General features: G+C 56.9%; 66 protein-coding genes and 1 tRNA gene. 54 read left to right on the top strand and 13 right to left on the bottom strand.

Translation table 11 applies throughout. From position 1 onward, the window contains the following. From ACR0JE_RS18560 to ACR0JE_RS18335, 46 genes are all read left to right on the top strand, one after another. On the top strand, positions 1–218 hold a 218-nt coding region (locus tag ACR0JE_RS18560), incomplete at its 5' end, for an EF-Tu C-terminal domain-related protein (protein WP_480865137.1). Positions 219–414: 196 nt separating this feature from the next. Then, positions 415–1,104, top strand: a complete 690-nt coding sequence (locus ACR0JE_RS18555) for a hypothetical protein (RefSeq protein WP_480545414.1) — start codon at positions 415–417, stop codon at positions 1,102–1,104. A 228-nt stretch (positions 1,105–1,332) separates the two neighbouring features. Then, positions 1,333–1,647 carry a 30S ribosomal protein S10 gene (gene rpsJ / locus ACR0JE_RS18550; RefSeq protein WP_008756422.1) on the top strand — a complete coding sequence of 105 codons (315 nt, stop codon included), beginning with the start codon at positions 1,333–1,335 and terminating at the stop codon, positions 1,645–1,647. 18 nt (positions 1,648–1,665) lie between these two features. Beyond that, entirely contained in the window at positions 1,666–2,391 is a 726-nt protein-coding gene (gene rplC, locus ACR0JE_RS18545; protein WP_008758167.1) for a 50S ribosomal protein L3, read from the top strand. After that, positions 2,388–3,005 carry a 50S ribosomal protein L4 gene (gene rplD, locus ACR0JE_RS18540; protein WP_008756644.1) on the top strand — a complete coding sequence of 206 codons (618 nt, stop codon included), beginning with the start codon at positions 2,388–2,390 and terminating at the stop codon, positions 3,003–3,005. The genes rplC and rplD overlap by 4 nt, the downstream gene beginning before the upstream one ends. Continuing rightward, positions 3,002–3,298 carry a 50S ribosomal protein L23 gene (locus ACR0JE_RS18535; RefSeq protein ID WP_010437040.1) on the top strand — a complete coding sequence of 99 codons (297 nt, stop codon included), beginning with the start codon at positions 3,002–3,004 and terminating at the stop codon, positions 3,296–3,298. Before rplD ends, ACR0JE_RS18535 begins: the two co-directional genes overlap by 4 nt. Then, positions 3,295–3,927 carry a hypothetical protein gene (locus ACR0JE_RS18530; RefSeq protein ID WP_480865212.1) on the top strand — a complete coding sequence of 211 codons (633 nt, stop codon included), beginning with the start codon at positions 3,295–3,297 and terminating at the stop codon, positions 3,925–3,927. Before ACR0JE_RS18535 ends, ACR0JE_RS18530 begins: the two co-directional genes overlap by 4 nt. Before the next feature lie 351 nt (positions 3,928–4,278). Continuing rightward, positions 4,279–5,343: a hypothetical protein gene (locus tag ACR0JE_RS18525; RefSeq protein ID WP_480865211.1), complete on the top strand. Its 1,065-nt coding sequence runs from the start codon at positions 4,279–4,281 to the stop codon at positions 5,341–5,343. Positions 5,344–5,595: 252 nt separating this feature from the next. After that, the gene (rplB, locus tag ACR0JE_RS18520; RefSeq protein ID WP_120633917.1) at positions 5,596–6,438 is read left to right on the top strand and encodes a 50S ribosomal protein L2; all 843 of its coding nucleotides are present in this window, start codon (positions 5,596–5,598) and stop codon (positions 6,436–6,438) included. Between the two features lie 3 nt (positions 6,439–6,441). Then, positions 6,442–6,720 (top strand): 30S ribosomal protein S19, encoded by a 279-nt coding sequence (gene rpsS, locus ACR0JE_RS18515; protein ID WP_005980699.1) that lies wholly within the window; start codon positions 6,442–6,444, stop codon positions 6,718–6,720. A gap of 3 nt (positions 6,721–6,723) precedes the next feature. Then, the gene (gene rplV, locus ACR0JE_RS18510; protein ID WP_039538267.1) at positions 6,724–7,104 is read left to right on the top strand and encodes a 50S ribosomal protein L22; all 381 of its coding nucleotides are present in this window, start codon (positions 6,724–6,726) and stop codon (positions 7,102–7,104) included. After that, a complete protein-coding gene (rpsC, locus tag ACR0JE_RS18505) occupies positions 7,104–7,814 on the top strand; it encodes a 30S ribosomal protein S3 (RefSeq protein WP_039523351.1) in 711 nt (236 codons plus the stop codon). The genes rplV and rpsC overlap by 1 nt, the downstream gene beginning before the upstream one ends. A 12-nt stretch (positions 7,815–7,826) precedes the next feature. Next, entirely contained in the window at positions 7,827–8,240 is a 414-nt protein-coding gene (gene rplP / locus ACR0JE_RS18500; protein ID WP_010437070.1) for a 50S ribosomal protein L16, read from the top strand. Between the two features lie 143 nt (positions 8,241–8,383). Then, on the top strand, positions 8,384–8,719 hold the full coding sequence (locus tag ACR0JE_RS18495) for a hypothetical protein (protein ID WP_480865210.1): 336 nt from the start codon (positions 8,384–8,386) through the stop codon (positions 8,717–8,719). 92 nt (positions 8,720–8,811) lie between these two features. Beyond that, positions 8,812–9,432, top strand: coding sequence for a 2OG-Fe(II) oxygenase family protein (locus tag ACR0JE_RS18490; protein WP_480865209.1), 621 nt, complete (start codon positions 8,812–8,814; stop codon positions 9,430–9,432). 75 nt (positions 9,433–9,507) lie between these two features. Then, on the top strand, positions 9,508–10,290 hold the full coding sequence (locus ACR0JE_RS18485) for an SDR family NAD(P)-dependent oxidoreductase (RefSeq protein WP_480865208.1): 783 nt from the start codon (positions 9,508–9,510) through the stop codon (positions 10,288–10,290). Positions 10,291–10,560: 270 nt separating this feature from the next. Beyond that, positions 10,561–10,767, top strand: a complete 207-nt coding sequence (gene rpmC, locus ACR0JE_RS18480; RefSeq protein ID WP_037311745.1) for a 50S ribosomal protein L29 — start codon at positions 10,561–10,563, stop codon at positions 10,765–10,767. Positions 10,768–10,771: 4 nt separating this feature from the next. Further along, a complete protein-coding gene (gene rpsQ, locus ACR0JE_RS18475) occupies positions 10,772–11,002 on the top strand; it encodes a 30S ribosomal protein S17 (RefSeq protein WP_008757253.1) in 231 nt (76 codons plus the stop codon). Between the two features lie 75 nt (positions 11,003–11,077). Next, positions 11,078–11,446 (top strand): 50S ribosomal protein L14, encoded by a 369-nt coding sequence (gene rplN, locus ACR0JE_RS18470; protein ID WP_039523372.1) that lies wholly within the window; start codon positions 11,078–11,080, stop codon positions 11,444–11,446. Between the two features lie 2 nt (positions 11,447–11,448). After that, on the top strand, positions 11,449–11,760 hold the full coding sequence (gene rplX / locus ACR0JE_RS18465) for a 50S ribosomal protein L24 (RefSeq protein ID WP_170531626.1): 312 nt from the start codon (positions 11,449–11,451) through the stop codon (positions 11,758–11,760). Continuing rightward, complete coding sequence (rplE, locus tag ACR0JE_RS18460) at positions 11,753–12,313, top strand: 50S ribosomal protein L5 (protein ID WP_480501807.1); 561 nt, start codon at positions 11,753–11,755, stop codon at positions 12,311–12,313. The genes rplX and rplE overlap by 8 nt, the downstream gene beginning before the upstream one ends. Positions 12,314–12,332: 19 nt before the next feature. Beyond that, complete coding sequence (rpsN, locus tag ACR0JE_RS18455) at positions 12,333–12,638, top strand: 30S ribosomal protein S14 (protein ID WP_010437098.1); 306 nt, start codon at positions 12,333–12,335, stop codon at positions 12,636–12,638. Between the two features lie 13 nt (positions 12,639–12,651). Next, complete coding sequence (gene rpsH / locus ACR0JE_RS18450; protein ID WP_039523381.1) at positions 12,652–13,044, top strand: 30S ribosomal protein S8; 393 nt, start codon at positions 12,652–12,654, stop codon at positions 13,042–13,044. A gap of 11 nt (positions 13,045–13,055) precedes the next feature. Further along, a complete protein-coding gene (gene rplF, locus ACR0JE_RS18445; RefSeq protein WP_170356679.1) occupies positions 13,056–13,589 on the top strand; it encodes a 50S ribosomal protein L6 in 534 nt (177 codons plus the stop codon). A gap of 11 nt (positions 13,590–13,600) precedes the next feature. After that, a complete protein-coding gene (rplR, locus tag ACR0JE_RS18440) occupies positions 13,601–13,960 on the top strand; it encodes a 50S ribosomal protein L18 (protein WP_039523386.1) in 360 nt (119 codons plus the stop codon). 118 nt (positions 13,961–14,078) lie between these two features. Further along, positions 14,079–14,657, top strand: coding sequence for a 30S ribosomal protein S5 (gene rpsE, locus ACR0JE_RS18435; RefSeq protein ID WP_480545400.1), 579 nt, complete (start codon positions 14,079–14,081; stop codon positions 14,655–14,657). Positions 14,658–14,670: 13 nt separating this feature from the next. Next, on the top strand, positions 14,671–14,859 hold the full coding sequence (gene rpmD / locus ACR0JE_RS18430; protein WP_008757946.1) for a 50S ribosomal protein L30: 189 nt from the start codon (positions 14,671–14,673) through the stop codon (positions 14,857–14,859). A 180-nt stretch (positions 14,860–15,039) separates the two neighbouring features. After that, positions 15,040–15,810, top strand: a complete 771-nt coding sequence (locus ACR0JE_RS18425) for a VOC family protein (RefSeq protein WP_480865207.1) — start codon at positions 15,040–15,042, stop codon at positions 15,808–15,810. Positions 15,811–16,054: 244 nt separating this feature from the next. Then, the gene (locus tag ACR0JE_RS18420) at positions 16,055–16,270 is read left to right on the top strand and encodes a DUF1127 domain-containing protein (RefSeq protein ID WP_170531617.1); all 216 of its coding nucleotides are present in this window, start codon (positions 16,055–16,057) and stop codon (positions 16,268–16,270) included. A gap of 202 nt (positions 16,271–16,472) precedes the next feature. Then, the gene (gene rplO, locus ACR0JE_RS18415) at positions 16,473–16,946 is read left to right on the top strand and encodes a 50S ribosomal protein L15 (protein WP_480865206.1); all 474 of its coding nucleotides are present in this window, start codon (positions 16,473–16,475) and stop codon (positions 16,944–16,946) included. 109 nt (positions 16,947–17,055) lie between these two features. Continuing rightward, positions 17,056–18,420 (top strand): preprotein translocase subunit SecY, encoded by a 1,365-nt coding sequence (secY, locus tag ACR0JE_RS18410; protein ID WP_170531614.1) that lies wholly within the window; start codon positions 17,056–17,058, stop codon positions 18,418–18,420. Then, positions 18,417–18,992, top strand: a complete 576-nt coding sequence (locus ACR0JE_RS18405; RefSeq protein WP_480865205.1) for an adenylate kinase — start codon at positions 18,417–18,419, stop codon at positions 18,990–18,992. The genes secY and ACR0JE_RS18405 overlap by 4 nt, the downstream gene beginning before the upstream one ends. Positions 18,993–19,194: 202 nt before the next feature. After that, positions 19,195–19,563 carry a 30S ribosomal protein S13 gene (gene rpsM / locus ACR0JE_RS18400; RefSeq protein WP_008757392.1) on the top strand — a complete coding sequence of 123 codons (369 nt, stop codon included), beginning with the start codon at positions 19,195–19,197 and terminating at the stop codon, positions 19,561–19,563. Positions 19,564–19,578: 15 nt separating this feature from the next. Then, positions 19,579–19,968, top strand: a complete 390-nt coding sequence (gene rpsK, locus ACR0JE_RS18395; RefSeq protein ID WP_008757289.1) for a 30S ribosomal protein S11 — start codon at positions 19,579–19,581, stop codon at positions 19,966–19,968. A 114-nt stretch (positions 19,969–20,082) separates the two neighbouring features. Then, on the top strand, positions 20,083–21,099 hold the full coding sequence (locus ACR0JE_RS18390) for a DNA-directed RNA polymerase subunit alpha (RefSeq protein WP_480865204.1): 1,017 nt from the start codon (positions 20,083–20,085) through the stop codon (positions 21,097–21,099). A 118-nt stretch (positions 21,100–21,217) separates the two neighbouring features. Further along, positions 21,218–21,637: a 50S ribosomal protein L17 gene (rplQ, locus tag ACR0JE_RS18385; RefSeq protein WP_170805984.1), complete on the top strand. Its 420-nt coding sequence runs from the start codon at positions 21,218–21,220 to the stop codon at positions 21,635–21,637. Positions 21,638–21,780: 143 nt separating this feature from the next. Continuing rightward, positions 21,781–23,166, top strand: a complete 1,386-nt coding sequence (locus tag ACR0JE_RS18380; RefSeq protein WP_480865203.1) for a trypsin-like peptidase domain-containing protein — start codon at positions 21,781–21,783, stop codon at positions 23,164–23,166. 4 nt (positions 23,167–23,170) lie between these two features. Then, complete coding sequence (locus tag ACR0JE_RS18375) at positions 23,171–24,484, top strand: replication-associated recombination protein A (protein WP_480865202.1); 1,314 nt, start codon at positions 23,171–23,173, stop codon at positions 24,482–24,484. A gap of 94 nt (positions 24,485–24,578) precedes the next feature. Continuing rightward, positions 24,579–25,385, top strand: a complete 807-nt coding sequence (locus ACR0JE_RS18370) for a crotonase/enoyl-CoA hydratase family protein (protein ID WP_480865201.1) — start codon at positions 24,579–24,581, stop codon at positions 25,383–25,385. 67 nt (positions 25,386–25,452) lie between these two features. Further along, on the top strand, positions 25,453–26,496 hold the full coding sequence (locus tag ACR0JE_RS18365; RefSeq protein WP_480865200.1) for an RluA family pseudouridine synthase: 1,044 nt from the start codon (positions 25,453–25,455) through the stop codon (positions 26,494–26,496). Further along, positions 26,493–27,164 carry an HAD-IA family hydrolase gene (locus tag ACR0JE_RS18360; RefSeq protein ID WP_480865199.1) on the top strand — a complete coding sequence of 224 codons (672 nt, stop codon included), beginning with the start codon at positions 26,493–26,495 and terminating at the stop codon, positions 27,162–27,164. Before ACR0JE_RS18365 ends, ACR0JE_RS18360 begins: the two co-directional genes overlap by 4 nt. A gap of 3 nt (positions 27,165–27,167) precedes the next feature. Beyond that, positions 27,168–27,875, top strand: a complete 708-nt coding sequence (locus ACR0JE_RS18355; protein WP_480865198.1) for an ATP12 family chaperone protein — start codon at positions 27,168–27,170, stop codon at positions 27,873–27,875. 207 nt (positions 27,876–28,082) lie between these two features. Further along, a complete protein-coding gene (locus ACR0JE_RS18350) occupies positions 28,083–29,099 on the top strand; it encodes an amino acid ABC transporter substrate-binding protein (protein WP_480545378.1) in 1,017 nt (338 codons plus the stop codon). A 122-nt stretch (positions 29,100–29,221) separates the two neighbouring features. Beyond that, the gene (locus ACR0JE_RS18345) at positions 29,222–30,454 is read left to right on the top strand and encodes an amino acid ABC transporter permease (protein ID WP_480865197.1); all 1,233 of its coding nucleotides are present in this window, start codon (positions 29,222–29,224) and stop codon (positions 30,452–30,454) included. Positions 30,455–30,457: 3 nt separating this feature from the next. Beyond that, positions 30,458–31,756, top strand: coding sequence for an amino acid ABC transporter permease (locus ACR0JE_RS18340; protein ID WP_480545376.1), 1,299 nt, complete (start codon positions 30,458–30,460; stop codon positions 31,754–31,756). A gap of 12 nt (positions 31,757–31,768) precedes the next feature. Then, entirely contained in the window at positions 31,769–32,560 is a 792-nt protein-coding gene (locus tag ACR0JE_RS18335; protein WP_280922860.1) for an amino acid ABC transporter ATP-binding protein, read from the top strand. A gap of 46 nt (positions 32,561–32,606) precedes the next feature. On the opposite strand, the gene ACR0JE_RS18330 is transcribed toward ACR0JE_RS18335, so the two are convergent. The 13 genes from ACR0JE_RS18330 to rpmH form a co-directional block, all read right to left on the bottom strand. Further along, complete coding sequence (locus tag ACR0JE_RS18330) at positions 32,607–33,104, bottom strand: SixA phosphatase family protein (protein WP_480545374.1); 498 nt, start codon at positions 33,102–33,104, stop codon at positions 32,607–32,609. Then, a complete protein-coding gene (locus ACR0JE_RS18325; protein ID WP_480865196.1) occupies positions 33,101–33,775 on the bottom strand; it encodes a ferredoxin in 675 nt (224 codons plus the stop codon). The genes ACR0JE_RS18330 and ACR0JE_RS18325 overlap by 4 nt, the downstream gene beginning before the upstream one ends. A gap of 18 nt (positions 33,776–33,793) precedes the next feature. Continuing rightward, positions 33,794–34,657: an acetylglutamate kinase gene (gene argB, locus ACR0JE_RS18320; RefSeq protein ID WP_480865195.1), complete on the bottom strand. Its 864-nt coding sequence runs from the start codon at positions 34,655–34,657 to the stop codon at positions 33,794–33,796. A gap of 115 nt (positions 34,658–34,772) precedes the next feature. Then, positions 34,773–36,176 (bottom strand): PepSY-associated TM helix domain-containing protein, encoded by a 1,404-nt coding sequence (locus ACR0JE_RS18315; protein ID WP_480865194.1) that lies wholly within the window; start codon positions 36,174–36,176, stop codon positions 34,773–34,775. A gap of 67 nt (positions 36,177–36,243) precedes the next feature. After that, positions 36,244–36,612 (bottom strand): DUF2946 domain-containing protein, encoded by a 369-nt coding sequence (locus ACR0JE_RS18310; RefSeq protein WP_480826445.1) that lies wholly within the window; start codon positions 36,610–36,612, stop codon positions 36,244–36,246. Beyond that, positions 36,609–37,262 (bottom strand): ribosome biogenesis GTP-binding protein YihA/YsxC, encoded by a 654-nt coding sequence (gene yihA, locus ACR0JE_RS18305; protein WP_480865193.1) that lies wholly within the window; start codon positions 37,260–37,262, stop codon positions 36,609–36,611. Before yihA ends, ACR0JE_RS18310 begins: the two co-directional genes overlap by 4 nt. Then, the gene (locus tag ACR0JE_RS18300) at positions 37,259–37,996 is read right to left on the bottom strand and encodes an MOSC domain-containing protein (RefSeq protein WP_480865192.1); all 738 of its coding nucleotides are present in this window, start codon (positions 37,994–37,996) and stop codon (positions 37,259–37,261) included. The genes yihA and ACR0JE_RS18300 overlap by 4 nt, the downstream gene beginning before the upstream one ends. Beyond that, entirely contained in the window at positions 37,993–39,822 is a 1,830-nt protein-coding gene (gene yidC, locus ACR0JE_RS18295) for a membrane protein insertase YidC (RefSeq protein ID WP_480865191.1), read from the bottom strand. Before yidC ends, ACR0JE_RS18300 begins: the two co-directional genes overlap by 4 nt. A 111-nt stretch (positions 39,823–39,933) precedes the next feature. Continuing rightward, positions 39,934–41,487, bottom strand: coding sequence for a putative bifunctional diguanylate cyclase/phosphodiesterase (locus tag ACR0JE_RS18290; RefSeq protein WP_480865190.1), 1,554 nt, complete (start codon positions 41,485–41,487; stop codon positions 39,934–39,936). Between the two features lie 64 nt (positions 41,488–41,551). Continuing rightward, complete coding sequence (gene ttcA, locus ACR0JE_RS18285; protein ID WP_480865189.1) at positions 41,552–42,445, bottom strand: tRNA 2-thiocytidine(32) synthetase TtcA; 894 nt, start codon at positions 42,443–42,445, stop codon at positions 41,552–41,554. A 57-nt stretch (positions 42,446–42,502) separates the two neighbouring features. Continuing rightward, a complete protein-coding gene (gene yidD, locus ACR0JE_RS18280) occupies positions 42,503–42,748 on the bottom strand; it encodes a membrane protein insertion efficiency factor YidD (protein ID WP_480545355.1) in 246 nt (81 codons plus the stop codon). Next, on the bottom strand, positions 42,745–43,170 hold the full coding sequence (rnpA, locus tag ACR0JE_RS18275) for a ribonuclease P protein component (protein ID WP_480545353.1): 426 nt from the start codon (positions 43,168–43,170) through the stop codon (positions 42,745–42,747). The genes yidD and rnpA overlap by 4 nt, the downstream gene beginning before the upstream one ends. Before the next feature lie 26 nt (positions 43,171–43,196). Continuing rightward, positions 43,197–43,331 carry a 50S ribosomal protein L34 gene (gene rpmH, locus ACR0JE_RS18270; protein ID WP_005980833.1) on the bottom strand — a complete coding sequence of 45 codons (135 nt, stop codon included), beginning with the start codon at positions 43,329–43,331 and terminating at the stop codon, positions 43,197–43,199. Between the two features lie 295 nt (positions 43,332–43,626). On the opposite strand from rpmH, the gene ACR0JE_RS18265 reads away from it, so the two are divergent. The 8 genes from ACR0JE_RS18265 (at position 43,627) to ACR0JE_RS18230 (ending at position 49,959) form a co-directional block, all read left to right on the top strand. Continuing rightward, positions 43,627–44,358, top strand: coding sequence for a TVP38/TMEM64 family protein (locus ACR0JE_RS18265; RefSeq protein WP_480545416.1), 732 nt, complete (start codon positions 43,627–43,629; stop codon positions 44,356–44,358). Positions 44,359–44,362: 4 nt separating this feature from the next. Continuing rightward, positions 44,363–45,781 (top strand): dihydrolipoyl dehydrogenase family protein, encoded by a 1,419-nt coding sequence (locus tag ACR0JE_RS18260; RefSeq protein ID WP_480865188.1) that lies wholly within the window; start codon positions 44,363–44,365, stop codon positions 45,779–45,781. 19 nt (positions 45,782–45,800) lie between these two features. Then, complete coding sequence (locus tag ACR0JE_RS18255; RefSeq protein ID WP_480865187.1) at positions 45,801–47,183, top strand: ATP-binding protein; 1,383 nt, start codon at positions 45,801–45,803, stop codon at positions 47,181–47,183. A gap of 64 nt (positions 47,184–47,247) precedes the next feature. Next, positions 47,248–47,324 (top strand) — tRNA-Arg (locus ACR0JE_RS18250). Positions 47,325–47,472: 148 nt separating this feature from the next. Then, complete coding sequence (locus ACR0JE_RS18245; RefSeq protein WP_480865186.1) at positions 47,473–48,642, top strand: tyrosine-type recombinase/integrase; 1,170 nt, start codon at positions 47,473–47,475, stop codon at positions 48,640–48,642. A 22-nt stretch (positions 48,643–48,664) separates the two neighbouring features. Then, positions 48,665–49,438: a hypothetical protein gene (locus tag ACR0JE_RS18240; RefSeq protein WP_480865185.1), complete on the top strand. Its 774-nt coding sequence runs from the start codon at positions 48,665–48,667 to the stop codon at positions 49,436–49,438. Further along, positions 49,438–49,638 (top strand): hypothetical protein, encoded by a 201-nt coding sequence (locus ACR0JE_RS18235; RefSeq protein ID WP_480865184.1) that lies wholly within the window; start codon positions 49,438–49,440, stop codon positions 49,636–49,638. The genes ACR0JE_RS18240 and ACR0JE_RS18235 overlap by 1 nt, the downstream gene beginning before the upstream one ends. Before the next feature lie 111 nt (positions 49,639–49,749). Then, the gene (locus tag ACR0JE_RS18230; RefSeq protein ID WP_480865183.1) at positions 49,750–49,959 is read left to right on the top strand and encodes a MerR family transcriptional regulator; all 210 of its coding nucleotides are present in this window, start codon (positions 49,750–49,752) and stop codon (positions 49,957–49,959) included. Positions 49,960–50,047 lie beyond the last annotated feature (88 nt).

Here is a 50,047-nt window from a genome sequence, read left to right as displayed (position 1 = left end):
TCTTCGCGAACTACCGTCCGCAGTTCTACTTCCGTACAACTGACGTGACCGGCACCGTGACCCTGGCGGAAGGCACCGAGATGGTCATGCCCGGCGACAACGTGTCGTTCGGCGTTGAGCTGATCGCACCGATCGCGATGGAGCAGGGCCTGCGCTTCGCCATCCGCGAAGGCGGCCGCACCGTCGGCGCCGGCGTCGTGTCGAAGATTACTGAGTAAGGTCGAGTTTTCGTCAGAAAACTCTGGCCGGTGGGCGGCAGTTGCTCTGAAAGAGCAATGAGAGCCCACACCATCGAACTAAAGAAGGCCGTCCCACATCGGGGGCGGCCTTTTTATATGTTACATGCGCTGTAATCGTGCTTGCGCTTCGGCTTTAGATTGATAGTTATAGTTTGAAACAATTTGAAGAAGAGTGTTGTTTGTGTTTTTGAGAATTCTCTTTGCCCTCAGCTTGGTGCTACCACGTGCCTCTGCGTTGCATGCAGAAGAAGATATTCTGGTGCAGTTGAACACACGCACATTCTACGCTGGTCAAGATTATTGGGGGTGGGAAATCGACACAAATTTTCTTCCGATCAACAGGCTTGATTGGTTGAATGAAATACTGACGGAAATACCAATTTTGGATTACACAGTGATCCATATTAAGCGGCTCAATCGGGACTCAGATTTTCTTTGGTCACCCCTAGGTCCGGGCAAGTTTTACAAATACCCTGATCCTGTGCCTGAACACCTGCGACTGCCCGGTTACACCGTGAATTCAACTCGCCAAGACAGTTTCCTGCTGTTGTATCTCACCCCGAACTCTGCCGAAAAACAGTTTGCAGTGAGTTGTGGTTCCAACCAAGACTCGACGACCTATGAGTATTGCGGTCTCACTGCGCGCTACCCGCTTGATCCTCGTATTGTAGTTCTGACTCGCATCTATGAACCCCCGCCGATGGATCAATTGGACGCATATTTCAACGAAATTGCAGAAATAACTGTCGGTATAGCCTTGTGCTTGGATGTGACGGAACAGATTGAAAAAGACGCAAAACAGTCAGTGCGTGGATACCTGACGGAAGGTCGCACAACTCAATGCGTTGAAGGGTTATCCTCTTAACGCGATGCCGTATGGGGACTCTGATGTAGTTTGCTAGCATCGGAAAAGCGATCACTCTGGCGCGGCACTCCATTTCCCCCTTGCCAAACCCCACTAACCCCACTAATACGCGCGAGTTCTCGATAAGAACGTCAAGGCGGGGTGATTCCCGCCTTTTGGGTTCGAAGAGGGTTGGCGATGCGCGTCTGTCCTCCTCTCAACCTCAACGCCTGATAAAAGGCTGTTAATATGCAAAGCCAAAATATCCGTATTCGGCTGAAGGCATTTGACTATCGCGTTCTGGATGCCAGCACACAAGAGATCGTCAACACTGCCAAGCGGACCGGCGCGAACGTGCGCGGCCCGATCCCGCTGCCGAACAAGATCGAGAAGTTCACGGTTCTCCGTGGCCCTCACGTTGATAAGAAATCCCGCGACCAGTTCGAGATCCGCACGCACAAGCGTCTGCTCGACATCGTTGATCCGACCCCCCAGACCGTTGACGCGCTGATGAAGCTCGACCTCGCTGCTGGCGTGGACGTCGAGATCAAGCTGCAGTCATAAGATCGGAGGGTATAGATTATGCGCTCTGGTATTATCGCAAAAAAAGTTGGCATGACCCGCCTGTTCATGGAAGACGGCAAGCAGATCCCTGTGACCGTTCTCCACCTGGACAACCTGCAGGTTGTTGCACAGCGCACCGCTGACAAAGACGGCTACACAGCCGTTCAGCTGGGCGCCGGTGCTGCCAAGGCAAAACGCACCTCGAAAGCCATGCGCGGTCACTATGCCGCTGCCAAGGTTGAGCCCAAGCGTAAGCTGGCCGAGTTCCGCGTGTCGGAAGATGGCCTGATCGATGTGGGCGCCGAGATTTCGGCAGAACACTTCCTGGAAGGTCAGAAGGTTGACGTTTCTGGTACCTCGATCGGTAAAGGCTTTGCCGGTGCGATGAAGCGCTGGAACTTTGGTGGTCTGCGCGCCTCGCACGGTGTGTCGATCAGCCACCGTTCGCACGGCTCAACGGGTCAGTGTCAGGACCCGGGCAAGGTTTTCAAAGGCAAGAAGATGGCCGGTCACATGGGTGCTGCCCGTGTTACCACCCAGAACCTGGAAGTCGTCAAAACCGACGCCGACCGGAACCTGGTCTTCATCAAAGGCGCCGTTCCTGGACCGAAATCGGGCTGGGTCACCGTCAAGGACGCCGTGAAGAAGAAAGCACCGGAAGGCCTGCCTTTCCCGGCTGCTGTGAAATCGGCTGCAACCGAAGCACCTGCGGAAGAAGCTCCCGCGGAAGGTGGTGAAGCATGAAACTTGATGTAATCAAACTGGACGGCGGCAAAGCCGGCGACATCGAGCTGAACGCCGATCTGTTCGGCCTCGAGCCGCGCGCGGACATCCTGCACCGTGTGGTCCGTTGGCAGCGCAACAACGCGCAGGCCGGCACCCACAAGGTCAAGACCCGCTCGGAAACCAGCTACTCGACCAAGAAGATCTATCGCCAGAAGGGCACCGGCGGCGCACGCCATGGTGACCGTAACGCGCCGATCTTCCGTGGTGGTGGTATCTACAAAGGCCCCGTCGTGCGCTCGCACGGCCACGATCTGCCCAAGAAGTTCCGCAAGCTTGGCCTGCGCCACGCTTTGTCGGCCAAAGCCAAGGCTGGTGAACTGGTTGTGATCGAGAACGCCGAAGCCGAAGGCAAGACTGCCGCTCTGGCCAAACAGGTTGCAAACCTGGGTTGGAAACGTGCTCTGGTCATCGACGGCGCGACCGTGAACGAAGGGTTCCTGAAAGCGTCCAAGAATATCGAAGGTCTGGATATCCTGCCGTCGATGGGCGCAAACGTCTATGACATCCTCAAGCGTGACACCCTGGTGCTCACCAAAGCGGCTGTCGAAGCACTGGAGGCTCGTCTGAAATGAGCGCGAAGGCAGAACACTACGACGTGATCCGCAAGCCGGTCATCACCGAAAAGTCGACGATGGCGTCCGAAAACGGCGCGGTTGTCTTTGAAGTGGCGATCGACAGCAACAAGCCGCAGATCAAAGAGGCCGTTGAGGCGCTGTTTGGTGTGAAGGTCAAAGCGGTGAACACCACCGTGACCAAAGGCAAGGTCAAGCGGTTCCGCGGCCAGCTGGGTCGTCGGAAAGACGTCAAAAAAGCATATGTGACCCTGGAAGAGGGCAACACAATCGACGTGAGCACCGGTCTTTGATCCGACGCTTACTGCGACTATTCACGGCCCCGGCGGATCAACCCGCCGGGGCCGATTTCGTTTCGGACCCTGAAACTGTGCGTGCGCAGGTACTGGAGAAGATGCGGGCGTTCAGCGTCGAGCCCTACTTTCAGATCGTCGATGAAAAGCTGGGGCTGCTGTCGGTTTTTGATGATCTGAAATACGACCGGGCGGATGTGGACATGATCTCTCCGGCGATGCGTCGCCATGTGGTCGGCAAGCTTGGCCCGCTGGGATTTCGCCAGACATCGGGCACGGTGCTGGAGCAGGCCGAGGCCGATATGCGCGTGCACATCCCCAAGTTCCACGCCCTCGGCGCGTCGCCTTTCGACATCGCGCGCTACACCGAGAAACGCCCGCAGGACTACTGCCTGCTGACGCCCACGCAGGTGGCCTGCCAGTACGTGGATCACTATGAGTTGGACGACGCGGTGCAGCGGATTGAGGCGTTGATTGGGAAACACCCGATCAACCTGCTCAAACTGGCGGACTATCTGGAAGGCAAACCCAAACACCGCGCCTTTCGCGAGGTACTGGGCCATATCAAGCTCAAGCAGCGGATTGCGGTGGAGTCCGAGCCGCTGTGCCGCAGGCGATCCCTTGGATAAGAGCACAAGCCGCGCCAGAGACTGCCCGTGGGATGGCGCTGTAACGGCTGAACAGCGTGCTTTATGGTGCCAGATACATCCGAATTCATCGCGAGGCGCAAACCTCCCCAAAGCGCCAGCCCGCCGGGACGGGCAGTCGCTGGCGCGGCGGCCTTCGGCCTTGTCCCGCGCTTTGGTGTGCAAATTACATGATACCCCGTAAGGAGTTTCATCGACTTGAACACAGATTTGAAACCCTAAGCGCGTGAGCAAATCGAAAAGGCCCTTTCGTTCGGTACTGTCATTTTGTTTGTGGGCTTGTTGAAGTCAAAGTCCTCTTCTACTGCTAGTTGAACAGCGACGGAGGTTGGTATGGTACGTGTTCCTCTTGGACAGGCTTTGTTCTCTTCAAATCCTAATGGTCCAGACCCGGCGGACGTGGTTGATTGGTATCACCGAAGGTTGAAAGAATATGATCAGGCTCGACGCGAGAACGGAGGGCTGCCGCGCCACGAGGTCTGGCGTGCACAGTATCTCCAGAACCCTTATCTTCTTTTGTGCTCGGATGAGGAGCTTCGAGAACGCTGGATTGATGTATTTGCGAACACAACAATTCTAACCGAAGATGGTATGATTGGAATGGACCCCGATGAGATTAAGAAACCTGGGTCCATGACAGAGGCATTTACGCATATGTTGGAAGCATGCAATGCGCGTGGCGGCGCTGAAGGCGACTTTATCGCTATGGGAAATGCTGAGATACAGAAGTACTTTGAGCACGGCGAACCGCCTGGCGTTTCCTTGTTCAAAGGCATGCCAATGCGGCTAAAAAACTGTATCGTCAAATTTTCACGCCGCGAGTTTTTGGAGCCAATGCTCCGAGAGGGTCGGGTGAGACTTGCCCCGGCTAGCTACTACGCGCGTGGTGGGCATCTAAAATCCATACGAGACCTCGAAACACAGAAGACGTTAAGGATTCCGGCGATCGATGAAGCTCTCGCTGGAAAGACACATATAAACTACCAAGGAGCGAACCTTCCTATCGAAGGCGGCGCCATTACCATGCCCATAGTGGTTCCAGACTATTTTCTTTTCTCAACTTGCCTCAATCTGGATCGTCGGATGCCCACTGATTTCGAGGCCAATGCAGCACTCATCATTCGTGATGCACATAGCTTCTCGCGTCAGCTAAAGAAGGCATTTAAGAAAGAGTACGGTCAATCCGATGTTTACTGTGGGCCAGTAACATATTTTGATCCCTTCAGATGGCGTCCCAATGGGAAAATCCTTCCAGAGATGATGAAGCATTTTGCCTTTTCATATCAGAAAGAGTATCGAATAGCTGCTAGACCTATCGGCAACACATTCGACGCTGAGCCTATCTTCTTGCAAATTGGATCTATGCAGGACTATGCAGAAATTGTTCCGAGGCTATGAATTTCCGTTGAGTCTGTTCCAAGCGCAAGGTCGGAAAATCAATAGCGGATGGGAACCTAGGAAAATTCTCTGCTCCTATAGACACCCACCCCCAACCCTGTTAAACGCTCCCAATCTTGCGGCCTCGGATTCGTTCCGGGGCCTCTGATATTTGTAACCGGGGACCTTCGGGGCCCTATACCCTTGGCACCTACGGGGGCCTATCACATAGCGGGGAAACCCCCTGCACTTGCTAAACGGAAGACAGAAAGCATGGCACTCAAGTCGTACAAGCCGACGACGCCGGGCCAGCGCGGGCTGGTGCTGATCGACCGTTCGGAGCTTTGGAAAGGACGTCCGGTCAAGTCTCTCACTGAGGGTTTGACCAAATCGGGCGGCCGGAACAACACCGGACGGATCACTTCACGCCGCCGCGGCGGTGGCGCAAAGCGTCTCTACCGGATCGTTGACTTCAAACGGAACAAATTTGATGTCGCGGCAACCGTCGAGCGGATCGAATATGACCCGAACCGGACCGCATTCATCGCACTGGTAAAATACGAAGACGGCGAGCAGGCGTATATCCTGGCTCCGCAGCGTCTGGCTGTTGGTGACAAAGTCGTGGCATCCGCCAAGGCCGACATCAAGCCGGGCAACGCAATGCCGTTCTCGGGCATGCCCATTGGTACCATCGTCCACAACATCGAGATGAAGCCTGGCAAAGGCGGTCAGATCGCACGTGCGGCCGGTACTTACGCTCAGTTCGTTGGCCGCGATGGCGGCTACGCTCAGATCCGTCTGAGCTCGGGCGAGCTGCGCATGGTCCGTCAGGAATGCATGGCCACCATTGGTGCCGTGTCCAACCCCGACAACTCGAACCAAAACCTCGGTAAAGCCGGTCGTATGCGCCACAAAGGCGTTCGTCCGTCGGTTCGTGGTGTTGCAATGAACCCGATCGATCACCCGCACGGTGGTGGTGAAGGTCGTACCTCGGGTGGCCGTACACCGGTTACACCGTGGGGTAAGGACACCAAGGGTAAGCGTACCCGCAACAAGAACAAAGCGTCCCAGAAGCTGATCATCCGCTCGCGGCACGCCAAGAAGAAGGGACGTTAATCCATGTCTCGCTCTGTTTGGAAGGGTCCTTTCGTCGATGCTTACGTGCTGAAAAAAGCCGAAGCAGCGCGCGAGTCGGGCCGCAACGAAGTCATCAAAATCTGGTCGCGTCGTTCCACCATTCTGCCCCAGTTCGTGGGTCTGACCTTTGGTGTGTACAACGGCCAGAAGCATATCCCCGTCAACGTCTCGGAAGACATGATCGGTCAGAAGTTCGGTGAATACTCGCCGACCCGCACCTATTATGGCCACGCCGCAGACAAAAAAGCGAAGCGGAAGTAAGTCATGGGCAAGGAAAAGAACCCCCGCCGCGTGGCTGAAAACGAAGCAATGGCGAAAACCCGCATGCTTCGCACCAGCCCGCAGAAACTGAACCTGGTTGCGCAAATGATCCGCGGCAAGAAAGTTGAGAAGGCTCTGACCGACCTGACTTTCAGCAACAAGCGTGTCGCGCAGGACGTGAAAAAGTGCCTGCAATCCGCAATCGCGAATGCCGAAAACAACCACAACCTGGACGTTGACGAACTGATCGTCGCCGAAGCCTGGGTTGGCAAGAACCTGGTCATGAAGCGCGGTCGCCCGCGGGCCCGTGGCCGTTTCGGCAAGATCATGAAGCCGTTCTCGGAGATCACCATCAAGGTGCGTCAAGTTGAGGAGCAAGCCTAATGGGTCATAAAGTAAATCCGATCGGCATGCGCCTTCAGGTCAACCGCACCTGGGACAGCCGCTGGTACGCAGATACCAAAGACTATGGCGATCTTCTGCTGGAAGACCTCAAGATCCGTGAGTTCATCCAGAAAGAGTGCAAGCAGGCCGGTGTTGCCCGTGTGATCATCGAACGTCCGCACAAGAAGTGCCGCGTTACGATCCACACAGCTCGTCCCGGTGTCATCATCGGCAAGAAAGGTGCAGACATCGAAGTTCTGCGCAAAAAGCTTGCTCGTATGACCGACAGCGAACTGCACCTAAACATCGTCGAAGTGCGCAAGCCCGAGCTTGACGCGCAGCTGGTTGCCGAGTCCATCGCTCAGCAGCTGGAGCGCCGTGTCTCGTTCCGCCGCGCGATGAAGCGGTCGGTTCAGAACGCCATGCGCATGGGCGCCCTGGGTATCCGGGTGAACGTCGCTGGTCGTCTGGGCGGCGCCGAAATCGCACGGACCGAATGGTACCGCGAAGGCCGCGTGCCTCTGCACACCCTGCGTGCCGACATCGATTACGCACATGCCGAAGCGATGACTCCCTACGGGATCATCGGGATCAAGGTCTGGATCTTCAAAGGTGAGATCATGGAGCACGATCCGCAGGCACGTGACCGTAAAGCACAGGAACTCCAGGACGGCCCTGCACCTCGTGGTGCTGGTGGCGGTCGTCGCTAAGGAGGGAAAGATATGCTTCAACCAAAGCGTACAAAATTCCGCAAGATGCACAAAGGCCGGATCAAGGGTCTCGCCAAAGGCGGCTCTGATCTGAACTTCGGCACCTACGGCCTCAAAGCTCTCGAGCCTGAGCGTGTAACTGCACGCCAGATCGAAGCTGCACGTCGTGCCATGACGCGTCACATGAAACGTCAGGGTCGTGTCTGGATCCGCATCTTCCCCGACACTCCGGTCACGGCAAAGCCGATCGAAGTTCGTATGGGTAAAGGTAAAGGTTCGGTCGACCGCTGGGCATGCAAAGTCAAGCCTGGCCGCGTGATGTTCGAGATCGACGGCGTCAATGACGACATCGCCCGCGAGGCCCTGCGCCTGGCCGCGATGAAGCTGCCGATCAAGACTCGCGTCGTGATCCGCGAAGACTGGTAAGCGACTAGGGGTTCGTCCCCATTCGCTAAAGAAATTGACCCCCGTCGGGAAACCGGCGGGGGTTTTCCGTTTGAAGACCAATCAGTTGATAACTACCTAAGACATAGTCAAAAAATAGTTTCTCGGCTGAGGCTTAACAGCATATGTCACTAGGCACAGTTCTGGCGGAAACGGTAATTTTGGGCGTGGTACCCCTAGCTTCAATCGCCTTGAGCTTCTTTGTTCATAGCAAAGTCGTGAAACTGTTTTTGCGCTATGGCGGTATCTATTTTGGCTTAGCGTTGAACCTGAGCTGGCTGTTTGCGGCCGACTGTAAAACAGACAAGTTTCTATACTACCGTTGTAGTGTTCTTCCGCAAACCATTGCAGAGATATTCAGCCACATGAACGTTATTAACATGGTGGCTTATCTTTTCTGGGCGCCGCCCATCCTTGTTCTGCTCCTCCTGTGGGAGCTAAAGGTCAGATTGACCAAGTGACTGAATATGGGTGGCGATGGGGTCTCGCAGCCAAAGAAACGTCTGGATTTTGTCTCTCGCAGTTAGTGATCGATTTGGATAAGAACGCGCTCATGCCACAGATTGAATCACTCTTCGTCACCCGCCTGTATCGTGCCTCTTTGTCCGAATTCGACCCCAAGATCGACGCGGGTGAGTTGGAAAGTTCTTGTCTTGTCATCGCCGAGGATGATGAGGCCGGGCAGGAATGGTGTGAGGAGAACGGCTATCCCGGTTATACCAGCTATGCCTCGCTGACCGATCTGCCCTGGCGGTTCCCGATCTTCACCGATCTGGTCAAAGCGCTGGATCAGCACGTGGCCACCTTTGCAAAGGATCTGGAGTTCGATCTGGGCGAGGGGCAGTTGAAGCTTGAGGACCTCTGGATCAACATCCTGCCCGAGGGCGGCATGCATTCCAGCCACCTACACCCGCACAGCGTGATCTCGGGCACGACCTATGTGGCCATGCCCGAAGGCGCGAGTGCATTGAAACTGGAAGACCCACGCTCAGGCCGCATGATGGCTGCACCAACGCGTCTGAAGGGCGGACGGCGAGATTTGCAGCCGTTCATTTATATGAAGCCGCAGGTGGGCGATGTCCTGCTGTGGGAAAGCTGGCTGCGTCACGAGGTTCCGATGAATATGGCGGAAGAAGAGCGTATTTCGGTGAGTTTTAACTACAAGTGGGAGTGAGCTTTTAAATCTCCTGAAGAAAACCGCGCTGTTCTGGAGTATTATCATCTCAATCTGAATTGATCGGAGAACACCATGCCGAAAACCGCACTCGTCACCGGCGCATCTTCGGGAATTGGTCGTGAAATAGCCCGATATCACGCGTCGCAAGGCGGAAATGTCATTATCACTGCGCGGCGTGCCGACGTGTTAGACGCTTTGAAGGTAGAGCTTGAAGCTGCCTACAGTATTACTGTCACTGCAATTGCGCTCGATCTGGGCGCACAAAGTGGGGCAGAAAAACTATATCAGGCCGTCAACGCTGAGGGCCTGAAGGTTGATTATCTTATCAACAATGCCGGGTTTGGCGGGCACGGTGCCTTTCTTGATCGTGATCTTTCAGAGGACTTGAGCATGATCCGCCTGAACGTTGAAGCGCTTGTCTCTTTGTGTCACATGTTTGGCAGGGATATGGTTAGCAGTGGCGGTGGCAAGATACTAAATGTCAGTTCGACCGCGGCGTATGTGCCGGGTCCGCTGCAAGCCACTTATTTTGCCACGAAGGCCTATGTTTCTAGTTTCAGTCAGGCTTTGGCCGAAGAACTGAAAGACAAAGGTGTCTCCGTTACAGCCCTGGAACCCGGCTATGTGGCGACTGAGTTCGCCGCTTCAGCTGATCTTGAGGGTACTAAACTCGTATCCCAGAAAGGGGCAACTGCTGAAGCTGTCGCCAAATTTGGCTATGACGCCATGATTGATGGAAAGCTGGCCGTGATAAATGACAGGACTCTCGCATTTATGACGGGCTGGATCATTCCATTCCTGCCACGCAGGACTCGTCTGAAGATGGTTCGGAAGATGCAGGAGAAAGGGACCTGAACAGAAGGTCGTTCTGGTTTGCATCAAACTGGATTGACCGAGCATAGCTAATTCGCAGTGCTGCTTTCGGCTATCGCCAAAATTTGTCGGAAGCCGCTTGCAAAGACAGTGCCAAACTTTCCCTTGCCACCCACCCCCTAAACCCTTATACGGCGGCATCTTGCGATCTCCCGGCGTTGTCGGGCGATTCGTATGTCTACCAATCATCCACCAGGTCAAAGGTGACCCGTGTACGGGGCCTTCTGGTGTTTTGAGCAAAGGAAAAAGGCGATGAACGCCCAAGAACTGCGTGACAAGACCCCGGACCAGCTCCGCGAGGAACTGGCCAACCTGAAGAAAGAAAGCTTTAACCTGCGCTTTCAACAGGCCACCGGTCAGCTGGAAAGCACAGCCGGCATCAAAGCGGCCCGCCGCAACGCTGCCCGTGTCAAAACCATTCTGAACGAAAAGGCCGCTGCTGCGGCATCCGAGGAGTAATCAGATGCCCAAGCGTATCCTGTCCGGCACCGTAACCAGCGACGCCAACGAACAGACCGTAACCGTATCCGTCGAGCGCCGCTTTACGCATCCGGTTCTGAAGAAAACCATCCGTAAGTCCAAGAAATACCGGGCTCACGATGAAAAGAACGCCTTCAAGGTCGGCGACACAGTCCGCATCATCGAATGCGCGCCGAAATCGAAGACGAAACGTTGGGAGGTTCTGGAGGCGTAAGCCCCCAGGATTTTCCATTTGTCGAAACCCTGGGGGATTTAACTAGACCAGCCCCCACAGGTCGGGAGAAACCACATGATCCAGATGCAGACCAATCTGGATGTCGCTGACAACTCCGGCGCACGCCGAGTTCAGTGCATCAAGGTCCTGGGTGGTTCCAAGCGTAAATACGCCTCCGTCGGCGACATCATTGTCGTCTCGGTGAAGGAAGCCATCCCGCGCGGCCGCGTGAAGAAAGGTGACGTCCGTAAGGCCGTCGTCGTACGCACCGCCAAGGAAGTCCGTCGCGAAGACGGCACCGCGATCCGTTTTGATCGGAACGCCGCCGTCATCCTGAACAACAACAACGAGCCGATCGGTACCCGTATCTTTGGCCCCGTTGTTCGCGAACTGCGCGGCAAGAACTTCATGAAAATCATCTCGCTGGCTCCGGAGGTGCTTTAATCATGGCTGCTAAACTCCGCAAAGGCGACAAGGTCGTCGTGCTGGCCGGTAAAGACAAGGGCAAAGAGGGAACCATCTCCTCGGTTGACCCGAAGGCCGGTAAAGCTGTTGTCGAAGGCATCAACATTGCCATCCGTCACACCCGTCAGTCGCAAGCTTCGCAAGGTGGTCGTCTGCCTCAGGCAAACCCGATCCAGCTGTCGAACCTGGCACTGCTGGACAAAAACGGCAAAGCAACCCGCGTTGGCTTCCGCATGGAAGGCGACAAGAAGGTGCGCTTCGCCAAGACCACAGGGGACGTGATCGATGCTTGATAACGCAACCTACACCCCGCGTCTGAAGGCTCAGTACGCTGAAACCATCCGTGCCGCTCTGAAAGAAGAGTTCGGCTACAAGAACGATATGCAGCTGCCCAAGCTGGAAAAAATCGTTCTGAACATCGGATGTGGTGCTGAGGCGGTCAAAGACTCGAAGAAAGCGAAAGCTGCTGTCGAGGATCTGACTGCGATTGCTGGCCAGCAGGCCGTTGCAACCAAGGCGAAGAAGTCGATCGCGGGTTTCCGTGTTCGTGAGGACATGCCGTTGGGTGCGAAAGTAACCCTGCGCGGTGACCGGATGTACGAATTCCTGGATCGTCTGATCACGATCGCGATGCCGCGTATTCGTGACTTCCGCGGTGTGAAACCGTCTTTTGATGGTCAGGGCAACTTTGCCATGGGCATGAAAGAGCACATCGTGTTCCCGGAAATCGACTTCGACAAGGTCGACGAGGTCTGGGGCCTGGATATCGTAATTGCCACCACAGCGAAAACCGACGCTGAAGCTAAGGCATTGTTGAAAGCGTTCAACATGCCGTTCAACGCATAAGCGCCGGGAGGATTGAGACATGGCTAAAAAAGCAATGATCGAACGCGAGAAGAAGCGCGAACGCCTGGTGGCCAAATATGCCGCAAAGCGTGCCGAGCTGAAAGAAATCGCGAATGACGAGAGCAAGCCGATGGAAGAGCGTTTCAAAGCGCGTCTGAAACTGGCGAAACTGCCGCGCAACAGCTCGGCTACCCGTCTTCACAACCGTTGTCAGCTGACCGGTCGTCCCCACGCTTACTACCGTAAGCTGAAGGTCAGCCGTATCGCGCTGCGCGAGCTGGGTTCTGCTGGTCAGATCCCCGGCATGGTGAAATCGAGCTGGTAAGGGAGACATAGATATGAATGATCCTATCGGCGATATGCTCACCCGTATCCGCAACGCGCAAATGCGCGGCAAGTCCACCGTTTCCACCCCGGCGTCCAAGCTGCGCGGTTGGGTTCTGGACGTGCTGGCGGACGAAGGCTACATCCGTGGCTATGAAAAGACGACCGGTGAAAACGGTCATCCGGCCATCGAAATCAGCCTGAAATACTACGAAGGCACCCCTGTTATTCGCGAACTGAAGCGGGTCTCGAAGCCCGGTCGTCGCGTATACATGGGCGTCAATGACATCCCGCAGGTCCGTCAGGGTCTGGGCGTGTCGATTGTCAGCACTCCGAAAGGTGTGATGTCGGACCAGAACGCTCGCTCCAACAATGTTGGCGGCGAAGTGCTCTGCACCGTCTTCTAAGGAGGTCTGCAATGTCTCGTATTGGTAAAAAACCGGTCGAGCTGCCCAGCGGCGTTTCCGCCTCTGTGTCGGGTCAGACCATCGAAGTCAAAGGTCCGAAAGGCACCCGCAGCTTCACCGCAACCGATGACGTAACGCTGTCGGTCGAAGACAACGTCGTGCAAATCAACCCCCGTGGCATGTCCAAGCGTGCCCGCCAGCAGTGGGGCATGAGCCGCACTATGGTTGCCAACCTGGTAACCGGTGTGACCCAAGGCTTCAAAAAAGAGCTGGAGATCCAGGGTGTTGGTTATCGGGCTCAGATGCAGGGCAACACCCTGAAGCTGAACCTGGGTTACAGCCACGATGTTGATTTCACTGCTCCGGAAGGTGTCACCATCACCGCACCGAAGCAGACCGAGATCGTTGTGGAAGGTATCGACCAGCAGCAGGTGGGCGAAGTCGCGGCGAAAATCCGCGAATGGCGCCGTCCTGAGCCGTATAAAGGCAAGGGCATCCGCTACAAGGGCGAGTTCATCTTCCGCAAAGAAGGCAAGAAGAAGTAAGGACGCAAACAATGGCAAACAGCAAAAGAACCCTGTTTCTGAAGCGCCGCCTGCGCGTTCGGAACAAACTTCGCAAAGTCAACGCCGGCCGTGTACGCCTGTCGGTTCACCGTTCGAACAAGAACATCAGCGTTCAGCTGATCGACGACGTTCGTGGCGTGACCCTGGCATCGGCCTCGACCCTGGAAAAAGATCTGGGTGTTGTTGGCAAGAACAACGTCGAAGCGGCCACCAAAGTGGGCGCGGCCATCGCCGAGCGTGCCAAGAAGGCAGGCGTCGAAGAGGCCTATTTCGATCGTGGTGGCTTCCTGTTCCACGGCAAGGTGAAGGCAGTTGCCGACGCCGCGCGTGAAGGTGGTCTGAAGATCTAAGACCTTGCGGGTGGCTTCACGGCCCCCCCGATGATCCGGGGGCCTCGGCAGCAGTCGGGGCTCACTTGGATTGAATAAAACGGCGTCGCAAGCGCCACATTGAGAAAAGGGATGCCAAATGGCAGAACGTGAAAACCGTCGGGGCCGTGGCCGCGACCGTGAAGAAGCACCGGAATTTGCTGATCGTCTGGTCGCAATCAACCGCGTGTCGAAAACCGTAAAAGGTGGTAAGCGCTTTGGCTTCGCCGCTCTGGTGGTTGTCGGCGATCAGAAAGGCCGCGTCGGCTTTGGCAAAGGTAAAGCGAAAGAAGTACCTGAAGCCATCCGTAAGGCGACTGAGCAAGCCAAGCGTCAGATGATCCGCGTGCAACTGCGCGAAGGTCGTACTCTGCACCACGACATCGAGGGCCGTCACGGCGCTGGTAAAGTGGTTATGCGCACCGCACCTGAAGGTACTGGTATCATCGCCGGTGGTCCGATGCGTGCCGTGTTCGAAATGCTGGGCGTAAAGGACGTTGTGTCCAAGTCGATCGGCTCGCAGAACCCGTACAACATGATCCGCGCCACCATCAACGGCCTGCAGAAAGAGCAGAGCCCGCGTTCGGTTGCACAGCGTCGTGGTAAGAAAGTTGCCGACATCCTGCCCAAGCGGGACGAAGCCCCTGCGGCCGAAGCGCCTGCTGAAGCCGAAGCGTAAGGAGTAGCGAGCAATGGCAAAAACCATCGTCGTCAAGCAGATCGGTTCCCCGATCCGCCGCCCCGCCGAACAGCGCGCAACCCTGATCGGTCTGGGCCTGAACAAAATGCACAAAACCCGTGAGCTGGAGGATACCCCTTCGGTCCGTGGCATGGTCAACAAGATCCCGCATCTGGTTGAGATCATCGAAGAGCGCGGCTAAGCGCGAGCTCATTGAAGAATTTGAAACGCCCTCGATATTTTCGGGGGCGTTTTTTGTTGTTCTGTACCTTTTAAACAGCCCTTCTGATAATCCGGACATCCATATCCTGATTGATTTGCATCAACGACCGCTGGGATGTCGATGCTCTACCGATCAATTGGGTTGCAGGAGGTCCTGAGCATGAACGCGGATAAGACAGGGCGGATTGTTTGGCACGACCTTTTTACACCTGATCTGGACGCTTCTGAGGCTTTCTATGGCAGTGTAGCGTCGTGGGATTTCATCAAGGAAAGCACAGATGAATACGTCTGGGGCCAAGGAAAAGGGGAATTCACTCTTGCTCTTCTAAACGGGGAAGCCGGAAGCGGATTGACCGAAACTCCAACGGGCTTTGATGCCGGATGGCTTCCTTATTTCGAAGTCCCAGATGTTGATGAGTATTCAGGGCGTGCTGAGAAGCTGGGCGCACGTATTATTCGGCGACCCTTTGATGTGCCTGGGGTTGGGCGAAACTGCCTATTGGCGGACCCCAGGGGCGCCAGATTTGGCATCTCCGTTTCACAACACGAATACCCAATACCTACGCAGCAGTTTGCAGCAGAGGTTTATTCAGGCGGAGGCTCAGAGTTTCCAGTTGAATTCTACCAGGCGCTTTTTAATAGCACATATTCGAATACGGATGGCAGTGAGAGGGCCGCGCCAAGCCGGTGGCTTTCGCAATTTCTTGTGGTTACTTTGCCAGATATTGAGATGCGCGAAAGATGCGCCTGGCTGCCTGTGATCAAAGTGGTCGCAATCGAGAAGGCGGTTCGTGATGCTTTGACGCTTGGAGCGTCTGAAACGCGTGTTCGATCACGGCAAAGTGCTCAGCAGGTGCCGCGTGTGTTTCATGACCCGACGGGACTTTACTTTGCACTTCAGCAGGTGGGCCCAATTCTAGCAACAGGCTAGCGGTCTTCAAAAAACGCAGATGGCCATCGAGCTGATCAGCAGGTCAGCTGCAAGTTATGTGCCAATACGAATATCAACCAGGCTAAGAACAAGCCAACCGGCGAAAGTTATTCGCAACACGCATAGCGGCTAGACCAAAACGCGCGTTGTTAGCGGTATCGACTATGCCTATCTGAGCTTTGTCCACAAAGGAACAAATGGAAACAACCGGGGAATACGCCTCGGCATAGAAAGGAATAAAGATATGGCACATACAGCTACACTGACACATGGCGGCTTCAACCTGAGCGCCCGTTTCGCGAACCTGGTTGAGCGCGTTAAAGCAGCCCGCGCACGCGCGGCAGAATATCAGCGCACTTACACTGAACTGCAGCGTCTCACCAACCGTGAACTGGACGATATTGGCGTCCGCCGTTGCGACATCGCAGATATCGCGCGTGAGCATGCGTACTGCTCCTAACAATACCCCACCACTCACAAAGAAAGAGGCGCCATTCGGGCGCCTCTTTTTCATCGCGCTCCAATTAACAACAAACCTTGCATCAAAGGCCGCAACGCTGTAGAGCGCTCCGGTGGATTTCCGTCCACGAGAATCAAAACCAAGAAATGCCGTGGTTGGCCCATCACGCTTCGGGGGTCACATCCGGCTAAGGAGAAGCGAAATGAAACTGAATGAATTGCGCGACAACCCCGGCGCAAGCCCGAAACGCACTCGTGTTGGCCGTGGTCCGGGTTCCGGCAAAGGTAAAATGGGTGGCCGTGGTATCAAAGGCCAGAAATCCCGTTCGGGTGTGGCCATCAATGGCTACGAAGGCGGCCAGATGCCTCTGTACCAGCGTCTGCCCAAGCGCGGCTTTAACAAGCCGAACCGCAAGGCATTTGCTGTTATCAACCTGGGTCTGATCCAGAAGTTCATCGACGCCAAGAAGCTGGACGCCAAAGCCGCGATCACCGAAGACGTGCTTGTTGCATCCGGTCTGGTTCGCCGCAAGTTGGATGGCGTGCGCGTTCTGGCCAAAGGTGAAATCAGCGCCAAGGTGAACCTGGAAGTGACCGGTGCTTCGAAAACTGCCATCGAGGCAGTCGAAAAAGCGGGCGGTTCACTGAAAGTCACAAAAGCTGCTGCGGCAGAGTAAGCGCTTGTGAGCGGGCCAAGACCCGCTTACATAGACGTCAGAGTTTTCCAAGACGCCGTCCGAGCCGGAAAACGGTTCAGGGCGGCGTTTGCATAAGAGAGACCGATTTATGGTATCAGCAGCAGAACAAATGGCAGCCAACACAAGCTGGGCTGCTTTGGGCAAAGCCACCGATCTGCGCAACCGCATCCTGTTCACGCTGGGTTTGTTGATCGTCTATCGCCTGGGCACTTTCATTCCGGTGCCGGGGATTGACGGGCAAGCGCTGCGCGAGTTCATGGAACAGGCGGGGCAGGGCATCGGCGGCATGGTTTCGATGTTCACCGGCGGGGCGCTGGGGCGGATGGGTATCTTTGCCCTCGGCATCATGCCTTACATCTCGGCCTCGATCATCGTGCAGCTGCTGACATCGATGGTTCCCGCGCTCGAACAACTCAAGAAAGAGGGTGAGCAGGGGCGCAAAAAGATCAACCAATACACCCGTTTTGGTACCGTGGCACTGGCCACCGTTCAGGCCTATGGTCTGGCCGTTTCGCTGGAATCGGGCGATCTGGCGACCGATCCGGGCCTGTTCTTCCGCATGTCCACCATGATCACGCTGGTTGGGGGCACCATGTTCCTGATGTGGCTGGGCGAACAGATCACCGCACGTGGCATCGGTAACGGTATCTCTCTGATCATCTTCGTCGGCATCATCGCCGAGGTTCCGGCTGCCCTGGCTCAGTTCTTTGCCTCTGGCCGTTCGGGCGCAATCAGCCCTGCTGTTATCGTTGGCGTGATTGTCATGGTGATCGCCGTGATCACCTTTGTCGTGTTCATGGAACGCGCCTTGCGCAAGATCCACATTCAGTACCCGCGCCGTCAGGCCGGTATGAAAGTGTATGAGGGCGGCTCCAGCCACCTTCCTGTCAAGGTTAACCCAGCGGGTGTGATCCCGGCCATCTTCGCAAGCTCGCTGCTGTTGCTGCCGGTCACCATATCGACCTTCTCGGCGGGGGCCACCAACGGCCCGATCATGTCGTGGCTGCTGGCCAATTTCGGCCCGGGTCAGCCGCTCTATCTGCTGTTCTTTGCTGCGATGATCGTTTTCTTCGCCTATTTCTACACGTTCAATGTGTCGTTCAAACCGGATGATGTGGCGGACAACCTGAAGAAGCAAAACGGATTTGTGCCGGGTATACGCCCGGGCAAAAAGACCGCCGAGTATCTGGAATACGTGGTCAATCGCGTGCTGGTTCTGGGCTCGGCCTATCTGGCAGCGGTCTGTCTGCTGCCGGAGATTCTGCGGAACCAGTTTGCCATTCCGTTCTATTTTGGCGGCACCTCGGTTCTGATTATCGTCTCTGTGACCATGGATACTATCCAACAGGTACAGAGCCATCTTCTCGCGCACCAATACGAAGGTCTTATCGAAAAGTCCCAATTGCGCGGTAAAAGCAAGAAACGCGGTAGGAAGGGACCCTCTCGTCGATGAACATTATTCTTCTTGGCCCCCCGGGGGCGGGTAAAGGGACGCAAGCCTCCCATCTGGTCAATACACGCGGCATGGTTCAGCTGAGCACCGGTGATATGCTGCGCGAAGCCAAAAGCAGCGGTACCGAAATGGGCAAGCGCGTCGCCGAAGTGATGGACAAGGGTGAACTGGTCACCGATGAGATCGTGATCGGCCTGATCCGCGAAAAGCTGGAGCAGGGTGCCGATGGTGGTTTTATCTTCGACGGCTTTCCCCGGACCCTGGCGCAAGCAGATGCACTGGGTGCATTGCTGGCCGAGAAGGGTGAGACACTGGATTTCGTGATCGAGCTTCAAGTAGATGACGAAACGCTGGTGCAGCGCATCGTCAACCGCGCCGAAGAAGCCCGCGCCGCTGGTCAGCCTGTACGCGCAGATGACAACGAAGACAGCGTACGCATACGCCTGATGGAATACTACAAAAAGACCGCTCCGTTGATTGGCTACTATCACGCCAAGGGCGATTTGCGCCCGGTGGATGGTCTCGCGGATATCGGCGATGTCACAGCCTCAATCGAGGCCGTGCTGGGTTGATTGAATCAAGGGGCTTGACGGCCCCTTCAAAACCCCATATCGACCCACATCCCTATGGGAATCACAATCGCGTGCGGGATTCGTCCCTGTCGCATCTAATACCTCGTACAAATGCTGGACCCTCTGGCCTCACTGCCACGGTCAAGTGTTGTGAAAAAAGGTTCTGGAGCTACGGAACCGCAACAAAAAAGGAAAGTGAAACGTGGCACGTATTGCCGGCGTAAACATCCCGACTGCAAAGCGGGTACCAATCGCCCTCACATATATCACCGGTATCGGAAACACTTCGGCCAAAGCGATCTGCGAAGCCGTAGGCATTGAAGCGCATCGTCGCGTCAACGAACTGTCCGACGCCGAAGTTCTGGCCATCCGCGAGCACATCGATGCAAACTTCACCGTCGAAGGTGACCTGCGTCGTGAAGTTCAGATGAACGTCAAGCGCCTGATGGACCTGGGCTGCTATCGCGGTCTGCGTCACCGCCGCAACCTGCCGGTTCGCGGTCAGCGTACCCACACCAATGCTCGTACCCGCAAAGGCCCCGCAAAGGCCATTGCTGGTAAGAAGAAATAAGGGAGGGTCTGACCGATGGCACGTGACAAGACTCGCGTTAAGCGCAAAGAGCGTAAGAACATCGCATCGGGCGTCGCCCATGTGAACTCGACCTTCAACAACACCAAGATCCTGATCTCTGACGTACAGGGCAACGCCATTTCGTGGTCGTCTGCCGGTACTATGGGCTTCAAAGGATCGCGGAAATCGACACCCTACGCCGCTCAGATGGCTGCAGAAGACGCAGGCAAGAAGGCGCAGGAACATGGCGTAAAGACGCTGGAAGTCGAAGTTCAGGGCCCCGGTTCGGGTCGTGAATCGGCTCTGCGTGCGCTGGCTGCCGTGGGCTTCAACATCACGTCGATCCGCGACGTGACCCCGATCGCTCACAACGGCTGCCGCCCGCCGAAGCGCCGCCGCGTCTAAGCGATTTTGAATTCAGCTGGGGCTGCGTTTTTGCGCGGCCCCAGCGTGTCATTTTGAACCTCGGGCGTCTGCACCTTGTTGGTCATGGGGCGCGGACAGGAATGGAGGGATTACATGATCCATAAGAATTGGGCAGAATTGATCAAGCCGACCCAGCTTGACGGCAAGCCGGGCAATGATCCCGCACGTCAGGCAACCTTGGTTGCTGAACCGCTGGAGCGTGGCTTTGGTCTGACCCTGGGCAACGCGCTGCGCCGCGTTCTGATGAGCAGCCTGCAAGGTGCGGCCGTCACCAGCGTTCAAATCGACAACGTCCTGCACGAGTTCTCGAGCGTGGCGGGCGTGCGTGAAGATGTCACCGACATCATCCTGAACCTCAAAGGCGTGTCGCTGCGCATGGAAGTCGAAGGCCCCAAACGCCTGTCGATCAATGCCAAAGGCCCCGCAGTTGTCACCGCTGGCGACATCAGCGAAAGCGCCGGTATCGAGGTTCTGAACCGCGATCACGTCATCTGCCACCTGGACGATGGCGCCGATCTGTTCATGGAACTGACCGTCAACACCGGCAAAGGCTATGTCTCGGCTGAGAAGAACAAGCCCGAAGACGCACCCATCGGCCTGATCCCGATCGACGCGATCTATTCGCCGGTCAAAAAGGTTGCCTATGACGTTCAGCCGACCCGCGAAGGTCAGGTTCTGGACTATGACAAGCTGACCCTGAAGATCGACACCGACGGTTCGATTACACCCGAGGATGCGCTGGCCTTTGCCGCTCGTATTCTGCAGGACCAGCTGTCGATCTTCGTCAACTTCGACGAGCCGGAATCGGCTGGTCGCCAGGACGAAGACGATGGTCTGGAGTTCAACCCGCTGCTGCTGAAGAAAGTGGACGAGCTGGAACTGTCGGTCCGTTCGGCAAACTGCCTGAAGAACGACAACATCGTTTACATCGGCGATCTGATCCAGAAAACTGAAGCCGAGATGCTGCGCACCCCAAACTTCGGCCGCAAGTCGCTGAACGAGATCAAAGAAGTGCTGTCCGGTATGGGTCTGCACCTCGGCATGGATGTCGAGGATTGGCCGCCCGATAACATCGAAGATCTGGCGAAGAAATTCGAAGACGCGTTCTAAGCGCGTCTTCCGCTATGCCCGGGCTGCCGGGGAATATAAGGGCAATCATGCCCCAAGGAGAGCCCCTGACACGCATCGGGGGCCAGACAAAGCAAAACGCGAAAGAAGGAACTAGAAAATGCGTCACGCACGTGGTTACCGCCGCCTGAACCGTACTCATGAGCACCGCAAGGCGCTGTTTGCGAACATGGCTGGCTCGCTCATCGAGCATGAGCAAATCAAAACAACTCTGCCCAAGGCAAAAGAACTGCGCCCGATCATCGAAAAGCTGGTCACCCTGGGCAAGCGCGGCGACCTGCACGCCCGCCGTCAGGCAGCATCGCAGCTGAAAGAAGACAAAGACGTCGCAAAGCTGTTCGAAGTTCTGGGCCCCCGCTACGCGGAGCGTCAGGGCGGTTATGTCCGCATCCTGAAAGCTGGCTTCCGCTATGGCGACATGGCCCCGATGGCGATCATCGAATTCGTTGACCGTGACGTCGACGCCAAAGGCGCGGCTGACAAGGCCCGCGTTGCTGCTGAAGAGGCCGCAGAAGAATAAGTCGGTCCGACGATCTGACTGTTAGACCCCTGCGTCACGGACGTGGGGGTTTTTCTTTTTCTTGAAGGCGGCCACGGGTGCCGTGCTTGCAATACCGGCTGTCTAGCCGCATATCCTACGGGTCTCTGAAGATTGAGGTCGGAATGCTTCGCGCGACAGTATTAGCTTTCTCCATTTTGTCGGCGTCACTTGCGACGGCCGAAACACGGGTTCCGCAATCTCAGGCTGAAATCAGCTTGGGCTTTGCGCCGGTTGTCAAACAAGCGGCCCCGGCGGTTGTGAACATCTATGCCAAGATCATTCGGCAGGGGCGCAGCAATTCCTTGTTCTCGGATCCGTTTTTTCAGGATTTCTTCGGCGGTGGATTTGGGGCGCCACAGCCGCGTGTGCAGAACTCTCTGGGTTCTGGCGTTATCCTGTCTGGTGACGGGTATGTTGTGTCGAATTTCCATGTGGTGGGCTCGGCAACAGAAATCCGAGTGGTCACAACTGACCGGAGGGAGTTTTCAGCAACCGTTGTTCTGGGGCATGAGGAAAGCGACATCGCGATCCTACGTCTTGAAGAAGCTGCCGATTTACCCCACCTGAGCTTGCGCGATTCCGATCAGGTTGAGGTGGGTGAACTGGCGTTGGCGATTGGTAACCCTTTCGGGGTTGGGCAGACCGTATCATCGGGCATAATCTCAGGGTTGGCTCGCACAGGCACGGCCACGGGTAACGCACGGGGCTATTTCATTCAGACCGACGCGGCGATCAATCCGGGCAACTCGGGCGGCGCGCTGATCGATGTGAATGGCGACCTGATCGGAATCAATACCTCGATTTTGACCCGGTCGGGTGGCTCGAACGGGATCGGATTTGCGATACCGGCCAATCTGGTGGCTGAATTCCTGCGGCAAGCGCAAGAAGGCAATGACAGTTTCATCAGCCCCTGGGCCGGGATAACCGGCCAGCACATGAGTGCCGATATCGCCGAGTCGTTGGGTCTAGCCATCCCATTGGGTGTCGTGATCTCACACCTGCATGAGCTTAGTCCTTTGGCAGAAGCCGGATTGAGGGTTGGCGATGTCGTGACCCATGTGGACGGGGATGAGGTGAACTCTCCCGCTGAAATGAAGTTCCGCATGGCCGTTGCGGGTGTTGGCGGGACATCGATCCTGACCCGGCTACGCGGCGATGAGAGTGCCGAGGTTGAAGTTGCGCTGATTCGGGCGCCCGAAACACCGGATGCGGAAGAGACCACTTTGAATGATACTACTGTGTTGCCCGAATTGACGATTGCACGGGTCAATCCAGCGGTGGCATCTGATCTGGGCCTGCGCATGTCGCAAACGGGGGTCGTTGTTGTTGACCCCGGCCCGTATGGCGCGCGTGCTGGTCTGCGCGCCGGTGACATCTTGGGGGAAATCAACGGTGACAGGATTGAGCGCCCGCGCGATGCGGTTCGCGCCCTGACCGATCCCGGGCGTCGGGTGCAAATGACGCTAGAGCGTGATGGGCGCTCTTTGTCATTGCGGTTCAGGCTCTAGGGGCATGAGCGATCTGTTCGATACTGCAGGTTCAGACCCCGCGTCGGCCAAGCACCGTCCGCTGGCAGACAGACTGCGACCGCAGACACTGGCCGAGGTCATCGGGCAGGAGCAGGTGCTTGGACCGGAGGCCCCCCTTGGGGTGATGCTGGCCTCTGGCAGCCTGTCCAGCCTGATCTTCTGGGGGCCGCCGGGCGTAGGTAAAACAACGATTGCCCGCTTGCTGGCGCAGGAAACTGACCTGCACTTTGTTCAGATCAGCGCGATTTTCACCGGTGTTCCGGACCTGAAAAAGGTGTTCGAAGCTGCCAAGATCCGGCGTCAGAATGGGCAGGGCACGTTGTTGTTCGTTGATGAGATTCATCGGTTCAACAAAGCCCAACAGGACGGGTTTCTGCCCCATATGGAGGATGGAACCATCCTGTTGGTTGGGGCAACGACCGAGAACCCTTCGTTCGAACTGAATGCCGCTGTGCTCAGCCGGTCTCAGGTGCTGGTGCTTGAGCGGCTGGGTTTGGCTGATTTGGAGCGGTTGACACAGCGCGCGGAAAAGGAACTGGGCAACGCGCTGCCTTTGACGCCCGCTGCGCGGGATGCGTTGCAGGAAATGGCAGACGGGGACGGGCGGGCCCTGCTGAACCTGATCGAACAGGTGACGGCCTGGACGGTGGATGCGCCGCTGGACCCGGATGCATTGTCGACGCGACTGATGCGCCGGGCCGCGAAATACGACAAATCGGGTGATGAGCACTACAATCTGATTTCGGCGTTGCATAAATCCGTGCGGGGCTCGGACCCGGATGCTGCGTTATACTGGTTTGCGCGGATGTTGGCCGGAGGTGAAGACCCGCGCTTCTTGGCGCGGCGTATTACCCGGATGGCGGTCGAAGATATCGGGCTGGCCGATCCACAGGCGCAGGCCGTTTGCCTGCAGTCTTGGGAAACCTACGAACGGCTCGGTTCACCCGAAGGGGAACTGGCCCTGGCACAGGCACTGATCTATCTGGCGCTCGCGCCGAAGTCTAACGGGGCCTATGTGGGCTACAAGGCTGCGATGCGGTTGGCTAAGAAAACCGGCAGCACACCACCGCCCAAACACATCCTGAACGCGCCGACATCGCTGATGAAGGATCAGGGATACGGTGCGGGCTACGCTTATGATCATGACGCCGAGGATGGGTTTTCTGGCCAGAACTACTTTCCCGACGGCGTGGAGCGGGAGCTGCTCTATCAACCGGTTGAACGCGGGTTTGAGCGTGAGTTGAAGAAGCGGTTGGACTATTTCGCCAAGCTGCGCAAACAGCGCAACAGCGGATAACGCAGGGTCAATTTCGCGCTGCTGTAGCGTTATAGGCGACAGGAGGCGCGCGTCCGGTTTTCCTAAGGTCAATGACCATGAGGGAGGACATGTCATGCCCGTTTCCATAGACAAAACCAAAGACGTTTGGACCATCATCCATGACCGGCCCGAGGCGCGGAACGCTGTTGATCCGGATCATGCGAAGGCTCTGGTGGATGCGTTTCTTGAGTTCGAACACGGCTCCGCAAAGGTTGCTGTTTTCTGGGGGAAGGGAGGCAATTTCTGTGCCGGGTGGGACCTGAAGCTGGCTGCCAGTCTGTCAGACCCGGAACTGGGTGAGGCCTATTACGAAAAACACAGCTTTCCTATTGGATCCGCCACCTCGACACTCGGGCCAATGGGGCCATCTCGACTGGAATTGTCAAAGCCAGTCATTGGAGCAATCGAAGGTGCAGCCGTCGCCGGTGGGATGGAGTTGGCCTTGTGGTGCGACATACGGGTGATGGCTGAGACGGCCTACCTTGGGGTTTTTTGTCGCCGTTGGGGAATTACTCTGATGGACGGCGGCACAGTTCGCTTGCCGCGCTTGGTTGGGCAGGGCAAAGCACTTGAGATCGCTCTAACCGGGCGCAAGGTTGAGGCTGAGGAGTGCTATCGGATCGGGTTGGCAGAGAAAGTAGTGCCGCATGGAGAAGCGCGGGCCGCTGCCGAGGCCATGGCCTGCGACATCGCCCGTTTCCCGCAAGAGGCTGTGCGGGCCGACAGGCGCTCGATCATCGAAACGCGTGGGATGTCAGTGCGTGATGGGCTTAAGGTTGAATGGGCCAACGGTCTGGAAGCGATCCGGCGGGAGGGTACCGCAGGCGCAGAGCGGTTCCGAGACGGGGCCGGGCGACATGGGGATTTCTTGAACATCTGAAACGCCTACGATTGCTTGACTCTCGGCCCGTTGCAGGCGACAGACGCCCTGTGCGAAGGGCAATGGCATGAGCGGTGTTAAGATGATTACGGTCGCTGAGGGCGACGGAGATCAGCGGGTCGACCGTTGGTTGCGCCGTCTTTTTCCGCATGTCAGCCAGGGGCGCATCGAAAAAATGTGCCGCAAGGGTGAACTGCGCGTTGATGGCAGCCGCGCCAAGGCCTCGACCCGGCTGGAGGTGGGGCAAGTTGTGCGCGTGCCGCCTTTGCCTGATGCGGATCACAAACCGGTCGAGGTGAAACGACGCGTTTCCGATGCGGATGCAAAAATGATCCAGTCGTGCGTGATCTATCGCGACGATCACGTCTTGGCGCTGAACAAGCCGCACGGCCTGCCGGTCCAGGGTGGCAGTGGCCAGACGCGCCACGTGGACAGCCTGTCCGAGGCTCTGCGTTTTGGCTATGAGGAGAATCCTCGACTTGTCCATCGGTTGGACAAGGACACCTCGGGTGTTTTGCTGCTGGCCCGCACGCGCGAGGCCGCCAAAGGGCTGACTGCTGCGTTCCGCCACCGCGACACACGCAAAATCTATTGGGCATTGGTTGCTGGGGTGCCGACGCCTTATCTGGGCGAGATTAAGACGGGTTTGGTTAAGGCATCGGGGCATGGCAAACGGGGCGAGGGTGAAAAGATGATCCCCGTCCATATGGGCGACATCGACAGCACACCTGGTGCGAAACGTGCCCACACGCTTTACGCTACGCTCTACCGTGTTGCAGGTCGTGCCGCCTGGGTCGCAATGGAGCCAATTACAGGCAGAACCCATCAACTGCGCGCACATATGGCTGCGATCGGGCATCCGATCATCGGAGATGGCAAATATGGCGGATCTGGTCAGGAGAACCTTGGTGATGGCTGGGGCGCGCAACTGGGCGGGATTATCAGCAAGAAACTGCATCTGCACGCACGCAGCGCGTCGTTCCAGCATCCAGTGACGCGCAAGCCGATCACAATCGAAGCACCATTGCCCGAGCATATGAAACACAGCTGGGACACGTTTGGCTGGACCGAGGATCTGGCCTCGGATGACCCGTTTGAGGAACTGCAATGAGTACACCCTTGCGGTTGGTGCTGTTCGATGTCGATGGCACACTGGTCGACAGTCAGGGCAGCATCGTTCATTGCATGACCACGAGTTTTCAGGACGTTTCAGTCCCGGCTCCGTCGCGTGAGGCGATCCTGTCGATTGTGGGCCTATCGCTGCCGCAGGCGATTGCGCGGCTTGCGCCGGAGCAGTCCGACACGGTGCGGACGCAGTTGGTCGAGGGCTACAAGCAGGCCTTCCACGCGTATCGATTGAACCTTGGGGCGGCCAGTTCGCCGCTTTATCCCGGTGCGCGTGCGGCGATTGAGGCCCTGCATGCGGTGCCGGACATCCTGCTGGGTGTGGCGACGGGCAAGTCAAAGCGGGGATTGGATGCGTTGATCGAGGCGCATGGGCTCGAAGGGTATTTCGTCACGCGTCAGGTTGCAGATCATCACCCGTCGAAACCGCATCCATCGATGGTTCAGTCCGCCTTGGCCGAAACCGGGGTTGAGGCCGTGAATGCCGTGATGATCGGGGATACCAGCTATGACATGGATATGGCTGCCGCAGCAGGGGTGGCCGGGATCAGTGTCGATTGGGGCTATCATGATCGATCTGCATTGAACGCGGCTGCCTGCGTTATTGAAACCTTCGACCAGTTGCCTGAGGCGCTGGCCCATATCTGGAACTGACACATGAGCGATTGGAAACCGAAACGCTTTTGGACGCACAGTGCGGTGGTCAAGGTCGATGGTGGGCATACGGTTGAGCTGGATGGGCGCCGGGTCAAAACCCCTGCAAAACAGGCGTTGATTCTGCCCACAGAGGCCATGGCCAAGGAGATCGCCGCCGAATGGGACGCGCAAGAGAAAGAGGTGGACCCCGCCACAATGCCTTACACGCGTTCAGCCAATGCTGCCATCGACAAAGTTCGAACCCAGCATGGCGAAGTGGCTGAGATGTTATCCGATTATGGGGATTCCGATCTGCTGTGCTATCGCGCAACGCATCCTCAGGCGCTGCAAGACCGTCAAGTGGCCGAATGGGACCCGGCCTTGGATTGGGCCGCTGAAACCCTGTCAGCCCGGTTGGTCCCGATGTCAGGCGTCTTGCACAAACCGCAATCCGAAGACGCGCTGGCGCGGCTGCGGCAACGGGTTCATGGGATGGATGCGTTTCAATTGGCTGCATTCCATGACCTGGTGAGTCTGTCGGGATCGTTGATTCTGGGCTTTGCAGCTGCCTTGAATTGGCGCGAACCGGATGAGATTTGGCGCATTTCGCGTCTGGACGAAGACTGGCAGATCGAACAATGGGGCCATGATGACGAGGCCCACGCCGCAGCCGAGACCAAGAAAGCGGCCTTTCTGCATGCTAAATCCTTCTTTGATCTATCGTTTTGATCGCTCTCGGCTAAAAAACTGGCCGTGTTAACGCTGTCGTAGGGTGTGATAAATCGATTTCCATGATCGGGCACTTGACGTTTGTTTATGAATGCGACCAAACTCGTGCCCACTAAAGGGGAGACACCTTTGGGGTAACCTTACCGGCATCCACTTTGCCGGATAGAGCCGTCCCGCAAAGGGGCGGAAAATCAGGAAGAGGTAAAAATGAAAAAATCCGTAATCTTGGGCGCGGCAACAGTTGCCGGTCTGGCCGCAAGCGCTGCAGTGGCGGGTACTATCGATGACGTCAAGGCGCGCGGTACTCTGAACTGTGGTGTGACCACCGGTCTGGTTGGCTTTGCGGCACCAGATGCGAATGGCGAATGGAAAGGCTTTGACGTCTCGCTGTGCCGTGCGGTTGCAGCCGCAGTTCTGGGCGATGCCAGCGCTGTTGAATTCGTGCCGACCACCGGCAAGACGCGCTTTACCGCGCTTGCATCGGGTGAGATCGACATGCTGGCCCGTAACACCACTTGGACCTTCAGCCGCGACGTTGACCTGAAATTCGAATTCACCGGTGTGAACTACTATGACGGTCAGGGCTTCATGGTTCCCAAGGCACTGGGCGTAAGCTCGGCCAAGGAACTGGACGGCGCAACCGTCTGCATCCAGACCGGCACCACAACCGAGCTGAACCTGGCCGATTTCTTCCGTGCCAACAACATCAGCTACGAGCCGGTTCCGATCGAAACCAACGCCGAAGCGCAGCAGCAATACCTGGCTGGCGCATGTGACGTTTACACCACCGACGCTTCGGGCCTGGCCGCAACCCGCGCCACGTTCGAAAACCCTGGTGACCACGTCCTGCTGCCCGAAATCATCTCGAAAGAGCCGCTGGGCCCGCTGGTCCGTCACGGCGATCACGAGTGGGGCGATGTTGTCCGCTGGACCCTGAACGCGCTGGTCTCGGCTGAAGAGCTGGGCGTGACCTCGGCGAACATCGACGAGCTGGCAGCTGGCACCGACAACCCGGAAGTGAACCGTCTGCTGGGCACCGAAGGTACCCTGGGCGAGATGCTGGGTCTGGACGCACAGTGGGCCATGCGCGCCATCAAGGCGGATGGTAACTACGGCGAAGTGTTTGCCAAGAACATCGGTGAAGAAACTCCGATCGGTCTGGCACGCGGCCTGAACGCACAGTGGACCGAAGGCGGCCTGCTGTACTCGCCGCCTTTCCGCTAAGACATCCATGGGAAAGGGCGTGGGGAAACCTGCGCCCTTTTCTTTCATAACTGCTGCGGACGCTACAGAGCGGGGAATACCTCGCCGGGGTTAAAAGTCCGCAAGCCACGGGGATTCCATATATGTCGACTATGACTGACCCACCGAAAGCTGATTTTCGGTTGTCGATGCTCATTAACGATACCCGCTACAGATCACTCACATTCCAGGTGATTGCGGCCATCGCTATTGCGCTATCCATTTGGTATCTGGGCAACAACCTGATCCAGAACCTTCGGGCCGCAGGGCTCAATATCTCATACACGTTCCTTGGCGATGCCGCCGGGTATGACATCAACCAGCGTCTGATCGAATATGACAGCCAGGCCTCGCATGGCCGTGCTGCTGTCGTTGGGATCCTGAACACGCTGCTGGTGGCCTTTCTGGCCTGTATCACGGCCACGGTATTCGGTGTGATCGCGGGTGTTTTGCGCCTGTCCAACAACTGGCTCGTTTCAAAACTGATGGCGGTGTATGTCGAGATTTTCCGGAACATTCCGGTTCTGATCTGGATCATCATCATTTTCACCATCATGACAGCCGTGCTGCCGGGGCCACGCGCCTTCCGGGGTGAAGATCCAACGTCGACGATGCTGTTTGACGCATTTGCCTTCACCAACCGGGGTGTCTATGTTCCGCGGCCAGAATTCACGAATGCGTTGTTTGGCTCAACAATGCTAAGCTGGCTTCTGGTGATAGCGGGCCTTGTCGGGTCCTGGTTTGCCTCACGTGAGATTGAAAAACGCGCGGCGTTGAAACAGGAACAAACAGGTGAACGACCGCAGACGCTTCTGGTGAAACTGGGCGTTTGGCTTGTTCCTTTTGTGGTTCTGATGGTCCTGATGGGGTTGACCTGGAATATTCCAGAGCTGAAGGGCTTTAACTTCAGTGGCGGTATCAAAGTTGGTGGTCCGCTGATCGCCCTATGGTTTGCTTTGTCGATCTACACCGGTGCCTTCATCGCGGAAAACGTGCGGGCAGGTATTCAGGCGATCAACAAAGGTCAGACCGAGGCCGCAGCGGCACTGGGTTTGCGCCCGGGTCGGATCATGAACCTTGTGGTTCTGCCTCAGGCCTTACGGGTGATCATCCCGCCGCTGATTTCGCAGTACCTCAACATCACCAAGAACTCGTCGCTGGCGATTGCCGTGGGTTACGCGGATATCACCGCAACCTTGGGCGGTATCACGCTGAACCAGACAGGTCGCGCGATCGAGTGCGTTCTGCTGCTGATGCTGTTCTACCTGACAGCCTCGTTGCTGATCTCGATGGTGATGAACCTCTACAACGCATCCGTCAAGTTGAAGGAGCGCTGAGCCATGGCTGATCAATCAACAAATCCGATCGCTTTCGTGGCAGACGGGAATATTCCTGAATCGCCACCTCCGGCCAACCAAACCGGCGCCGTCAAATGGCTGCGGGATAACCTGTTCTCGGGTGTTGCAAACACAGTCCTAACCGTTCTGTCGCTGATCCTGATCTACTTGTTGCTGAAGAACACTCTGCCGTGGATCCTGAACGGAGTCTGGAACGCGAACTCTCTGGCCGAATGCCGGGAGATTCTGGCGGGTAAGACAGGGGCGTGTTTCGCCGTTCTGACGGAACGCTGGCCGCAGCTGATCTATGGGTTCAAATACCCTGCTGATGCCTATTGGCGCCCAAATCTGGCCTTTGTGCTGATGCTGGTTGCCTTCGCGCCTGTGCTGTTCTTCGACCTGCCGCGCAAGATGCTGATCTTTACCGGCCTCTATCCCTTCATCGCCTTCTGGCTGATTTGGGGTGGCACAATCCTGGCACCGTTGGTGGCATTGGTCGGCTGTGTGGCCGCTGGCGCCGTGTTCCAGAAGTTCGGCAAGAACAGCTTTGCCGCTGGGTTCTTTGGCGCCATTGTTGTCGCGTTGGTCGTCTGGAACGTGGGCGGAGCTCTGATCCCGGAAGGGGCGTCAGAGGATGCTTGGCTGACCTATGTGCCCAGCCGTGATCTGGGTGGCTTCATGCTGAACATGATGCTGGGCGTGACCTGTGTGTCCCTGTCGGTGCCTCTGGGCATCGCCTTGGCGCTGGGCCGTCAGTCCGACATGCCGCTGATCAAGTGGGTCTGCGTCATCTTCATCGAATTCATCCGTGGCGTGCCTCTGATCACGCTGCTGTTTGTGGCTTCGGTGATGCTGGCCTATTTCTTCCCGCCTGACAGCACAGTCGACCTGTTCCTGCGCGTTGTGATCATGATCACCATGTTCTCAGCCGCCTATATCGCCGAGGTGATCCGCGGCGGTCTGGCAGCGCTTCCACGCGGACAGTACGAGGCAGCAGACAGCCTTGGTCTGGATTACCCTCAGGCGATGCGTCTGATCATCCTACCGCAGGCTCTGAAGATCTCGATCCCCGGGATCGTGAACGTGGCCGTTGGCCTGTTCAAGGACACCACACTGGTTTCGGTCATTTCAATGTTCGATCTGGTGGGCATGATCCGGGGTCCCATCCTGGCGTCGACCGAATGGAACGGCGTCTATTGGGAGCTTCTGGGCTTTGCCGCGCTTCTGTTCTTCGTCGTCTGTTACGGCATCTCTCAATATTCTCAGTGGCTCGAGCGTCGCCTTGCCACAGATCATCGTTAAGGAGTTCAACACATGTCTGAACTTGCAGTAGAACGCGAAATCGACCGCTCGAAGATGCAGGTGAGCGACGAAGTCGCCATCGAAATCAACGGCATGAATAAGTGGTACGGGTCTTTCCACGTGCTGCGTGACATCAATCTGACCGTCAACCAAGGCGAGCGGATCGTAATCGCGGGCCCGTCCGGTTCGGGTAAGTCCACCCTGATCCGCTGTCTGAACGCGTTGGAAGAACACCAGCAGGGCAAGATCGTGGTGGATGGTATCGAACTGTCGAATGACCTGAAAAACATCGACAAAATCCGGTCCGAGGTTGGCATGGTGTTCCAGCACTTCAACCTGTTCCCGCACCTGACCATTCTGGAAAACTGCACGCTGGCCCCGATCTGGGTGCGCAAGACGCCCAAGAAAGAGGCCGAAGAGCGCGCGATGCATTTCCTTGAGAAGGTGAAGATCCCCGATCAGGCGCTGAAATATCCCGGTCAGCTTTCAGGAGGTCAGCAGCAGCGTGTGGCGATTGCACGCTCGCTCTGCATGATGCCACGGATCATGTTGTTCGATGAACCGACATCGGCGCTTGACCCTGAGATGATCAAAGAGGTGCTAGACACCATGATCGAGCTGGCCGAAGAAGGCATGACCATGCTGTGCGTGACCCACGAGATGGGCTTTGCCCGTCAGGTCGCCAACCGCGTGATCTTTATGGATGCTGGCCAGATTGTTGAGCAGAATGAACCGGAAGAGTTCTTCAACAATCCGCAGAGCGAACGGACCAAGCTGTTCCTGAGCCAGATTCTGGGGCACTGATCCCAGAGAAACGAATAGAGAAGGCGGGGTTTGACCCCGCCTTTTTTCATGCCAGAAGCTCGCGCGGGATCGTAAAGCCCAGAACCAACCCGCTGTTCCAATTCACTTGCGCCCAGTCATCGCTTTCAAAGCGGATCACTGTCGTCGCACAGGTTGGGTAGTCGTAGAAGCGCGGGTGATCCGCTGGCTGGCGAGTTATGCGGTTGGCAAAGTCGGCAATGCCGGGGTTGTGCCCTAGCATCAGAACGGTGGGCTCGGTGGCCCCGGATAGCGCGTCTAGCATATCCTCCGGGCTCGCGTGATAGAGCGTGCGCAGAAAACGCACCGTATCAGCTTGCAGCCCCATCCGGTCCCAGGTTTCGCGCGTACGAGCTGCGGTGGAACAAAGCACCTCATCCGGCACCCAGCCATTGCTGCGCAGCCATTCGGCGATTGCCGGTGCGGATTTACGTCCACGTTTGTTCAAGGACCTGTCGTGATCCGGCAGCATTGGGCTGTCCCAACTGGATTTTGCATGGCGGGTCAGGATCAGCGTCAAGGTCATGACGGGTGAAATGCCTTCATATGATGGGCGGATTGTTCCGGGTCGCGCTTGGCCCCGGCATTGATCGGGCAGGACAGCCGCGCAAGACAGCCACCTGTCATACAGGTCTGGCCTTCAGGGGTGGAAAGATGCCGGTGGCAGGCGTCCACATTATAAAAGCTTTGATCGTTCAAGGCCCCCACCGGGCAGGTTTGCGTACAAGGCGCAGGGCAGGTGGTGCAAGGAGATGTCCCTTCGGCTTTGGGTACTTCAAACTCATGCACAAAATGCAGCGCGCCGCGGAGCGAGATCATCATGCCCATAGTGTCATGAACCAAAGCGCCCACCGGGCTGCTGAAGGTTCGCCCGGATTTCAGTGCCCAATCGATGAATGGGGCATAGGGCGGGCCACCGAATGGGAAATGTGCCTGTGCCTGCATCTGCTGCGCCAATTGTCCAATCACGCGTAGAGACCAACTGTCTACCGGATCGTCGCCCTGCCATTCCGGCGCAGCTTTGAGCGTTGGCCAGAACTCTGGCCCCGCGCCCAGCAGGATCAGCGTTCCTCCGTCAAGCTGTTTTGCGTCGGTCTTATGCGGATGCAGTGCGCCCATGACAATCAGGCCGACCTGCTGCGCCGCGTGTTCGACGCGTTTATATGTGACCTCTGCGGAGTGTGCCTGGTCTGTCATATCCCCTCCGCGCTCAGATCAATCGGGCCGGATCAAAGACCCGGCACCGTGTTCGGTGAACAGCTCCAGCAGCACCGCATTAGGTGCGCGCCCGTCCAGAATGACCACCGCGCGAACGCCACTGTGCAAAGCGTCTAGCGCCGTTTCGGTTTTGGGGATCATACCGCCTGCAATCGTGCCTTCGCGGGTCATTTCGCGGATTTGACCGGCTTTCAACTCGGTGACTACGTCACCGGCCGCGTTTTTAACACCAGATACGTCGGTCAGCAACAACAGGCGATCCGCTTTCAGGGCAGAGGCGATAGCCCCGGCAGCTGTATCGCCATTGACGTTGAATGTCTCTCCGTCCGTGCCAGCGCCCAACGGTGCGACGACCGGAATCACATCATGCGAGAACAAATCGTGCAGGACCTTTGGGTTCATCTCGGACGGCGTGCCGACAAAGCCCAGTGAGGCATCTGTCTGCTCGCAGGTCAACAGGTTGGCGTCCTTGCCCGACAGGCCCACTGCGGTGCCGCCCTGACGGTTGATCGCTTGAACGATGCGTTTGTTGACCAGGCCAGACAGGACCATCTCAACCACCTCAACAGTGGCTTTGTCCGTGACACGTTTACCATTCACGAAATCCGATTGGATATCCAGCTGCTTCAGCATCGCGTTGATCATTGGCCCACCGCCATGCACGACGACCGGGTTCACACCTACCTGACGCATCAGCACAACATCGCGTGCAAAGCTCTCCATCGCTTCGTCGCTGCCCATGGCGTGACCGCCCAGCTTGATAACAACGATGGCGCCGTCATAGCGCTGCAAATAGGGCAAGGCGCTATTTAGGGTTGCAGCAGTGGCGATCCAGTCCCGGTTCATGTCTCGTGTCTTCATTGGCTGTCAGTCCTTTGATCCACCCTGTTAGGGCGTTTGGACCGGGCTGCCAAGACCATACCGGGCAATTGCTGCAATCTGAGGCCGCGCCGGCTTGGCGCGGCCCGTGTTCAGCTCAGCTCATCGCGCGTTTCATCGCGGGAATGTTGCTGAGGATGAGCAAGTCAAAGGCAAGAACGGCCATTAGGGTCAAACCAACCAATGGGAAAGCCATGGCCGTGAACAACCCGATCAGAACAGCACCTTTCCAAAAGGGCAGTTCTGCCGGCATGGGTGGAGCGGCCAAACGGCCGGCTTTTTGCGGACGTCGCTTAACCCACATCACCACGCCCGAGACGCAGACAAAGATCACTGATAGGCAGAAAACCAGGTTCAGAACAAAGTTCCAAATGCCCATCAACCCCATATGCAACGGGATGCCAACAGCCATGGCCTTGCCCATCAGCGAATAGTCCGCATACTGCACATCGGCCAGGATTTTGCCTGTGTACTGATCCACATGTACGGTTCGATCGTTCACCGGGTCAGTTGAGTCACTGCTCATGCTGTCACGGTTCAGCGTCCAAACCCCCGCTTCCCCGCTGGGATAGGCCACCCGGAACCGCCCTGCCATGCCCAGAGCCGTGCCGAGTTCGACCAATGCGTCGATATCGACGCTTGCGCCCTCTGGCACGCCTGTGATCCCCACATTCGAACCCGAGGCGGGCATTGGGGTCTGTTCCAACGCCCAAGGGACATCGTTCTGATGCCCATGGTTCATGCTGGCGTGGGTTTCGTCCGATAGCGGAACATTGTCCCATTTCTCGGCGGGGAAACTGCTCCAGGGTTGGACAATCATGCCGCCCCAGACCCCGGCCCAGGATAGGCCAGAGATCAAGAATACGATCAGCAGAAACGACATCCAAAAGCCGACTACAGCGTGCAGCGATTTCCACAACGCCCGACCGCGCGCCTTCAGGTGCGGGACAAGTGCGGCAAGCCCATTGCCACGGGGCCACCACAGATAAAGGCCGGTAAATACCAGAACCAAACTCAGACCCGCAGCAATTTCCAAGATACGGTCGCCTGTGGTGCCGATCAGAAGGGTCGAATGGATATTGTCCGCCAGATCGTACCAACCTGCCCGACGGTCCCAAACCTCAATCACCTGACCGGCATAGGGGTCGACGGCGACCATGTGGTGCCCGGCTTCGGTTTTGACGCGGAACACGGTGGCCAGATTTTCTGCCTTGGGACCGATCCATTCCACGACCTGACCGGGTACCTGGGCCATCGCGACCTCGGCCTGCTCCGAAACGGGCAAGGCGGTGCCTTCAATCGTGACGCCGATCTTTTCGCCGTCACGCCCGTCGAACTGAGTGATGAACATCATCATCAAACCGGTCACGGCCAATATGATAAGGAATGGGATCACGAAAATCCCCGCGTAGAAGTGCCACCGCCAGGCGGCGAAGTAGAATTTTTGCGCAATTGTATCCTGCGCTTGGGCCGTGCCCGGATTTTGGCTATCGATTGCCATTAGAAAATCTCCATATGCAGACATGCCCCGCATGCGTGGCACGCAGGGTGAAGAAGTGTTTGCTGTTTCAGGAGATTTGGGGTGGCCCGCGGGCGTCGTAACGCGTGTAGAAACCAGCGCTGCGATGGGTGAAGTCCGAATGGTCCCAGCGAGACTGAATGTGGAAGTCTGCCGGAACGATCATGGTGATCCCGAGGATATCTACGCCAGCTGTCAGCCCAGCAAAGGGGCACATTGTCCGCGTGTCGCTATCGTCATGAACCGGTTCATCCGTGTCCAGGTCGACCCATTGTTCAACCGTGCCTTCTCCGGTGCAGAGCACCAGCAGGATCTTGCCGTCAATGTCCTGCGCTGGCATCCAACCTTGCGGGATTGCGCCGGTTGTCAGCACTGCGAGTACCGTCAGAGCGCCTATGGCACGCAGGATCAGGGTCATTCGAGATGTGCAATTATAGAGCGGAGTGTTGGGATACCGTCACCCTTCTCGGACGAGGTCAGCACAATCTCGGGGTAGGCTGCGGGATGTTTGGACAGGGCCGTGCGGACCTGATCCAGAACCTTTTCCCGATCTTGTGCTTTGACCTTATCGGCCTTGGTCATCACGCATTGAAAAGTCACCGCGCTCGTATCCAGCAACTTCATGATCTCATCGTCGACGGGTTTTACCCCGTGGCGTGAATCGATCAGCACGAAAGCCCGGCGCAGGGTTTGCCGCCCGCTCAGATATTGCTTGAGCAGCCGCTGCCATTTCTCAACCACCTTGACCGGAGCGTTTGCGTAGCCATAGCCGGGAAGGTCGACCAGATACAGCTCGGGGCCTTGGGTGAAAAAGTTGATCTCTTGCGTGCGGCCGGGGGTGTTTGAGGCGCGCGCCAGACCCTTGGTCCCGGTCAGAGCGTTGATCAGGCTGGATTTGCCGACATTGGACCGCCCGGCAAAACAGACCTCAAGCCTGTCAGGGGCAGGCAGGCCGTTCATGGCAACGACGCCTTTGACGAATTCCGATGGGCCTGCAAACAGCTTGCGCCCGCGCTCCAGCGAAATTTCGTCTGGGTCTTCGGTTAGGGGAAAGGGCAGGGCGGTCATAGCACCTGCACCTTATCATCCAGGCTGATCCTGCCGCCTTTGATCACCTCGGCATAGACGCCGAAATCTTGATGGCCCCAGCTGTTCAGAGCGCCCAGCGTGTCTGCATCCCGCTCGCCGGTTTCAGGATTGGCTGTGGTGGCCATGCAGCGCACGATCCGTTCGCGCACATGCAGCACGGCCTCGCCAATCTGAACATCCTTGCCCAGCCAATCGAATTCTTCCCATAGGGGCAGACCATCGAACCAGATATTGCCGCGCCAGCGCGCGATCGACAATTCCTGCCCCAGTTTCTGCGCAACCGCGCGGTGCGAAGCCATGTTGCACAGGCTGATCGAGGGGTAGTCACTGTCCGTCATACCGCGACCGGGCACACGAATGATCCGCGCCGAGGCGGCTCGGTCAGCAGGCATCAAAGGCTTCACCCAGTCCAGAAACACGTCTTGTTCGTTCTCCGGATCGAAGCGCAGATCGGGCCTGTCGGGATGGCTGAGGGTAAGGGTTTCCCCTTCAAGCTGAGCGGTTATCGCCATCAGGCTGGGCGCTTTTGATCCACGGCTGAAATTGGCGCAGGGCACCCATTTTGATCCATCAGCCTTTGACGCCTCATGCGCGACTGCCCAAACGCGATCCCCGGGCATAGTCTGCCCGGGGGTCAATGTCACGTCAGTCAGGCTCTCCCGCCCATGGCTTTTGATGGGGTGTCGCCATATGCAGGTTACAGTGCCGGTCATTTGTCATCCGTCTTTGGCGTTCGCTTGAAGCCCGATTTGATATTGCCGAACACATCTGGCGTATATCCCTGGCTGCGCATGATCAGATATTGCTGCGTGAAGGTTATGGTGTTGTTCGCGATCCAGTAGACGACCAGACCACTGGCAAACCCGCCCAGCATGAACATGAAGACCCATGGCATCCAGGCAAAGATCATCGCTTGGGTCGGGTCGGTTGGGGCCGGGTTCAGTTTCTGCTGCATCCACATCGAGATACCCAGTAGCAAGGGCAGGATACCGATGAAGATCAGTGCCATCAGGCTTTCGGGCGCAGGTGCGGCCCAAGGCAGCAGTCCAAAGAAGTTGAAGATCGAGGTCGGGTCCGGCGCGCTGAGGTCCTGGAACGGGCCGAACCATGGGGCCTGCCGCAGTTCGATGGTGACAAAGATCACCTTATAGAGCGAGAAAAAGATCGGGATCTGCATCAGGATCGGCAGGCAGCCCGCAGCCGGGTTCACCTTTTCCTTCTTGTACAGCTCCATCATGCCTTGCTGCATCTTCTGACGGTCGTCGCCTGCGGCTTCTTTCAGGGCCTCCATCTGCGGCTGCAATTCCTTCATCTTCGCCATCGAGACATAGGATTTGAACGCCAGCGGGAACAGAATGGCCTTGATGATCAGCGTCAGGCCGATGATCGACCAGCCCATATTGCCGATCAGCAGGTTGATATTGTGCAGCAGCCAGAAGATCGGTTTAGTCAGGAAGGCAAACCAACCCCAATCGATGCTTTCGATGAATTTCTGCACACCCTCAGCTTGGTACTCGCGAATGGTTTCCCACTCTTTTGCACCAGCAAACAGCCGCGTTGTGGTCTGTTCGGTCGTGCCCGGTGCTACTGCGATTGTCGGCAGCACCGTCTCGGTCTGGTAGATTTTGCGCCGAGCGTCGTATTTTGCAGCGGCCTTGAACGTCGCGCCTTCGGCAGGGATCAGGGTTGTCATCCAGTAGTGGTCTGTGAAACCAACCCAACCACCCTCTTTCACCTGAAAAACTTCGGCCTGCGCGCGTTCGTTCGGATCGATGTCGAAATCGCGCACATCGCCGTAGTCGATCTCATCCAGCACGCCATCGGCCATGACCATGGCCCCTTCATGCAGGATGAAGAAGTTTTTCAAGCCCGGCAGATCGCCATCCTCGCCAATGCCATGGCGCGCCAGAATGCCGTAGGGGGCCATGCTGACTTCGGACGCGGTGGCGTTTTCGACGGATTGGGTCACCGAGAACATGTAGTTGTCGTCGACAGAAATGGTGCGGCGGAAGGTCAGCCCGTTGCCGTTCTCCCACGCCAACGTTACCGGGCTGTCCGGGCTCAGGGTTTCACCCTGTTCCAACGTCCACAAGGTGTTGGGGCCGGGGACGTCTTCGCCCGAAACGCCCGCGCCCGGCGCCCAGCCATACAGCGCGTAGTAGGCAGAGTTTGACCCAACCGGCGACAGCAGCTCGACAATCGGTGCGTCTTCTTCGATCGAGACTTTGTAGTCTTTCAGGAACAGCTCATCGATACGTCCGCCCGACAGTGACAGGCTGCCTTTTAGGCGGGGCGTGTCGATTTCGACGCGCGGGGCCTGTTCTTCGGGTAGTGTGTCTTCGGCGGCGGCGGTAGCTTCATCTACGGTGCCACTTGCAGTTGCGCTGGGCGTCTGAATCTCGGCCTCATCTATTGCCGCGATCTCAGCATCCTCTGCCACAGTGCTGGGTTCCGGCGGAGGGAACAGCACGAACCAGACCAGGATCACCAGAAAGCTGAGCGCGGTTGCGAGGATGAGGTTCTTATTCTGATCGTCCATCTGGGACAGCCACCTTGAGCAGTGAAAGACACCCGCAGGGTTCAACAGAGTGCAGGCCCAAAGGTCAAGCGGAATCGGCTGTCAATTCGTCACGGATCATCCATATAGGGCTTAAAATCCGCCTTGTGATCCCGTTTGCCGGCCAATCTTCGGAACACCGTTGACCTTGTTGCGATGCGCGGCAATCCAATCCAGTGTTTTCTCGAACGGCATGGGTTTCCCAATGCCAAAGCCCTGAACATGGTTGCAACCAAGCTGTGCCATCAAGGCGTGTTCCCCTGGGGTTTCCACACCTTCGGCCAGGGTTTCAACCTTCAGGCGCTCCGCCATGGTCAGGATCGCGCTTGCAAGCTGTTGCTGGCTTGGGTCTTGATCGGATTTGGCAACAAAGGACCGGTCGATCTTGATCCGGGAGACCTGAAACCGCTTGATCGACGCGATTGAGGCATGTCCGGTGCCAAAATCGTCCAGATCAATACAGCATCCAAGCGCGGCCATGCTGGTGACATTCCGCGTGATTACGTCATCGGGTCTGCGGGAAAAAACAGTTTCCAGAATTTCAACCGCCAGCCTGTCTGGGGTGAGGTCGAATTGATCCATCTCCCATTTTAAGCGATCGATCAGGCCGGGGTCTCGCAGCTCATCCGATGAGAAATTAATGCCGATCCGCGGCACGATTACTCCGGCCCGATCCCAGTCACGCATGGCTTTGAACGCATGATGGCGGATGGTCTGTCCGAAACGTTCCATCATCTCGGCCTGTTCCGCAAAGGGCAGAAACACGTGCGGGCCCAATACGCCTTTTTGCGGATGCTCCCATCTTGCCAGCGCTTCAAACCCGGTGACCTTGCCGGTATCGGTAGAGATTTGAGGCTGAAACCATGGGCGGATTTCGCCGCTGTTCAGCGCGGTCTCGAACTCTTTTTTCAGATTGGTACGAATGCGCGACCGGCGGCGTGTATCCGACGAATAGGCGCGAATCGTGGATGGGCCATTCTGTTGCGCCTCGATCAAGGCGTTGTTGGCGGCGTCCTTCCACATTTCCGGGGTCCCGTTAGGTTCGCCTGAACTGAGGCAGAACCCTATGGAGCACGAGACATAGATGCCGGTGCCGTTCAGCGGTATCGGATCTTCGATGGCTGACTGAATGCGCCCCGCCATTTGTATACAGGCCTCAAGATCCAGGTGCTGCGCTGGGCGCAGAGCAATCAGAATCCTGTTGCCTGCCAACCGGGTTACAAAGTCCTGGCTGCGAATGACCGAGAGAATGCGATTGCAGACCTGCTCCGATATCAGGTTCGTCGCGGCCTCGCCATGCAGGTCAAGAAGCTGTGTGTAATCGTCGAGCGCAATGGCAATACAAGCGGACATTTCCCCGCTTTGTTTTGAACCTTGAAAGACCGCCTCCAACTCTGCATCGAAGCGGTCGTTGGTGAGAAGACCACCTGCTTGGTGAGTTCCAAACGTCCCACCAGCCTTTGACCCAAACCGGCCGACTGCCGCGGCGATCAACGGCAGGCCCAAAGCGGCGGCGACAAGCGCACGTTCACCCCCGATCCAGAACGCACCAAGGCTGAGTGCGGGAATGAAGGCGAGAGCAGATGAGGAGTTCAGCAGCGACGCGAAGCTACGCGACAGACGGTCAAAAGAAGGTAGGTTCCGCATCGGTTTCCAGGCCCTGAGAGATGATCACAGGCCCCGACCGTATGAAACCAATCTGAGTCAGCCGTTAACGCAGATGCGGAATTTCACCCAAATCTTCGGGTTTTTTGTCCGGATCCAAAGAAAGCCCTGCAAAATCGAACAGTTTGGGGTCCAGCAGGTGCGACGGTCGGGCATTAGTCAGGGCGCGGAACATGACCTGCCGCCGACCGGGACTGTTCTTTTCCCATTGATCGAGAATTTGTTTGACCTGTTGGCGTTGCAACCCGTCCTGACTGCCGCACAGATCGCAGGGGATGATCGGGTAGCGCATTGCATTGGCAAATTTCTCGCAATCCGCTTCGGCCACATGGGCCAGTGGGCGAAAGACGAACAGATCGCCCTCTTCATTGACCAGCTTGGGCGGCATAGTGGCCAAACGACCGCCATGGAACAGGTTCATGAAGAAGGTTTCCAAAACGTCGTCACGGTGATGGCCCAGTACAACGGCTGAACACCCTTCTTCGCGTGCGATGCGATACAGGTTGCCGCGACGCAGGCGAGAACACAGCGCGCAATATGTACGGCCTTGCGGGACTTTATCGACTACGATCGAATAGGTATCCTGATATTCGATCCGGTGGGGTACATCCATGCGTTCCAAAAATTCAGGCAGGACGGTGGCGGGAAAACCGGGTTGGCCCTGATCCAGATTGCAGGCCAGCAGATCGACGGGCAGCAGGCCGCGCCATTTCAACTCATAGAGAACGGCCAGCAGGGTGTAGCTGTCTTTGCCTCCGGACAGGCAGACCAGCCACCGGGGCGGCTTGCCGTCCTTGTCATGGGCAGAGGGGTTCACCATCCCGTAGTGTTCAATGGCTTCACGGGTCTGGCGCACAATACGCTTGCGTAGTTTCTTGAACTCGGTGGTCGAGGGCGCGCCAGCGAAAAGCGGGTGGATATCATCTGCTTCGTCAAACATGGACCTGCCCTAAAGAGTTTGAGGCACCCCGGCAAGATAAATGCCAGGTTTTGAGCATCAGGTTTTGTCTTTACACGCCTGGCACTCTGGAACCGGATCGTACCCGTCGCCGCCCCAGGGATGGCACCGCCCGATTCTGCGCGCGGCCAGCCATGCCCCCTTAATCGCCCCGTGCTTTTCCAGCGCTTCCAGCGCATAGGCAGAACAAGTGGGTTGATAGCGGCAGTTGAAGCCAACCCAGGGGCTAAAGATCAACCGATACGCCCGGACGGGCAGGGCGATGATATGAGCCAGAAAGGTCATTTGCCCGTGCCATGGATTTTGCGCAGCGCGTATTTCAGATCGTTCAGCAGAGAGTCATAGGGGCAGGACCCGGTGACATCGGCGCGTCCGATCAGCACATAGTCCCACCCGTCATGACCTCGGGTGGGCAGAATGGCACGCGCTGCTTCGCGCAAGCGCCGTTTGGCGCGGTTTCGGGCGACAGCGTTGCCAACTTTCTTGGAACAGGTGAACCCAACCCGAATACCGGGTGCTTCGTCCGGCGCGCGCTTGCGGGCCTGTACCATCATCGACGATGTGCCTTGCCTGCGCGCGCGCGCGGCTTTCAGGAAATCAGGCCGGTTCTTAAGTGCAGTCAAAGATACTGGCGCGCAAACAGAAGCCGCCGGGGGCTTTTCCCGGGGGTGGTTCTTACCAACCTCAGGGGCCTCCGGCGGCGTCATGTTCAGTACCTGACAGGTCGAGCGGTTTACGCGCTCAGCGACTTGCGGCCACGTGCGCGGCGCGCGTTCAGGATTTTACGGCCGGCCTTGGTAGCCATGCGCGCGCGGAAACCGTGGCGGCGTTTGCGAACCAGGTTCGAAGGCTGATAGGTGCGTTTCATCGCTCCGTCTCCAATCTATAGCGGTGGGTGCGGCGCGGATTCGCCTGGCCCTAGTGTTCGAAGCCCGTCCTCTACTGCTAAGCGGGGGGTAAGTCAAACCCCAAGACAGGGGTTTTGACGCCTTTTGCAACAATTCTGTAACCGGGCCGTCGAAAAGGTTTCAGATTCCTGGTTTTGCACCCGAAACTCTCACATTCCCTGCCACATAGTTCAAGGCCGCGTGAGGGACCTGTCGTTTGGCGGTCGGGCAACGCATGTTGGGGTCAGAATGAAACAGATCAAGCCGGATGAGCCTATGAGTGAAACGACCCAGCCCCCGCGCAGCGGCGTTGCGCGCCATATTCCACTGCTGGTGATCCTTACGGTCGCAGCGCTGGGGTTCTTCACGCTTGGCGATTACCTCAGCTTTGAGACCTTGCGCGATAATCGTGAGGCGCTTCTGGCATGGCGGGATGCAAATTACTGGGCCATGGCCGGTGCCTTTATCGCAATCTACATCGTGATTGTGGCCTTCTCCTTGCCCGGTGCAGCCGTGGCTTCTATGACCGGTGGCTTCCTGTTTGGCTTGTTCGCGGGAACGGTTTTCAACGTTTTCGCGGCGACGATTGGCGCATCGGCGATTTTCCTGGCCGCCCGTTGGGGTTTGGGTGAATCACTGACCGCGCGGTTGGAATCCTCGGAAGGCACGGTCAAAAAGCTGAAGGACGGGCTGCGCGAGAACGAGATTTCTGTGCTGTTCCTCTTGCGGCTGGTTCCAGTTGTGCCTTTCTTTGTCGCTAATCTGGTGCCCGCATTGGTCGGCGTGAAGTTTCGTAACTTCCTGATCACCACAGCGCTGGGGATTATTCCGGGCGGGATCGTGTACACGTGGATCGGCGTCGGGCTGGGCGGTGTGTTCGATCGGGGTGAAACGCCTGATGTATCCCTTTTGTGGGAACCGTTTGTGATCGGCCCGATCATCGGCCTTTGTGTGCTGGCCGCGTTGCCAATTGTGATCAAAGCCCTGCGCGGCAAAAAGGACACCTGAACGCATGAAGAAAGTGAAGACGGATATCCTGGTGATCGGAGCCGGATCGGGCGGGTTGTCAGTTGCCGCAGGAGCCGCACAGATGGGGGCCGACGTGATCCTGCTGGAAGGCCACAAGATGGGTGGTGACTGCCTGAACTTTGGCTGCGTCCCGTCAAAGGCGCTGATCGCAAGTGGTAAAGCGGCTCACGCGCAGGGGCACGCCACGTCGTTTGGAGTGGCGAATGTTGTGCCTCAGGTCGACTATGGTGCAGCGAAAGATCACGTTCATGATGTAATCTCTCAGATCGAGCCGATGGACAGTCAGGAGCGGTTCGAGGGCTTTGGCGTGACAGTCATCCGAGAGTTTGGCACCTTCCTGACGCCAACCGAGGTTCACGCCGGGGACACCGTGATCACCGCGCGCCGTGTTGTGATTGCGACCGGGTCATCTCCGTTGGTCCCTCCGATCCCCGGTTTGGAAAATGTGCCGTATTATACCAACGAGACCGTTTTCGATCTGCGCGACAAACCGGACCATCTGCTGATCATCGGTGGAGGGCCTATCGGCATGGAAATGGCGCAAGCGCATATCCGGTTTGGCTGCAAAGTTACAGTGATCGAAGGCATGAAGGCGCTGAGCAAGGATGACCCTGAGGCTGCGGCCGTGGTTGTGGACACCTTGAGGGCAGAAGGCATCGATATCCGCGAGCAAGCCATGGTCGCTCAGATACGTGGTGAGGACGGTAAGATCGAAGTTGTGACCGAGAACGGCGATATCATTTCAGGCACCCATCTGTTGATGGCCGCCGGGCGCAAGGCGAATGTGGATCGTCTGAACCTTGAGGCTGCTGGAATCGACCGAACACGCACCGGTATCAAGGTTGACGACGCATTACGTACGACCAACCGCAAGGTTTATGCGATTGGCGATGTCGCAGGTGGGCTGCAATTCACCCATGTTGCAGGGTATCATGCTGGCATTATTATTCGGTCAGCTTTGTTCGGACTGCCCTCAAAAGCCAAAACAGCGCATATTCCTTGGGCAACCTATACCGACCCGGAACTCGCTCAGGTTGGTTTGACAGAGGCGCAAGCCCGCGAACAACATGGTGAGGCGATGGAAATCGCCCGGTTTGACTATCATCACAATGACCGCGCGATTTCTGAACGAAAGACCAAGGGTTTCATCAAGGTGATGGTCGTCAAAGGCCGCCCGGTTGGCGCAACAATCGTGGGGCATCAGGCCGGAGAGTTGATCAACTTGTGGTCTCTGGCGCTGGCCAATAACCTCAAGATGGGTCAGATCGCCGCGATGGTTTCGCCCTATCCGACGATCGGAGAGCTTAACAAACGCGTCGCGGGTGCTTATTTCTCGCCGAGGCTGTTTGAGAATCAGACAGTTAAACGAGCGGTCAGGTTCGTCCAGCGCTGGATTCCCTGACCCAAAGAAGGAGCGTCAATTGAACTCGCTGTCGGGCCGTTTCCTGATCTTGACGACGGTCTTCGTGATGCTGGCCGAAATCCTGATCTTTGTCCCGTCAATCGCGCGCTTCCGGGAAGACTTTCTACTAAACCGGCTGGAGCGCGCGCAGATCGCATCGCTGGCGCTGTTAGCCGATGACATGCTTGCCGATGAGCTTGAGGCCGAACTGCTGGAAAACGCGGGCGTCTATAATGTCGTACTCAGACGTGATGAGGTGCGTCAGTTGATGCTGTCCTCACCCATCCCAGAACAGATCACCAATACTTACGATCTGCGGGATGCAGGCCCCTGGATTCTAATCCGTGATGCGATGACACGGATATTCACGGTCGAGAACGAAGTAATTCGTGTGATCGGAGAACCTGTCAAACGGGCTGGTTTGTTAATCGAAGTGACCATGGAAAGCGCACCTTTGCGGATGGCGATGGTGGACTATGGCCTTCGAATCCTTGGACTGTCATTTGTTATCTCGATCATAACGGCGTCGCTGCTGTTTCTCGCAGTACGTGTTGTTCTTGTTCGTCCGATCAAAAGTGTTGTCGGCTATATGCAGCGCTATGCTAGCGCGCCCGAGGATGCGCGTGGCATCATCTCGCCGAGTTCGAAAGTGACCGAACTGCGCGAGGCGGAAGAAGCCTTACAGATGCTGCAAACGGACCTGACACAGGCGTTGAAACAGCGCGAGCGATTGGCGCAATTGGGTGGTGCCGTGGCCAAGGTCAGCCACGATTTGCGGAATATCCTGACATCGGCGCAGCTTTTTACGGACCGGATTGAGGCGAGTGATGATCCTTTGGTCAAACGCATGGCACCGAAGCTGGTCAACTCGATCACCCGAGCGGTTTCCCTTTGCGAAAGCACACTTGCCTTTGGCCGTGCAGAAGAACCCGCGCCAACTCTGAACATGGTAAAGGTTCGCGACATTGCTGCGGACGTGGCTGCAAGCGAGCAATTGGCGGTGGCCGACGCCTGTGTTGAGATTGCGAACGAAGTACCGAACGACCTGGTCGCACGTGCCGACCCTGAGCAATTGTACCGAGTCATCATGAACCTTGTCCGCAATGCGCGGCAGGCGCTGGTCGCCTCTGGAAAACCGGGTCGGATCGTCATCGTGGGGTGCGAGTTGGAGAGCATCTGGTGCATCGTAGTCAGCGATACAGGCCCCGGGCTGCCACCCAAAGCGCGGGAAAACCTGTTCACCCCGTTTGAGGGTGGTGTGCGTAAGGGCGGGTCTGGCCTAGGTCTTGCAATTTCGCAGGAACTGGTGCGCGGCCATGGCGGGGATCTGGTGCTGAAAGACACCGGACCCGATGGAACGACCTTTGAAATAAGGCTGCCCCGCGGAGACGAGACTTTTTGAGGATTTTTTACAGAATCGACTTGCACGTCCACCGTGCCGGGTCTAAATAGCGCCTCACCAACGCGGACCGATAGCTCAGCTGGATAGAGTACTTGACTACGAATCAAGGGGTCGGGGGTTCGAATCCTCCTCGGTCCGCCACTTGGTGATATTCCTAAATCTTGGTGAGACGCACTAGGTTGTATAAACCTCTGTGTTTTATGGCCATAGCCACGCTGGTGGGTTTCATTGGATTTTATCCGATAACACAAGTATGCTTTCATTGAGTGGTATATTTTGTGGTATTTTCATGTCCGCACTCGGCGGGAAGCTGACAAAGAAGCTGGTTGAGAATCTTGGCCCTGGTCGGCATGGTGACGGCTCTGGCTTGTACCTTGTTGTTGATCCATCGGGTGCACGGCGCTGGATCGTGCGTGTAACGGTCAAAGGACAGAAGAACCGCAAGGGCGCTCCGCTGCGCACGGATTTCGGGTTAGGTGGCGCTGATGTCGTCACACTAAACCAGGCTCGAGAAAGAGCCCTCGAATATCGACGCATGGCAAAGTCCGGGCTGAACCCGCGTTTCAACGCCCAGCGTGAAATCCCGACCTTTGAGGAACTCAGCCGACAAGTTCACATTGACCGCCTGCCAACATGGAAGAATGCCAAACACGGCCAGCAATGGCTCAACACCTTGCGCGACTATGCGTTCCCAAAGATCGGGCGCATGCCAGTCGACAGCATTGATCAGCCCGAAGTGTTGATGTGCCTGTCCCCCATCTGGACCGAGAAACACGAAACCGCAAAGCGACTGTCGCAGCGGATCAAGACGGTGCTCGATGTGGCAAAGTCCAAGGGCTTCCGCTCGGGCGAGAACCCGGTGACCGCTATCCGCGAAGGTAAAGTGCTGCCAACCGTCAAAGCCAAGGTCCAGCACCATGACGCGATGCCGTGGCAGGAAGTGTCCGCATTCTATGCCGAGCTACAGACCCGTTCAGCCATGGCCGCCAAGGCGCTGCAGTTCACCATTCTGACCGCCTGCCGAACCTCAGAGGTGCTAGAGATGAAGTGGCCCGAGGTTGATGTCGATGCGCGCCTGTGGACCATCCCGGCGGAGCGCATGAAAGGCGGGCAGGTCCATCGTGTCCCTCTCACCGACGAAATGCTGGCCATTCTGGAGCCGCTGCACGCGTTGGCCTCTGACTATGTGTTCGAGGGGCAAAAGCGGCATCAGCCTTTGTCGAACATGTCGATGCTGATGCTGCTGCGCCGGATGCGGCAGGATGGCGTCACCGTACACGGGTTCCGCAGTTCGTTTCGGGATTGGGCAGCGGAAGCTGCTAATGCGCCGCGTGAATTGGCAGAGGCGGCTTTGGCCCATCAGGTTGGTTCAGATGTGGAGCGTGCGTACGCGCGGTCGGATATGTTGGAACGGCGGCGAGAATTGATGGAAGAGTGGTCCAGGTCTGTGTCAGTTTAGCATTTTAGATGGATATGAGTTGATGACGGATAAAAAATGGACAAAGCCTAATCGGCTTACAGAGGTTATTCATCACGAAGCATCCCCCGTCACTGTGGGGGCGTTCCCAAGCCCGTCTGTAGCGTCTCTGAAAAACTCATTTAGTGATGATTTCAGAGAAACAAGGGACGGAGATACAGTTTGGGAAGTTTGGATAACGACTAGGACAGGACTAGACAAAGAGGTCGTGGGATTAAGCTATTTCGCGACAGAAGAAGCGGCTGTAGCGTCTATGCCAGTTGGGATGACATACGGAGACCAATTTGGTTTTCCCAAGAGATTGAAAGAAATAGTTGGAAATGGAGGCCTGGACCCCTCCGGAATGCTGTCATTTATGTTTGGATCTGGCGATCACGATGCGGTTCATTTTGTCTGTTACGAAGCGCTAGCCGAAGCGGGGGTCATATCAAAAAAGGACTACAGTATTCTGCCAAGTGTTCTCGATTGGTTGGGCGACGAACATGTTGCCTGGATGAGAAACACCTTTGGTGAAAATTGGACAGCAGTTGCTAAATTTGAGTTTTGCTTGAACCACTTCCCTGACTCGTCTCTGGCTAGTCTCTCAGCGAAACTACTCTTGTCGCAGTTCATAACAAACGACGACTTTACTGCGGGCTACATAACCAAGGAAATTGAGGCTATCTCAGGTGGCACTGAAGCTGCAGCAATTCTGGCGGCAAACACCCAAAAAAAAATGCTGGCGAAGCCGGGGCACGTGCATCCCGGGATCGTAGACTTCAGAACCTGGAACTGCTGATGCAAGAAATCGAGCAACTATCTAGCGCGGTTGGTTTGGTCAGCGAAGAACGAATAATCGAGCAAGCCTTGGAAAAGTCAGTTGATAAACAAGCGGACTTCCCAAAATCGCGAAAAACTCATGCGGACTATGGAACGGCGTTGCGTTCAGAAGAGCCTTTCAAATCAAGTTACGAAGCGTTGTTCAGGAAAACCGCTTAAGCATTTTCTCACTTCGGGAAGACGCTTAAGCGCAATAAAAAGTCTGGTGACACTTCGGCAAAGCTGCCCACAATTGGGAGCCATCGCAACTGATCCAAGAGGATTTCAACGATGGCAAACGTCTTCAATGACGACCGGGTCTACTTCCCAGAAGACCCTGAGATGAAATTGCTGGGAAACCGCGAGAAGCTGGCTCAATGGCGCCACCGCATGTGTGGTCCGGCCTTTATCCGCCTCGGTCGGCGGATCGCCTATCACGGTGCCGATCTGAACGCCTGGCTGGCGACCCGGCGCACCGATCCCAACAACGAGGCTGCATAATGAAAAACCCCAACTCCAAGCGCGGAGATGGGGCTTTTCCAGTGACATCAACTGCCACCCTAGCAAGTCCAGTTGATGCCACAGGATG

Source organism: Ruegeria sp. H3 (genome assembly GCF_056533095.1).
This window is presented reverse-complemented; position numbering and strand designations above follow the sequence as displayed.

Coding starts and splice junctions, on each gene's coding strand:
- rpsJ (WP_008756422.1), top strand. CDS start 1,333: ATGCAAAGCCAAAATATCCGTATTCGGCTGAAGGCATTTGACTATCGC.
- rplC (WP_008758167.1), top strand. CDS start 1,666: ATGCGCTCTGGTATTATCGCAAAAAAAGTTGGCATGACCCGCCTGTTC.
- rplD (WP_008756644.1), top strand. CDS start 2,388: ATGAAACTTGATGTAATCAAACTGGACGGCGGCAAAGCCGGCGACATC.
- ACR0JE_RS18535 (WP_010437040.1), top strand. CDS start 3,002: ATGAGCGCGAAGGCAGAACACTACGACGTGATCCGCAAGCCGGTCATC.
- ACR0JE_RS18525 (WP_480865211.1), top strand. CDS start 4,279: ATGGTACGTGTTCCTCTTGGACAGGCTTTGTTCTCTTCAAATCCTAAT.
- rplB (WP_120633917.1), top strand. CDS start 5,596: ATGGCACTCAAGTCGTACAAGCCGACGACGCCGGGCCAGCGCGGGCTG.
- rpsS (WP_005980699.1), top strand. CDS start 6,442: ATGTCTCGCTCTGTTTGGAAGGGTCCTTTCGTCGATGCTTACGTGCTG.
- rplV (WP_039538267.1), top strand. CDS start 6,724: ATGGGCAAGGAAAAGAACCCCCGCCGCGTGGCTGAAAACGAAGCAATG.
- rpsC (WP_039523351.1), top strand. CDS start 7,104: ATGGGTCATAAAGTAAATCCGATCGGCATGCGCCTTCAGGTCAACCGC.
- rplP (WP_010437070.1), top strand. CDS start 7,827: ATGCTTCAACCAAAGCGTACAAAATTCCGCAAGATGCACAAAGGCCGG.
- ACR0JE_RS18495 (WP_480865210.1), top strand. CDS start 8,384: ATGTCACTAGGCACAGTTCTGGCGGAAACGGTAATTTTGGGCGTGGTA.
- ACR0JE_RS18490 (WP_480865209.1), top strand. CDS start 8,812: ATGCCACAGATTGAATCACTCTTCGTCACCCGCCTGTATCGTGCCTCT.
- ACR0JE_RS18485 (WP_480865208.1), top strand. CDS start 9,508: ATGCCGAAAACCGCACTCGTCACCGGCGCATCTTCGGGAATTGGTCGT.
- rpmC (WP_037311745.1), top strand. CDS start 10,561: ATGAACGCCCAAGAACTGCGTGACAAGACCCCGGACCAGCTCCGCGAG.
- rpsQ (WP_008757253.1), top strand. CDS start 10,772: ATGCCCAAGCGTATCCTGTCCGGCACCGTAACCAGCGACGCCAACGAA.
- rplN (WP_039523372.1), top strand. CDS start 11,078: ATGATCCAGATGCAGACCAATCTGGATGTCGCTGACAACTCCGGCGCA.
- rplX (WP_170531626.1), top strand. CDS start 11,449: ATGGCTGCTAAACTCCGCAAAGGCGACAAGGTCGTCGTGCTGGCCGGT.
- rplE (WP_480501807.1), top strand. CDS start 11,753: ATGCTTGATAACGCAACCTACACCCCGCGTCTGAAGGCTCAGTACGCT.
- rpsN (WP_010437098.1), top strand. CDS start 12,333: ATGGCTAAAAAAGCAATGATCGAACGCGAGAAGAAGCGCGAACGCCTG.
- rpsH (WP_039523381.1), top strand. CDS start 12,652: ATGAATGATCCTATCGGCGATATGCTCACCCGTATCCGCAACGCGCAA.
- rplF (WP_170356679.1), top strand. CDS start 13,056: ATGTCTCGTATTGGTAAAAAACCGGTCGAGCTGCCCAGCGGCGTTTCC.
- rplR (WP_039523386.1), top strand. CDS start 13,601: ATGGCAAACAGCAAAAGAACCCTGTTTCTGAAGCGCCGCCTGCGCGTT.
- rpsE (WP_480545400.1), top strand. CDS start 14,079: ATGGCAGAACGTGAAAACCGTCGGGGCCGTGGCCGCGACCGTGAAGAA.
- rpmD (WP_008757946.1), top strand. CDS start 14,671: ATGGCAAAAACCATCGTCGTCAAGCAGATCGGTTCCCCGATCCGCCGC.
- ACR0JE_RS18425 (WP_480865207.1), top strand. CDS start 15,040: ATGAACGCGGATAAGACAGGGCGGATTGTTTGGCACGACCTTTTTACA.
- ACR0JE_RS18420 (WP_170531617.1), top strand. CDS start 16,055: ATGGCACATACAGCTACACTGACACATGGCGGCTTCAACCTGAGCGCC.
- rplO (WP_480865206.1), top strand. CDS start 16,473: ATGAAACTGAATGAATTGCGCGACAACCCCGGCGCAAGCCCGAAACGC.
- secY (WP_170531614.1), top strand. CDS start 17,056: ATGGTATCAGCAGCAGAACAAATGGCAGCCAACACAAGCTGGGCTGCT.
- ACR0JE_RS18405 (WP_480865205.1), top strand. CDS start 18,417: ATGAACATTATTCTTCTTGGCCCCCCGGGGGCGGGTAAAGGGACGCAA.
- rpsK (WP_008757289.1), top strand. CDS start 19,579: ATGGCACGTGACAAGACTCGCGTTAAGCGCAAAGAGCGTAAGAACATC.
- ACR0JE_RS18390 (WP_480865204.1), top strand. CDS start 20,083: ATGATCCATAAGAATTGGGCAGAATTGATCAAGCCGACCCAGCTTGAC.
- rplQ (WP_170805984.1), top strand. CDS start 21,218: ATGCGTCACGCACGTGGTTACCGCCGCCTGAACCGTACTCATGAGCAC.
- ACR0JE_RS18380 (WP_480865203.1), top strand. CDS start 21,781: ATGCTTCGCGCGACAGTATTAGCTTTCTCCATTTTGTCGGCGTCACTT.
- ACR0JE_RS18375 (WP_480865202.1), top strand. CDS start 23,171: ATGAGCGATCTGTTCGATACTGCAGGTTCAGACCCCGCGTCGGCCAAG.
- ACR0JE_RS18370 (WP_480865201.1), top strand. CDS start 24,579: ATGCCCGTTTCCATAGACAAAACCAAAGACGTTTGGACCATCATCCAT.
- ACR0JE_RS18365 (WP_480865200.1), top strand. CDS start 25,453: ATGAGCGGTGTTAAGATGATTACGGTCGCTGAGGGCGACGGAGATCAG.
- ACR0JE_RS18360 (WP_480865199.1), top strand. CDS start 26,493: ATGAGTACACCCTTGCGGTTGGTGCTGTTCGATGTCGATGGCACACTG.
- ACR0JE_RS18355 (WP_480865198.1), top strand. CDS start 27,168: ATGAGCGATTGGAAACCGAAACGCTTTTGGACGCACAGTGCGGTGGTC.
- ACR0JE_RS18350 (WP_480545378.1), top strand. CDS start 28,083: ATGAAAAAATCCGTAATCTTGGGCGCGGCAACAGTTGCCGGTCTGGCC.
- ACR0JE_RS18345 (WP_480865197.1), top strand. CDS start 29,222: ATGTCGACTATGACTGACCCACCGAAAGCTGATTTTCGGTTGTCGATG.
- ACR0JE_RS18340 (WP_480545376.1), top strand. CDS start 30,458: ATGGCTGATCAATCAACAAATCCGATCGCTTTCGTGGCAGACGGGAAT.
- ACR0JE_RS18335 (WP_280922860.1), top strand. CDS start 31,769: ATGTCTGAACTTGCAGTAGAACGCGAAATCGACCGCTCGAAGATGCAG.
- ACR0JE_RS18330 (WP_480545374.1), bottom strand. CDS start 33,104: ATGACCTTGACGCTGATCCTGACCCGCCATGCAAAATCCAGTTGGGAC.
- ACR0JE_RS18325 (WP_480865196.1), bottom strand. CDS start 33,775: ATGACAGACCAGGCACACTCCGCAGAGGTCACATATAAACGCGTCGAA.
- argB (WP_480865195.1), bottom strand. CDS start 34,657: ATGAAGACACGAGACATGAACCGGGACTGGATCGCCACTGCTGCAACC.
- ACR0JE_RS18315 (WP_480865194.1), bottom strand. CDS start 36,176: ATGGCAATCGATAGCCAAAATCCGGGCACGGCCCAAGCGCAGGATACA.
- ACR0JE_RS18310 (WP_480826445.1), bottom strand. CDS start 36,612: ATGACCCTGATCCTGCGTGCCATAGGCGCTCTGACGGTACTCGCAGTG.
- yihA (WP_480865193.1), bottom strand. CDS start 37,262: ATGACCGCCCTGCCCTTTCCCCTAACCGAAGACCCAGACGAAATTTCG.
- ACR0JE_RS18300 (WP_480865192.1), bottom strand. CDS start 37,996: ATGACCGGCACTGTAACCTGCATATGGCGACACCCCATCAAAAGCCAT.
- yidC (WP_480865191.1), bottom strand. CDS start 39,822: ATGGACGATCAGAATAAGAACCTCATCCTCGCAACCGCGCTCAGCTTT.
- ACR0JE_RS18290 (WP_480865190.1), bottom strand. CDS start 41,487: ATGCGGAACCTACCTTCTTTTGACCGTCTGTCGCGTAGCTTCGCGTCG.
- ttcA (WP_480865189.1), bottom strand. CDS start 42,445: ATGTTTGACGAAGCAGATGATATCCACCCGCTTTTCGCTGGCGCGCCC.
- yidD (WP_480545355.1), bottom strand. CDS start 42,748: ATGACCTTTCTGGCTCATATCATCGCCCTGCCCGTCCGGGCGTATCGG.
- rnpA (WP_480545353.1), bottom strand. CDS start 43,170: ATGACGCCGCCGGAGGCCCCTGAGGTTGGTAAGAACCACCCCCGGGAA.
- rpmH (WP_005980833.1), bottom strand. CDS start 43,331: ATGAAACGCACCTATCAGCCTTCGAACCTGGTTCGCAAACGCCGCCAC.
- ACR0JE_RS18265 (WP_480545416.1), top strand. CDS start 43,627: ATGAGTGAAACGACCCAGCCCCCGCGCAGCGGCGTTGCGCGCCATATT.
- ACR0JE_RS18260 (WP_480865188.1), top strand. CDS start 44,363: ATGAAGAAAGTGAAGACGGATATCCTGGTGATCGGAGCCGGATCGGGC.
- ACR0JE_RS18245 (WP_480865186.1), top strand. CDS start 47,473: ATGTCCGCACTCGGCGGGAAGCTGACAAAGAAGCTGGTTGAGAATCTT.
- ACR0JE_RS18240 (WP_480865185.1), top strand. CDS start 48,665: ATGACGGATAAAAAATGGACAAAGCCTAATCGGCTTACAGAGGTTATT.
- ACR0JE_RS18235 (WP_480865184.1), top strand. CDS start 49,438: ATGCAAGAAATCGAGCAACTATCTAGCGCGGTTGGTTTGGTCAGCGAA.
- ACR0JE_RS18230 (WP_480865183.1), top strand. CDS start 49,750: ATGGCAAACGTCTTCAATGACGACCGGGTCTACTTCCCAGAAGACCCT.